Below are 56898 nucleotides of genomic sequence, written 5' to 3'. Positions count from 1 at the left end.
GCGGCCTTGCCCCTTCGGCGCTGACGGGATATAGCCGCCCCCTGAGCCCGGCCTTTCCTGCCGCCGGGGCCTTCTGACCTTTCCGAGGATTGTCCCATGCGTGCCGAAACCCAGAGCCTGGTCGAGAAGATCCGCAAGTCGCTGACGCTTCTGGGCCAGCGGATGGATGTCGAGACCGCACCCCACCGGCTCGAGGAATTCAACGCCATGATCGAGGATGGCGACCTCTGGTCCGATCCCGAGCGCGCCCAGAAACTCATGCGCGAACGTCAGGCCTTGATGGATGCCATCGAAACCTATCGCCGCATCGAGACCGAGCTTGACGACAACACCGGCCTGATCGAGCTGGGCGAGGCCGAGGGCGACACCGAGATCGTCACCGAAGCCGAAGCCAGCCTGCGCAGCCTGGCCGAATTCGCCGCCGCCAAGGAACTTGAGGCGCTGCTGAACGGCGAGGCAGACGCCAACGACACCTTCCTCGAGATCAACGCCGGCGCCGGCGGGACCGAAAGCTGCGACTGGGCCTCGATGCTGGCGCGGATGTATGTCCGCTGGGCCGAGAAGAAGGGCTACGAGGTCGAGCTGATCGCCGAGACCGCGGGCGAGGAAGCCGGCATCCGTTCGGCCGCCTACAAGATCAAGGGCCACAACGCCTATGGCTGGCTCAAGTCGGAATCGGGCGTGCACCGCCTCGTGCGTATCTCGCCCTACGATTCCGCCGCGCGCCGGCATACCTCGTTCAGCTCGGTCTGGGTCTATCCGGTGGTCGACGACAACATCGAGATCACCATCCCCGACAACGAGATCCGCATCGACACCTACCGCTCCTCGGGCGCGGGCGGGCAGCACGTCAACACCACCGACTCGGCGGTGCGGATCACCCACATTCCCACCGGGATCGTCGTCACCAGCTCCGAGAAATCCCAGCACCAGAACCGCGCCAACGCCATGGCCGCGCTGAAGGCGCGCCTCTACCAGATGGAACTCGACAAGCGCAACGCCGAGATCAACGCCCAGCACGCCGCCAAGGGCGAGGCCGGCTGGGGCAACCAGATCCGCTCCTATGTGCTGCAACCCTACCAGATGGTGAAGGATCTGCGCACGAGCCACGAGACCTCGGACACCCAGGGCGTGCTCGACGGCGATCTCGACGCCTTCATGGCCGCGACGCTGGCGCTGGATGTGGCGGGCAAGTCGCGCGCCGAAGCCCAGGGTGAATGATCGGCGGCGCATGATCCCGCCCGGTCGCGGGTGGGGTGTCATGGTGCCAGGCCCCGCGGATGATGCGTCGCGCGCATGATCCTTTCCGCAAAGCATGTTGGATTTCCAAGGCTTGCGCCGCTACCTTTGCGGTCAACCCGAAGGAGACCGCATGACCACCCATCGCCCCGACCTCAAGCCCAAGGATCTGCCCGGCCTCGCGGCCTTTGATTGGCAAGATCCGTTCGGGCTCGACGCCACGCTCGACGAAGACGAGCGCATGATCCGCGACACCGCGCGGGCCTTCTGCGCCGACCGGCTGGCCCCGCGCGTGGACGCGGCCTACATGTCCGAAACAATCGCCCCCGAGATCTTTGCCGAGATGGGCGCGGCGGGCCTTCTGGGCGTGACCCTGCCCGAGGCCGACGGCGGCGCCGGCGCCTCCTATGTCGCCTATGGTCTGGTCGCCCGCGAGGTCGAGCGCATCGACAGCGGCTATCGCTCGATGATGAGCGTGCAATCGAGCCTGGTGATCTGGCCCATCCATGCCTATGGCTCGGACGAACAGCGCGCGAAATACCTGCCGAAACTGGCCAGCGGCGCGGCTATCGGCTGTTTCGGGCTGACCGAACCCGAGGCCGGATCGGACCCCGGCAGCCTGCGCACCCGCGCCACAAGGACCGAGGGCGGCTATCTTCTCAACGGCGCCAAGATGTGGATCTCGAACGCGCCCATCGCCGATGTCTTCGTGATCTGGGCCAAGTCCGAAGCCCATGGCGGCAAGATCCGCGGCTTCATCCTGGAGCGCGGCATGAAGGGCCTGTCCACGCCCAAGATCGAGGGCAAGCTGAGCCTGCGCGCCTCGGTCACGGGCGAGGTGGTTATGGACAACGTTGAAGTCCCCGAAAGCGCGCTTCTACCCCATGGCGAAGGTCTGGGCGCGCCCTTCGGCTGTCTCAACCGGGCGCGTTACGGGATCGCCTGGGGGGTGATGGGCGCGGCCGAGGATTGCTGGCATCAGGCGCGTGATTATGGCCTGCAACGGCGCCAGTTCGGCCGGCCGCTGGCGGCCACACAGCTGTTCCAGATGAAGCTGGCCGAGGCCCAGACCGAGATCGCGCTGGGGCTTCAGGCGGCGCTGCGCGTGGGGCGGATGATCGACGCAGGCACCGCCGCGCCCGAGGCGATCTCGATCATCAAGCGCAACAATTGCCTCAAGGCGCTGGCGATCGCGCGCGCGGCCCGCGACATGCATGGCGGCAACGGCATCCAGATCGGCTATCGGGTGATGCGTCATGCCGCCAATCTCGAGACGGTCAACACCTACGAGGGCACGGCCGATGTGCATGCGCTGATCCTGGGGCGCGCGCAGACCGGCTTTCAGGCGTTCTTCTGATGGCGGGGGGCGCGCAGACGGCGCCGCTGGCGGGGCTGAGGGTGGTCGAGCTGGCGCGGGTGCTGGCCGGCCCCTGGGCGGGGCAGATCCTGGCCGATCTGGGCGCCGATGTGGTCAAGGTCGAAGCCCCCGAGGGCGACGACACCCGCCGCTGGGGCCCGCCCTTCGTCGAGGTCGAGGGCGAACGCGCGGCGGCCTATTTCCAGTCGGCCAACCGCGGCAAACGCGCGATCCGGGCCGATTTCCGCGACCCGGAGGATCTGGCGACGGTGCGCACGCTGATTGCCCGCGCCGATGTGGTGATCGAGAATTTCAAGGTGGGCGGTCTTGCGCGCTTCGGCCTCGATGCCGCCAGCCTGCGCGCCGCCCATCCCGGTCTGGTCTATTGCTCGATCACCGGCTTCGGGCAGACCGGCCCCTATGCCGGGCGCGCGGGCTATGATTTCCTGATCCAGGGCATGTCGGGGATCATGTCGCTGACCGGCGATCCCGCGGGCGAGCCGCAGAAGATCGGCGTGGCCTTCACCGACATCTTCGCCGGGCTCTATGCAGTGATCGGCATCCAGGCGGCGCTGGCGGCGCGGGGGATCTCGGGGCAGGGGGCGCATGTGGACATCGCGCTTCTGGATTGCGCCACGGGCGTTCTGGCCAATCAGGCGCTGAATTACCTGAGCACCGGCACCGCGCCGCAGCGGATGGGCAATGCCCACCCCAATATCGTGCCCTATCAGGTCTTTGCCTGCGCCGACGGGCATGTGATCCTGGCCGTGGGCAATGACGGGCAATTCCGGCGCGCCTGCGGGGTGCTGGGCTGTGCGGCGCTGGCCGACGATGCCCGCTTTGCCACCAACGAGGCCCGGCTGGCGCATCGCGCAGCCCTTCTGGCCGAGATCGGGCCGCGCATCGCGGCGCGCGGGCGCGACGCCTTGCTGGCCGCCTTCGAAGACGCGGTGGTGCCGGCTGGGCCGATCAACACGCTCGATCAGGTCTTTGCCGATCCGCAGGTGCGCGCGCGCGGCATGGCGATCGCGCCCGACGGCGTGCCGGGGCTGCGGCTGCCGTTCCTGCTGGACGGATGCGCGCCGGGGGGCACGCGGCGCGCGCCCCGTCTGGGCGAGCATGACGCCGAGATCCGGGCCGAGCTGGAGGGGCACGCGTTGGGGGGCTGAGGGCGTGCGCGCTCAGCGCGCGGCTTCCTCGAGCAGGAAGTCGCGAAAGGCGCGCACGGTCGGATTGTCGACCTCGGGCGTGGCCAGCACATAATCTTCGCCCGTGGCCAGACGGTTCTCCGACGCCAGCCGCAACCGGCCCTCGGCCAGCGGTGCGCGGGCGATGACCTCGGGCACGAGGCCGAGGCCCAGCCCCGCCATCGCCGCCTCGAGCACCATGTCGAAATGATCGAACCGGGCGCCGCGCAGGATCCGGCGGGGGTCTTCGCCGGTCTCGCGGAACCATTCGAGCCAGAGCGTGGGGCGTGTGGATTGCTGAAGCAGCGGCAGCTGGTCCAGATCGGCGGCCTCGACCAGCTGGGGCGCGGCCACCATCACCAGCTTCTCGGCGATCAGCGGCGTGATCTGGCCCGTGGCCTGTTCGCGGCGCACCAGCGCGCAATCGAAGGGGTCGCGGGCGAAATCCACCGGCGCCAGACGGGCGGTCAGATCCAGCACCACATTCGGACATCGCAGCGCAAAGCGGCCCAGCCGCGGGCCCAGCCAGGCGCGCCCGAACCCCGGCAGCGTGGCCACGCGCAGGACCGAGTCACTGCCGCCAAAGGCCATCACCCCCACCGCCGCCTGATCGAGCCGGGCCAGCACGGTCTCGGCCTCGGGCAGGAAGGCGCGGCCGGCATCCGACAGATGCAGCCGCTGGCGGATGCGGTGAAAGAGCGCGACGCCCAGCCGCGCCTCGAGCCCCGCGACCGAGCGGCTGACGGCGCTCTGGCTCAGGTTCAGCCGGGCCGCGGCCTCGGTGGCCGAGCCGGTGCGGGCACAGGCGCAGAACGCCTCGAGTTCGCCGATCGTCGGAGTGTAGCTGCGCATGCCTCTTCCCTGTCTTGCCCCTTCATGCCCCAGCACCGGGGGCGGGTCCAGATGCGCCGTGTCGGGACGGGGGCGAAAAGGCCGGTGAAGGCGAGAAAAGGCCGGAGCGGTGCCGCCTTGCGGGGCGCGCGCGCGCGTAGCAGGCGCCGGGGTGGGTCAGTAGCTGCGGATCAGCCCGACCAGACGGCCCTGCACGCGCACCTGGTCTTCGCGCAGGAGGCGCGTCTCATAGGCCGAATTCGCCGCCTCGAGCGCGATCATGTCGCCCCGGCGGCGATAGCGTTTCAGCGTGGCCTCGTGCCCGTCGACCAGCGCCACGATGATATCGCCGTTCTCGGCGGTCTGCTGTTCGCGGATCACGACAACATCGCCGTCGTTGATGCCCGCGTCGATCATCGAGTCGCCCTTGACCTCGAGCGCGTAATGCTGGCCGCGCCCGCCGATCATGGTGCCGGGAACGGCGACATGGGACATGACCTCGGAAATGGCCTCGATCGGGACACCGGCGGCAATCCGGCCCATGATCGGCAGCTCAAAGGCGCCGATCCCGTCCAGCGGGACGGCCCCGTGCGGACGCGGGGCGGGCGGGAAACTGTCCTGCGCGGTGCGTCCGCCATCGAGCGCGCGGGGCGCAAACCCCACCTGATCTTCGCGGAAGGCGGCGGGAGCGGCGGCATCGCGGGCCATGGACTCGGGCAGGCGGACAATCTCGATGGCGCGGGCGCGATGCGCCAGCCGGCGGATGAAGCCCCGTTCCTCGAGCGCGGTGACCAGGCGGTGGATGCCGGACTTGGACCGCAGGTCCAGCGCTTCCTTCATTTCGTCAAAGGAGGGCGGCACACCGTCGCGTGCAACCCGTTTCTGAATGAATTCAAGAAGTTCCAGTTGCTTGCGTGTCAGCATCGCCCGCTCCGTCGCCCTGTCTCGCCGCCCAAGTTCTACCAATGTTCGCCTTTCGTGTCAACGTGTTCCCCTGGTGGTGGCGGAAAGCCGCCGCCCCCGGCCGGGCCCAAGCTGCGCCCTTGCTGCCACAGGTTGGCCGCGTCATCTGGGGCCGCGCAGAGGGGACTACCCAAGCAGTAGACCTCTCCGTATAGTGTTGTGGATAAAACGGGGGATACACCCCGGACCATGAGCAGGTTTTGAAAAGGGGGACGCCATGCGGTGCCCATTTTGCGGGAATGTCGACACGCAGGTGAAGGACAGCCGCCCGGCAGAAGATCATGTCGCCATCCGCCGCCGCCGTTTCTGCCCGGCCTGCGGGGGGCGCTTCACCACCTATGAACGCGTCCAGCTGCGCGATCTCGTCGTCATCAAGACCTCGGGCAAGCGCGAAGATTTCGACCGCGACAAGCTGGAACGCTCGATCCGCATCGCCATGCAGAAACGCCCCGTCGAGCCCGAGCGGATCGACCAGATGATCTCGGGGATCGTTCGCCGCCTTGAAAGCATGGGCGAGACCGACATCCCCTCGAAGACCATTGGCGCGATCGTCATGGAAACGCTGGCCCGGATCGACACCGTGGCCTATGTGCGGTTTGCCAGCGTCTACAAGAACTTCCAGGCCGCCGACGATTTCGACAAATTCGTGAGCGAGCTGCGGCCGCCGGTCGCCGAAGCCGAGTGAGCCCCGCCGATCTGTGCCACATGCGCCACGCGTTGACGCTGGCGCGGCGCGGGCTTGGGCGGACCTGGCCCAATCCGGCGGTGGGCTGCGTGATCGTGGCGCCTGACGGCCGTGTCGTGGGGCGCGGTGTCACAGCACCCGGCGGGCGGCCGCATGCCGAACCCCAGGCGCTGGCCCAGGCGGGCGCTGCGGCGCGGGGGGCCACGGCTTATGTCACGCTGGAACCTTGCGCGCATCACGGGCGCACCCCGCCTTGTGCCGAGGCGCTGGTCGCGGCCGGGGTGGCGCGCGTCGTCACCGCGTTGACCGACCCCGATCCGCGCGTGGCGGGCGGCGGACATGCCATCCTGCGCGCGGCCGGGATCGAGGTGACCGAGGGCGTTCTGGCCATGCCGGCCGCGCGGGTCAATGCGGGCTTCTTCTCGCGCGTGACGCGCGGGCGGCCGCTGGTCACGCTCAAGATCGCGGCCACGCTCGACGGGCGCATCGCCACCGCCTCGGGGGAAAGCCGCTGGATCACCGGCGCGGAGGCGCGCCGGCGCGTCCATGCCATGCGCGCGTCCCATGATGCGGTGATGGTGGGGGCGGGCACGGCGCTGGCCGATGATCCGATGCTGGATGTGCGCGACATGGGCGCCATGCCCCAGCCGGTGCGGATCGTTGTGGACAGCCGTCTGCGCCTGCCGGTCGATTGTCGTCTGGGCCGCAGTGCGGGGGCGCAGCCCGTTTGGCTGGTCCATACCGCGGCGGCGCCGGCGCCCGCGCGGGACGCCTGGCGCGCGGCGGGGGCCGAGCTTTTCGAGGTGGCCGCCACCCCCGAGGGCCGGGTCGATCCGCTGGCGGCACTTTCGGCGCTGGGGGCGCGCGGGCTCACGCGGGTTTTCTGCGAAGGCGGCGCGGCGCTGGCCGCGGCCCTGAGCACCGCCGATCTGATCGACGAGATCGTCTGGTTCACCGCCGGCGCGCTGATCGGGGGGGACGGGCGCGCGGGCATGGGCGCGCTGGGGCTGGGCCGGCTGGAACTGGCACCGCGGTTCCGCCTCGAGTCGGTCGAGCCCGTGGGCCCCGACATCGTGCATTTCTGGCGCCGCGCGACCTGAACGCAGACCCGCCGCGGGCAGCCTCAGGGCCCGCTTTGCCCCTGCCATTCGGCCAGGGCCGGGTTCGGGCCCGGATCAGGGCTTGCGGTGGGGGCTGCGCCCGCGCCGGGCCTGCGCGGGGCCTGCGTCAGGCGCCCCGCCGTCGCCACGGATCGGACGCGAAAATGATGCGCCTCGCGCGCGCCGAAATAGAAGCTGACGATGGCGCCCAGAAGCCACCACAGCGGCTCGGGCACCGCGGCCAACCCCTGCATACGCGTCGTGAACCCCGCCGGGTCCACCATCGCATGGACGAACAATCCCAACGTGCCCAGCGCCAGCATCGGCCGCGGCAGCCGGTTGAGCCCGTTGACCAGCCGGTCGAACAGCCCCGCCCCCGCGCTCTGGAATTCCGTGCCGTGCTGGGCCAGCGCGGCCATGCGCACCTCATGCGCGGTCTCGAGCGCGCGGGTGGCATTGGGGGTGAAGACCTCGGCCACGGAACTGGCCGCCCCTGCCAGCGCGCGCGTGGCCTCGGGCGTGCCGATCAGCCGCGCGATCAGTCCCATTTCGCCACCCTTGCGCGGTGCTCGGCCTCGGTCAGGTGGAAGCGCGGCGCGATGAAGGCCTCGGCGCGGCGGATCCAGCCGCCCTTGCCGCCGTCGCGGGCACGGGCGAACTTGCGGCTGGCGGGGCGGGCATCGGCCAGCGCATAGTAATAGTTGCGCCGCGCGATCCCATAGGCATCGGCGATATGGCCCGGCGCCGCGGCGGCCGCGCGATGGGCGGCGCGCAGCGTCAGCGGGCCCAGCGCGCCGTCCACCTGAAGATCCTGGCCCATCTGGTTCAGCAGCCGCTGGAGCACCCGGATCGCATTGCTTCCGGCGTTGACATACATGTCGAAGACGCCGGGTTGGAGCGGGGCGGGCAGGGCCGCCAGGCCGGGCCTGCGGAAGTAATGTTCGATGAAGATATCGGTGGCCTGATCGCGGCTCAGCCGGCGCAGGTCGGCCCGGTCCACGTCGCCGTCGCCGTCAAGGTCGATCCCCAGCCGGCGCAGCGTGCCCAGCGTGACGCCCCGATTGGTGGCGCCGCCCGGATCGTCCGGGTCGTCGACATAGCCCCCCTCGCGCGCCACGATCTCGCGGGCGATTTCCTCGACATCCTGCATTGCAACCCCCTTGCATTCATCCCGCAAGAGGGTGCGGCGGCGCGCTTAACGCCGCGCGAAGCGGGCGCGCGCTGCGGTTCAGCCGGCGTCCTTGAGAACCTTCTTCTTCGACACCTTGGCGTTGTTGGTGATCCAGTCCATCGCCGCCAGCAGCACGCCCGAGATGACGAAGACCAGATGGATGATGACCATCCAGCGGATCTTGTCGTCGGTGTATTTGTCCACATCCATGAAGACCTTGAGCAGATGGATCCCCGAGATCGCCACGATCGAGGCCACCAGCTTGAGCTTCAGCCCCGAGAAATCCACCTCGTCCTGCCAGTCGGGCCGGTCCTCGTGCTGCGCGGTATCCATGCGCGACACGAAATTCTCGTAGCCCGAGAAGATCACGATCAGCAGCAGGTTGGCCGCCAGCGACAGGTCGATCAGCGCCAGCACGCCCATTACCGCGTCGTCCACGCTCATCCCCGGGATGGACAGCGCGAAATGCCACAATTCCATCCCGAAGGAATAGAGCAGGATCGCCAGCGCCCCCACAAGGCCCACATACATGGGTGCCATCAGCCAGCGGCTGGCGAAGAGAAAGGTCTCGATTGCGCGTTCCATCGCGGTCCCCGGAAATGACGAAAGGATGTTGGTCGTGGATGGCGGCCCGCGGCGGTGCGGGCGCCTCGTGTCCGTGTTGGTGTCGGTGATCTAGCCGCGCGGGGGCTTGGTGAAAAGGGGCGTCAGACCCCGCGGCGGAAGTCCGAGGGCGTCTGCCCGGTCTCGGCGTGGAAGGCGCGGGTGAAATAGGCCGCCGAGGCAAAGCCCAGGCTGGCGGCGATCTCGCCCACCGGCGCGCGGGTGTCGCGCAGCAGCCGGCGCGCCTCGTGCAGGCGGCGTTCGCGCAGCATCTGCGAGGCCGAGCGCCCGCAGGCCTCGCGGCAGGCGCGGGTCAGATGGGTGGGCGTCACGCCCAGCTCGGCGGCGAAATCGGCCACGTTCAGCCCCTTGCGGAAACCGCCTTCCAGGGCTGCGGCATAGCGCGCGGCCAGACGACGGGGGGCCGGCAGGCGCGGGGCATTGGCGCCCGCGCCGGCGGTCTCGACCTGGCGCTCGAGCCAGACCCCCAGCAGGCCCAGATGATGGCGCAGCGCGCGGTCCGAGGCGGGCCGGTCGCTTTCCATCTCGCGCGCGACCGCGTCCAGAAGCCCGGTCAGTTCCGACTGCACCTTGGGTTCGCGCAGCCGCAGGTGGTGGCTGGCGGCGGGCAGCGTCACGTCGCAGGCGCGCCCGAAATAAAGCACCGTGCCATGCGTCTGCGGCCCCAGATCGAAGGCATGCATGACGCCGGCGGGAATGAAGATGGCGTTGTTGGCGGCATAGCCGCGGGTGATGCCGCCCAGCGTCAGCCGGCCCTGGCCGCGGGTGATCCAGACCAGCATCGGTTCGGAGAGCGCGCGCATGGTCTCGACCCGCCAGCGCCCGCCGGCGGCCATGCGCGGGATCGTGGTCAGACGCAGACGCGCGGGCGTCTCGGGGATGGTGGTGACGGCGCGGCGCGCGTTTTTCGCGCCCGGCGCGGAGGCGGCCGGCGTCGATGCCGCGACTGCGGCCGCGGACGAGGTGGGCGCGACCGGGGTCGGCGCTGGCGAGACGGGCGCGGGCGAACGGGGCTTGGCGGGCGCGTCGGCAAATTGCGACAGCGGGGGCGCGGTAAACAGCTTCACGGACGGCAATACCCTGTCTGGGCTGCGCGGGCGGCGGACCCGGCGGCGGGATGGACGGATGGTCTTGGCAGCAGCGCCGGGACAGGCCCGGCCACCCCGGTAACCCCCCAGGGCGGCGTGAAGTCTATGTGCGAATCCCTTGGAAACGAAATGTTTTCTCCGTTCCTGCGGGGTATGCCTCAGACCCCCACGATCTTGTGCCAGTCGCGCATCCGGGCGCGAAACCATGTGCGCTGGCGCTTGGCATATTGCCGCGAAGCCGCCTGCGCGCGGGCAATCGCTTCGGGCCGGTCGATCTGGCCGCGGGCCAGCGCGATCAGCTCGCGCGCGCCGATCGCCTGCGCCCAGAGCGCAGATTCGTCCCAGATCCCGGCCACGGCGGCCACCTCCTCGGGGGCGCCCGTGGCCATCATCTTCTCGAACCGCGCGTCGATGCGCCCCGCCAGCGTCTCGGGGGGCACCTCCAGCAAGAGCGGCGTCGCCCGGCTCAGCGGCAGCAGCGGCGGCGGCGTCGCATCCTGCCAGGCGGCCAGCCCCCGGCCCGTCGTGCGCTGCACCTCCCAGGCGCGCTGGACGCGCGCGGGGTTGCGCCGGTCGATACGTGCTGCCGTCGCCGCGTCGATCCCCTCCAGAAGTGCCGCCACGCCGCCTGCGCGCAGCAGGGCGTCGGCCTCGGCGCGCACCTGATCGGGTGTCGGCGGGATCTCGGCCAGGCCTTGCGTCAGCGCGGTGAAATAGAGCCCCGTCCCCCCCACGATCACCGGCCGGCGCGGCCCGGCCAGAAGCGGCGCCAGATCGCGCAGCCAATGGCCCACGGAATAGCTTTCGCCCGGCGCCTTGTGGCCATAGAGCGCATGCGGCAGGGCGGCTTCGTCTGCGGGTGTGGGGCGCGCCGACAGCACGCGCCAGCACGACCAGACCTGAAGCGCATCGGCATTGACCACGACCCCGCCCAGCCGTGCGGCGATCTGTGCGGCCAGCGCCGATTTGCCCGAGGCCGTCGCCCCCGCGATCAGGACCGGCCGGTCCGGCGCGGTCCCCTCCAGGATCGCAAGGGCACGGGAAATCGGGGGCTCTGACACGGGCGGGGCTCCTGGGCGCCGAGGACGGTTGATTGCCCGCGCCTTTTGCGACATTTTCCGCGCCGATGGCAATGCGAGGGGAAGTTCATGTCGGGCCAGGACAACGACGCCGATGGCGGTGCGAAGGTAACCTATCGGCGCGTGATGCTGAAGATTTCGGGCGAGGCGCTGATGGGCGACCAGGGCTATGGCCTGCACCCGCCCACCGTGGCGCGGATCGCCTCCGAGGTGAAATCGGTCCATGATCTGGGGGTCGAGATCTGCATGGTGATCGGCGGGGGCAACATCTTCCGCGGGCTTCAGGGCTCGGCGCAGGGGATGGAACGGGCCACGGCCGATTACATGGGCATGCTGGCCACGGTGATGAATGCGCTGGCGATGCAGGCCGCGCTCGAGGCGCGCGGGATGCACAGCCGGGTGATCTCGGCCATCCGGATGGACGAAGTGGCCGAGCCCTACATCCGCCGCCGCGCCGTGCGGCATCTGGAAAAGAAGCGCGTGTGCATCTTCGCGGCCGGCACCGGCAACCCCTATTTCACCACCGACACCGCCGCGACGCTGCGCGCCAACGAGATGAACTGCGAGGCCATCTTCAAGGGCACCAAGGTCGATGGCGTCTACGACAAGGACCCCAACAAACACGCCGACGCGAAGCGCTATGACAACGTGACCTATGACGAGGTGCTGCAACAGCATCTGGGCGTCATGGATGCCTCGGCCATCGCGCTGGCGCGTGACAACAACCTGCCGATCATCGTCTTCTCGCTCGACGAGCCGGGCGGGTTCCGCGGCATCCTGTCGGGGCAGGGCACCTATACCAAGGTCCAGGGCTAAGAGGGCAAGGCACGGGCCGCGGGCGCATGGGGGCCGCATGTCCCCCCGCGCGCGCGCGCCCCATGCGCCCTGCGCGCCTGCGCCGACTATCTTTCGCATGACAAAGCGGCTAGAACGGGCGCGATCGGGGCATGCCTTGCCCGCGCGCCCCCCGAACCGCGACAACAAGACGGAAAACGCAGATATGTCCGACGAAATCGAGATCGACATCGATGACCTCGAGCGCCGCATGGAAGGGGCCATGGTCGCGCTCAAGCATGAATTCGCAAGCCTGCGCACGGGGCGGGCCTCGGCCTCGATCGTGGACCCGGTGATGGTGGATGCCTATGGCTCGATGACCCCCATCAACCAGGTCGGCACGATCAACGTGCCCGAGCCGCGCATGGTCACCGTCAACGTCTGGGACAAGGGGCTGGTGAACAAGGTCGAGAAGGCCATCCGCGAATCCGGCCTGGGCATCAACCCGCAGACCAACGGCACCATCATCATGCTGCCGATCCCGGAACTGAACGAGGAACGCCGCCGCGAGCTGACGCGCGTGGCCGCCCAATATGCCGAACATGCGCGCGTGGCGATTCGCAACGTGCGCCGCGACGGCATGGACCAGATCAAGAAGGCCAAGACCGGCGGCATGTCCGAGGACGATCAGAAGTTCTGGACCGACGAGGTGCAGGCGCTGACCGACCGCATGATCGCCGGCGTCGACAAGGCGCTCGAGGCCAAGCAGGCCGAGATCATGCAGGTCTGATCTGCCGCAAGGCTTTGGGCCGGGGGCGCCGTCTTCGCGCGCCCCCCGGCGATGCGGACGCGCGATGGCAGGGACGAAGGGCGGAAAGGGCGCGCCATGACGGCAGGCAAGACAGCGGGCAGGGACGGGGCTGCCGCCATCGCGGCCGACGATCTTCCCGCACCCCCCTGCGGGGGCGATGTCCCCGCCGATGAGCGCGCGGCATTGCTGGGCGCCGTCTCCGATCTGGTAACGGGGGACGGCTCGGACGACCCCGCCCCCTGCGGCGAGGGCCCCGCCACCCCCGAGGAAGCCGCCGAGGCCGCGGCGCGTATCCTGGCCGCGGGTTCCGGCGTGCCGCAGGGCGCCGGCGGTGCGGGTGCGCCGCGCCATGTCGCCATCATCATGGACGGCAACGGCCGCTGGGCGCGCGAGCGCGGCTGGCCGCGCCTGGTCGGGCACCGCCGCGGCGCCGAGCGCGTCAAGCAGGTGGTGCGCGCCTGCCCGGACATGGGCGTCGAATGGCTGACCATCTATGCCTTCTCGACCGAGAACTGGCGCCGCTCGCGCGAGGAAGTCGTGGGGCTGATGGGGCTTTTCGCGCGTTATATCCGCAAGGAAGCCGACGAATTGTCCAAGGAAGGCGTGCGGATGCGCTTCATCGGCGACCGCAGCCAGCTGGACCGGCGCCTGCGCGACCTGATGACCGGCATCGAGCACCGCACCGCCGCCAACACCCGGCTGAACCTGACGGTGGCCATCAATTACGGCGGCCGCGACGAGATCGTGCGCGCCGCGCGCCGCCTTGCGCGCGAGGTGGCCGCCGGGCGGCTGGCCCCCGACGAGATCGACTTCGCGGCGCTGGCGGCGGGCCTTGACACCGTGGGCCAGCCCGACCCCGATCTGGTGATCCGCACCTCGGGCGAATTGCGCAGCTCGAACTTCCTGCCCTGGCAGGCCGCCTATTCCGAATACGAGTTCACCCCGACCCTCTGGCCGGATTTCTCGCCCGAGGAACTGCAACAGATCCTTGCGCGTTTCGCCGCGCGCGAACGCCGGTTCGGAGGCGCGAAGACCCGATGAACGAGACCCGCCAGGACAAGAGCCCCGACACGCCCCCGCAGAACGACACGCCCCCGCAGAACGCCCCGAACGCGGGCAAGGCCCCGAACTGGGGCGATCTGCGCGCGCGCACGGCGTCGGGGCTGGTGATGCTGGCCCTGGGCGGGGGCGCGATCGCGGCGGGCGGGGCGTGGTTCCAGGCGCTTGCGCTGCTGGTTGCGGGGGCGATGATCTACGAGCTTTGCGCGATGACCGCGCCGGGGCGGCGGGTCGAAGCCGGGGCGCTGGGGGCGCTGGCGGCCGGGGTTCTGGCCGGGGTGCTGGCGCTGGATGGCGCGGCTTATGCGCTCCCGGCGCTGGCGGTGCCGGGGCTGGTTGCGCTGGCCCGGCCGCGGCGCGACCGCGGGATCGTGGGTCTCTATGCGCTGGCGGTGATGCTGACCGGCTACGGTATGGTGGTGCTGCGCGACGGCGCGGGCCTTTTGTCGATCCTGTGGCTTGTTGCGGTGGTCGTGGCCTCGGATGTGGCGGGTTATTTCGCCGGGCGCCGCTTTGGCGGGCCCAGGTTCTGGCCGCGCGTCAGCCCCAAGAAGACCTGGTCGGGCACGGTCGCGGGCTGGGTCGCGGCGGCGATCGTCGGGCTTCTGGTGGCCGGGATCGACCGCGCCACGGGCGGGACCGCCGCCCCCGGCGCGCTGGCCGTGCTGTCGGTCGCGGTTGCCTTCGCCGGCCAGATGGGGGACATCGCCGAAAGCGCCATCAAGCGCCGCGCGGGGGTCAAGGACAGTTCCGGCCTGATCCCCGGCCATGGCGGGGTGATGGACAGGTTCGACGCGCTTGCGGGCGCGGTGGTGGCGGTCATGGTGCTCGGCCTTGTCGTGCCGCTGCCCCTGCCCGGCGGAGGGATGTGAGAGAGATGACGAAACGCAAGATTACCGTCTTCGGCGCCACCGGCTCGATCGGGGAAAGCACCTTTGATCTGCTGATGCGCCAGGGCGGGCGCGAAACCTATGACGTCGTGGCCCTGACCGGCGGGCGGCAGGTGGCGCGGCTGGCCGAACAGGCGCGCGCGCTGGGGGCCGAGGTCGCCGTGACCGCCTACGAGGACGCGCTTCCCGACCTGCGTGCGGCACTTCAGGGCAGCGGCATCGAGGCCGCGGCCGGCCCCAACGCGCTTCTCGAGGCCGCCGACCGGCCGGCCGACTGGATCATGTCGGGGATCGTCGGTGCCGCGGGTCTTGCGCCCGGTTTCCGCGCGCTGCGCCATGGCACCACGCTGGCGCTGGCCAACAAGGAAAGCCTGGTGACGGCGGGGCCGCTCCTCCTGTCCGAGGCCGCCGCCCACGGTGCGCGCATCCTGCCCGTCGACAGCGAACATTCCGCCGTCTTCCAGGGCCTTGTCGGCGAGCGCATCGAAGAGGTCGAGCGCGTCATCATCACCGCCTCGGGGGGGGCGTTCCGCGACTGGCCGCTTGAGCGGCTGGCGACGGCGACGGTCGCCGAGGCCTCGACCCATCCCAATTGGGCGATGGGGCAGCGCATCACGATCGATTCGGCCTCGATGTTCAACAAGGCGCTGGAACTGATTGAAACGCGGGAATATTTCGGCATCGACCCCGACAGGATCGAAGCCATCGTCCACCCGCAATCGCTGATCCACGCGATCGTCGGCTTTGTCGACGGGGCGCTGATGGCGCATATGGGGGCGCCCGACATGCGCCATGCGATCGGCTATGCGCTGAACTGGCCGGCGCGCGCGGATCTGCCGGTGGCGCGGCTCGATCTGGCGCAGGTGGCGCAGATGACCTTCATCGCGCCCGATCTCGAACGTTTCCCCGCGCTGCGTCTGGCGCGCGAGGTGATGGCCGCGCGCGGCATGGCAGGGGCCACCTTCAACGCCGCCAAGGAAGCCGCGCTTGATGCCTTCATCGCCGGGCGCATCGGCTTTCTCGACATGACGGCGGTGGTCGAGGCGACGCTTTCCGAGGCCGCGGGTCGGCCGGGTTTTGCCGCCTTGCCGAAAACTCTCGACGATGTGCTTGGATGGGACGCCGAGGCGCGCCATATCGCTGCGGGACACATCGCGCGGATGAGGAAATAAATCTTGGACCTTGCAAGTCTCCTGCCCGATTTCGGTGATCTTGGCCTCACGATCGCCGCCTTTGTCGTGGCGCTGTCGATCATCGTGACGGTGCACGAATTCGGCCATTACATCGTGGGCCGGTGGTCGGGCATCCGCGCCGAGGTCTTCTCGATCGGCTTCGGGCCGCGGCTCTTCTCGCGGGTGGACCGGCATGGCACGCGCTGGCAGGTGGCGGCCTTTCCGTTCGGCGGTTACGTCAAGTTCCTGGGCGACGCCAATGCCGCCTCGGCCAGCGCCGATGCCGCCAGCATGGACGGGATGGACGCACAGACGCGCCGCCAGTCGCTGCATGGTGCGCCGCTCTGGGCGCGGGCGGCCACGGTCGCGGCGGGGCCGGTGGCCAATTTCATCCTGGCGATCGTGGTCTTTGCCGGGGTCTACATCGCCTCGGGCACGGCGGTCACGCAACCCACTGTCGGCGGGCTTCATGCGCTGCCGCAGGGGGCGGGGGGCGTGCAGGCGGGCGACGTGATCGTGGGCGCCGAGGGGCGGGCGGTTGCAAGCTATGCCGATCTCGACGCGCTGCTGAGCCCGCCCGCAGGCACGCGCACCATGACCTATGAGGTCGAGCGCGACGGCGCGCGGCTGGTCGTGACGGGGCCGCCGGTGTCGCCGCCGCGGCTGGGCGGTGTTGCGCCGGGCTCGGCCGCGGTCGAGGCCGAGCTGGCCAAGGGCGATGTGCTCCTGGCGGCCAACGGGATCGAATTATCGACCTTTTCCGACCTGCAACGCGTCGTGAACGCGGCCGCGGGCACGCCCGTCGCGCTTGAGGTCTGGCGCCCCGGCGAAGACGGCACGGGCACGGTGTTCGAACGCACGCTGACGCCGCGGTCGACCGATCTGCCGCTGCGCTCGGGGGGGTTCGAGACGCGCTGGATCATCGGCGCGACGGGGGGCTATTTCTTCGACCCGGCGACGCGCCCCACCGGCGTGATCGAGGCGCTCGGCAAGGCCACGGGCGAATTGAGCTTCGTCATCACCTCGTCGTTGTCGGGGCTGTGGCACATGATCACCGGCGCGATCTCGACGTGCAACCTGCGCGGACCGCTGGGCATTGCCGAAACCTCGGGGTCGGCGGCGGCGACGGGGGCGCAGAACTTCGTCTGGTTCATCGGGGTGCTGTCGGCGGCGGTGGGGCTTCTCAACCTGTTCCCGATCCCGGTGCTGGACGGGGGCCATCTGATCTTCCACGCCTGGGAGGCGATCACCGGCCGCGCGCCCTCGAACCGGGTGCTGGGTTTCCTGACCACCGCCGGTCTGGCGCTGATCCTGACGATGACGGCCTTTGGTCTGACCAACGATCTCTTCTGCCCGTGATCCTGCGGGCGATCCCCGTCCGCCCGCGGCGCGACGCTTGGCCCGGTGGTGTTTTGGTAAGGCTTCGTTAAGGATGATGGCCCATTCTCTGCGGCCTGCCCCAATTCGGCCATAAACCCGTTCTAATCAGGGCGTCGGGGGAATCGCTGGCAAGCAAGGCGCCAAGGGGGATTCGAGATGCACGGGATCGGACTGGAAAAGATGAAGGTTCACGAGGGCGGTCTGGCCTTCATCCTCGAACTGGGGCTCGACCGTCTTTTCCTGCCGCTGGCCATTGCGGTGGCGCTTGTCTCGGCCGGCTGGGTCGCCGGCGAGATTGCCGCCCTGCGCGATGCCGCGCCCTACATGATCCAGCGCCCCTGACCTTCTGCCCCGCGCGGCGCGGCCTGAAACCGCAGATTTGCAAGGGCTTCGCGGCCCCTGACGCCGCTTTCGACGCGGTGCGAAATGTCCGGGCGTCCCCTTCGGAGGGCGCCCTTGTCATGTCGGCCCGGCCGCGGGCCTGCTGCGGGTGCATTCACCAGTTAAAGCGTCACACGACCTGAACGGCGCAAGTCCTTGTGGCCCGAGGTGGTTCGACGCGCTCGGAAAGGGGCGCGGCGCGGCCTCGGGTGTTTTGACAAGGCTGCGCTTTCCCGCTACTCACTTTGACGAAGATTTCACGATCTGATCTGGAGTGGCGCATGACGGTCGGTGGGCAGGGTTCGAAATCGCGGAAAACCCCCGCGACGGTCAGTCTTCGCAGCGCGACGCTGTCGCTTGCGCTGGCCGGCCTCGTGGCGGCGCCGCTGCCGGCGCTGGCACAGAATTTCCGCTTCGATCAGGTGTCGATCGAGGGGCTGGAGCGGATCGAACCGGCCACGGTCCTGTCGCTGGCCGGGATCGCGCGCGGGGAACAGCTGTCGGGCGGCGCGCTCAACGACGCCTATCAGCGCCTCAAGGATTCGGGTCTGTTCGAACGCGTCGAACTGGTGCCGCAGGGCGGGCGCCTTGTCATCCGCCTGGCCGAATATCCCACCGTCAGCCGCGTCGCCTTCGAGGGCAACAAGCGCATCAAGGACGAGGATCTTCAGGGGATCATCAAGATCGCGCCGCGCCGCGTCTTCTCGCCCTCGCAGCTCGAGGCCGACGCCCAGAGCATCGCCGATGCCTATGCCCAGACCGGGCGGCTGGCCGCGCGCGTCGATCCCAAGGTGATCCGGCGCGCCGGCAACCGCGTCGATATCGCCTTCGAGATCCGCGAGGGCCGGGTGAGCGAGGTCGAGCGCATCTCCTTCACCGGCAACCGCGCCTATTCCGACAGCCGCCTGCGCCGCGTGCTCGACTCCAAGCAGGCCGGCATCTTCCGCGCCATCATCAGCCGCGACACCTTCGTGCCCGAGCGCATCGAGTTCGACCGCAAGCTTCTGGTCGATTTCTACCGCGCCCGCGGCTATATCGACGCCGAGGTTCAGGGCGTGTCCTCGGAAATGGCTCGCTCGCGCGATGGCTTCTTCCTGAATTTCAAGATCCACGAGGGTCAGAAATATGCGCTGGGGCGGATCACCACCCGTTCCGAGATCGAGGGCGTGCCGGCCGGGGATTTCCAGGCCGCGCTCAAGATCAAGCCGGGCGTGACCTATTCGCCGCTGGCCATCGACAATTCGATCTCGCGCATGGAGGCGCTGGCGCTTCAGCGCGGCATCAACTTCCTTCGGGTCGAGCCGCGCATCACCCGCCACCCCGAGACCCAGACGCTGGACGTGGAATTCGTGCTGTCGCGCGGGCCGCGGGTCTTTGTCGAACGCATCGACATCGAAGGCAATGTCACCACGCTGGACCGGGTGGTGCGCCGCCAGTTCCGCAGCGTCGAAGGCGATCCCTTCAACCCGCGCGAGATCCGCGAGGCCGCCGACCGGCTGCGCGCGCTGCGCTATTTCTCGAATGTCGACGTGCAGTCGCGCCCCGGTTCGACCTCCGACAAGGTGATCGTCGACGTCAATCTCGAGGAACAGCCCACCGGGTCGCTGGCCTTCGGGGCGTCCTATGGGGTCAATTCGGGCTTCGGTGTCAACGTTTCGCTTCAGGAATCGAACCTGCTGGGGCGCGGGCAATATCTGGGGCTGAGCATCGGCACCAGCTCGGATGACCAGAAGAACTCGCTGACCTTCATCGAGCCCTATTTCCTGGGCCGCGACCTGAAGTTCAAGTTCAACGCCTATTACAACACCTCGGACGATTCCTCGGGCACCGATTTCTCGACCCGGATGGGCGGGATCACGCCCTCGATCGAATTCCCGGTGTCGGAACGGACCCGGCTCGAGCTGCGCTATACGCTGTCCTATGACGACCTCGTGTCGGTCAATGCCGGCTCCTCGCCGATCCTGACCAACGAGATCGGGGCGCTGTGGTCCTCGGGGCTGGGCTATACGGTGAGCTATGACACCCGCAAGACCGGGCTCAACCCGGATGCGGGCGTGCTGCTTCAGGTGTCGCAGGATCTCTTGGGGATGGGGGGCGATGTGCAGGCGGTGCGCACCACCGCGCTGGCCTCGGCCGAGAAACGCCTGGCCAGCCGCGACCTGCTGTTGCGCGCCGAGCTTGAGGCCGGGGCGATCGGCTTCATGAAGGGCAACAGCCGCGTCATCGACCGCTTCATGAATGGCTCGAAGATCCGCGGCTTCGAACCCGGCGGCATCGGCCCGCGCGATATCGGTGCGGCCAACCAGGACGTGCTGGGCGGGAATTATTACGCCGTCGCCCGTTTCGAGGCCGAATTCCCGCTGGGCCTGCCCGAGGAATACGGCATCACCGGCGGGGCATTCTTCGACGTCGGGTCGATCTGGGGTCTCAGCACGACCGCCGGCGGGATCAACGTCCAGAGCGAGGATTTCAAGCCCCGCGCCGCGGCGGGTGTGTCGGTCTTCTGGACCACGCCGCTGGGGCCGCTGCGCTTCAACTTCGCCAAGGCGCTGGTCAAGGAAGACTACGACGAGGAACAGAACTTCGACCTGACCATCTCGACCCGGTTCTGAGGGCATGACCGGCGTCGGACCTGACAGGGGAAGACCTGGCCGGGCCCACGCGGTGCAGGTCTTGCCGCCGCGGCGCGGCGTTGCGGCGCTGGCGCTGGCGGGGATGGTGCTCGGGGCGGGGGGCGCGCCGGGCCTGGCGCAGGAGCGTCCGCCCGAGGTCGGCCTTGGCTTTGGCGTGCCGCAGGTGACCTCGCCGCTGGGGCGGGCCATTCCGGTGTCGCCGGTGCTGACGGTCGACAGCGACAGGGTCTATGGCGAATCCGCCTGGGGCCGGCGCGTGCTGGCCGAGACCCGCGCGCGGCTGCGCGATCTCGAGGCCGAGAACCAGCGCATCTCGGCGGATCTGGCCGCCGAGGAACGCAGCCTGACCGAACGGCGCGCCGAGATGGCGCCTGAGGAGTTCCGCGCCGCCGCCGACGCCTTTGATGCGCGTGTCGTCGGCATTCGCCGCGCCCAGGAGGCCAAGTCCCGCGATATCGCCCGCCAGGCCGAAGCCGAGCGCGCCGCCTTCATCGAGGCCGCCCTTCCCGCCGTGGGCGAGGTTCTGGCGCGCCGCGGGGCAGTGGTCATCCTGGACCGCAAGCAAGTCTTCGTGGCCACCGATGCAGTCGATGTCACCGACGAACTGATCTCGGCGCTCAACGACCGACTGGGGGACGGCGCCGCTTCTCCGCGCGGGGCCGTGCCAGCCGAGGCTCCGGCACCGGAGCTTGCGCCCGCCGCCCCAGCCGATCCCGCCGCGGACCCGGCGCCGGGTGCGGCGATCCCCGCGCCCGGTGGACCGCTCGATCTGCCGACGGGGGCGGGCGCGACCGGCCAGCCCGACGCGCTTTCGGACGGACCTGACGGGGGCTGAGAGGCGCAGCCGGATCGCGTTGTCCGGCGTCGGCGCGACCCGGCGCCGCGAGGCCCGGCGTCTTGCCAAGCCTCGCCCCGGTTGCTAGCAAGCATCACCGCGCCCGACCGGCGCACGACCAAGTTTCTTGCAGGAAAGACGGGTTCATGACCGAGACCGCGCCGCAGACCGCTGCCATCACCGAAGCCGATCTGGCCCTGATCCAGCGGATCATTCCGCATCGTTATCCGTTCCTGATGATCGACAAGGTGCGCGACATCGTGCTGGGCACCTCGGCGGTGGGCATCAAGAACGTCACCGTCAACGAACCCCATTTCACCGGCCATTTCCCGGCCGAACCGGTCATGCCGGGCGTGCTGATCGTCGAGGCGATGGCCCAGACCGCCGCCATCGTGGTGGGGGTCAGCATGAATGTCATCGACAAGGACATGGTGACCTATTTCATGGGCATCGACGCGTGCAAGTTTCGCCGCAAGGTGGTGCCGGGCGATGTGCTCGAACTGCATGTGACTGCCAAGCGCGGCGGCGGCAAGATCTGGAAATTCGAGGGCCGGGCGATGGTCGGGGACGAGCTGGCCGCGCAGGCCGAGTTCACCGCCATGATGGCCCCGAAGGCCTGAGCCATGAGCGCGCCCGCGATCCACGAGGATGCCGAGGTGCATCGCCTGGCCGAGGTGGCGCCCGGCGCGCGCATCGCCGCAGGGGCCAAGGTGGGGCCCTTCTGCGTGGTCGGCCCAGAGGTCGTTCTCGGCCCCGGCGTCGAGCTGAAATCCCATGTCGTCGTGGCCGGCTGCACCGAGGTCGGCGCGGGCACGGTGATCTTTCCCTTCGCCTCGATCGGCGAGGTGCCCCAGGATCTGAAGTTCCGCGGCGAGAAGACCCGCCTCGTCATCGGGCGCAACAACCGCATCCGCGAGCATGTGACCATGAACCCCGGCACCGAAGGCGGCGGCGGGGTGACCTCGATCGGGGATGATTGCCTGCTGATGGCGGGCGCGCATGTGGCCCATGATTGCCGGCTGGGCGATCGGGTGATCCTGGTCAACCATGCCGCTGTCGCGGGCCATTGCGTGATCGAGGATGACGTGATCGTGGGCGGTCTGTCGGGGGTGCATCAATTCGTGCGCATCGGCCGCGGCGCCATGATCGGGGCGCTCAGCATGGTGACGGCGGATGTGCTGCCGCATGGTCTGGTGCAGGGGCCGCGGGCGGGTCTGGACGGGCTGAACCTGGTCGGGCTCAAGCGCCGCGGCACCGCGCGCGAGGACATCCACGCGCTGCGTGATCTCTATGCCGCGCTTGGCGGCGGACAGATGCGCCAGACCGCGCGCCAGATCGCCGAAAGCCCCGATCCGCGCGCCGCCACCGTGCAGGAGGTGCTGGACTTCATCCTGGGTCCGTCGGACCGCAGCTTCCTGTCGCCGCAATGAGCGCGCTTGCCATCATCGCGGGGGGCGGCACCTTGCCGGAACGGCTCGCCGCGGCCCATCCCGATGCCCTGGTGGCCGAGCTTGAGGGCTTTGGCCGCGGGATCGCGGGCGCCGAGAGCTTTCGTCTGGAACGGCTGGTGCCCTTTCTCGACAGCCTGTGCGAGCGGGGCGTGACGCATGTGGTCTTTGCCGGCGGGCTGCGGCGCCCGCGGCTGGACCCGGCGCTTTTCGACATGCGCACCGCGGCGATGGTGCCGCGGATCGTCACCGCCATGCAGGCCGGCGACGACGCAACCCTGCGCGAGGTGATCGCCATCTTCGAGGATTGGGATCTGGCGGTCGTGGGGGCGGCCGATCTGCTGCCCGATCTCGTGGCCGAACCGGGCGTCCTGGTCGGCACGCCGGGCCCCGAGGCCGAGGCCGACGTGACCCGCGCCGCCCAGATCGTCGAGGCCCTGGGGGCGGTCGATGTGGGGCAGGGTGCCGTGGTCGCGCGCGGGCAATGTCTGGCCGTTGAAACCGTGCCCGGCACCGATGCGATGCTGGCCTTCGTGGCCGCCCATCGCGCGCATTTGCCCGCAGGCGGGGTTCTGTGGAAGGCGCCCAAGCCCGGCCAGGAATTGCGCATCGACATGCCCGCCATCGGTCCGTCCACGGTCGAGGGCGCCCATGCCGCGGGGCTTTCGGGCATTGCCATCGCCGCGGGGGGCGTGATGATCCTTGACCGCGCCGCCACGCTGGCCCGCGCCGAGGCGCTTGGCCTGTGGCTCTGGGCGCGCGCATGAGGGTTTTCGTCATCGCGGGCGAGGCCTCGGGCGACCGGCTCGGCGGGGCCTTGCTGGCGGGGCTGTCCACATTGGCGCCGGGCACCGAGATCGTGGGCATCGGCGGTCCGCAGATGACGGCGCAGGGCCTTGCCAGCCTGTTTCCGATGGACGAGCTGTCGGTGATGGGCCTGTGGGAGGTGCTGCGTCAGTATTCCGCGCTCAAGGCGCGGCTGGATCAGACCGTCGCCGCCGTGCTCGAGACCCGCCCCGATGTCCTGATCACGATCGACAGCCCGGATTTCACCCTGCGCGTGGCGCGCGCGGTGCGGGCCCGGCGCCCCGATCTGCCGGTGGTGCATTACGTGGCGCCGTCGGTCTGGGCCTGGCGGCCGGGCCGGGCGCAGAAGATGGCGCCCGTGGTCGATCACGTCCTGGCGCTGCTGCCGTTCGAGCCGCCCTATATGGAAGCCGCCGGCATGAGCTGCGATTGCGTCGGCCATCCGGTCGTGGCCGAGCCGCAGGCCACCCCCGAGGAGGCCGCCGCCTTCCGCGAGACCTACATGATCGGCCCCGATCAGCCGCTGGCCCTGTGTCTGCCGGGCTCGCGCCGCTCGGAGGTGTCGCGCCTGGCGCCGCGCTTCGACGAGGCGCTGATGCGGCTGCGCGACCGCGAGCCGGGGTTGCGCGTGGTGCTGCCCACGGTGCGGGGCGTGGCGCCGATGGTGCGGGCGATGACGGCGCGCTGGCCGGTGGCGCCGATCGTGCTGGAGGAGGACGCCGACAAGCGCGCGGCCTTTGCCGCGGCGGATCTGGCGCTGGCGGCTTCGGGCACGGTCAGTCTGGAGCTGGCCGCGGCCGGCACGCCGATGGTGATCGCCTATGACATGGCGCCGCTGTCGCGCGCGATCATCCAGCGGATGGTGCGGGTCGAGACGGTCACGCTGGTCAATCTGGTGACCGAGACGCGCACGATCCCCGAATTCATCGGCCGCAATTGCCGCCCCGGCCCGATCTCCAAGGCGCTGGCGGTGCTGCTCAACGACCCCAAGGCCGTGGGTGCGCAGCGCGCCTGCATGGACCGCGCGCTGGATCTGCTGGGGCGGGGCGACGAAGATCCGGGGTTGCGCGCGGCGCGCTCGGTTCTGGGCTTCCTTGCGCGGCGCGCGGCGGGCTGAGACCGGCCCTCAACTGCGTCACGCAAGCGACGGAAAGCCTTTACACTTCTTAAGCCGTTGCGTTCCGTGAATGAGCTTAAGAAAAGTTTACGCCAAAGCGCACGCCGCCCCCCGCACGCCCCCCTTCGCATGGGCGCCGCACCGGGCGGCCCCCGATCACGCCTTGACGATCCAGCCGCCGCCCAGCACGCGGGTGCCTTCGCGGGCATAGAAGACGCAGGCCTGGCCGGGGCTCACGCCCTCTTCGGGGTCGATCAGCTCGACCTCGGCGCGGGTGGGGGCGGTGGCGCGCAAAAGCGCGGGCCGCGGCGGCCGGGTCGAGCGCACGCGCACCCGCACCTCGTGCTCGCCCGCCTGGAAATCGCCGTCGCCCAGCCAGTTGACCTGTTCGACGCGGATGATCCGGGTGGCCAGATCGGCCTTGGGGCCCACGATGACCTGCCGTGTCTCGGGATCAAGGCGCACGACATAGAGCGGCTCGGTCAGGCCGCCGATCCCCAGACCGCGGCGCTGGCCGATGGTGTAATGGATCACCCCGCGGTGGCGGGCCAAAACGCGGCCCGCGGTGTCCACGATCTCGCCCGGTTCGGCCGCACCTGGGCGCAGTTTCTCGATCAGGGCGGCGTAATTGCCGTCGGGGACAAAGCAGATATCCTGGCTGTCGGGCTTGTCCGCCACCGCCAGCCCATAGCGCGCCGCCAGCGCCCGCGTTTCCGCCTTCGACGCCAGCCCGCCCAGAGGAAAGCGCAGGAATTCAAGCTGTTCGCGGGTGGTCGAGAACAGGAAATAGCTCTGGTCGCGGGTGGGATCGGCGGCCGAATGCAGCTCGGCCCCGGCCGGGCCGTCAAAGCGGCGGATGTAATGGCCCGTGGCCATGCAATCGGCCTCGAGATCGCGCGCGGTCTCCAGCAGGTCGCGGAATTTCACCCGCTCATTGCAGCGGATGCAGGGCACGGGCGTCGCGCCGGCCAGATAGGCATCGGCGAATTCCTCGATCACGGCCTCGCGGAAGGTGTTCTCGTAATCCAGCACATAATGCGGAAAGCCCAGCGATTCGGCCACGCGGCGGGCATCGTGGATGTCGCGCCCCGCGCAGCAGGCGCCCTTGCGCGCCAGCGCCGCACCGTGGTCGTAAAGCTGAAGCGTCACCCCCACGACATCATAGCCCTGTTCGTGCAGCTGCGCCGCCACGACCGAACTGTCCACGCCGCCCGACATCGCCACGACGACGCGGGTCTTCGCGGGCGGCTTGGGCAGACCGAGGGAATTCAGCGCGGACATTTCGGCATCCTTTCGGGAAACCTCGGGAATATAGGAAAATGCAAGGCACTCTCAACCCCCGTTTCACCGCTCCTTAAGTCCCGGATGCCATTCTGCCCGTGGTGAAGAAGGAAGGGGTGTCCCTATGTATCTCAAGAAAGTGGATGGGCCGCGCGCCGTGACGCTGCCCGATGGCAGCATCCTGACGCGTGCCGATCTGCCGCCCAAGGAAACGCGACGTTGGGTGGCCAGCCGCAAGGCAACCATCGTAAAAGCCGTGGCGCATGGGCTGATTCCCCTGTCCGAGGTGCTGGAACGCTATGGCCTGAGCGAGGAAGAGTTCGCGCTGTGGGCCGATGCGGTCAAGAAACATGGCGAAGTTGCCCTGAAGGTCACCGCAATCCAGAAATATCGGCAACTTTAGGTTGAATTCCGCCGAATTCATGCGAGAGTAACATCGCGTTAACCATTTGCGGTGAAGCTGATCGTGAACGAGGGATGAATTCGGAGAACTCAGGATGCGGATTCTACTGGTTGAGGATGATCCGACGACGTCGCGCAGCATCGAGCTCATGCTGACGCATGCGAACCTCAACGTCTATTGCACCGACCTTGGCGAAGAGGGAATCGACCTCGCCAAGCTCTATGATTACGATCTGATCCTGCTGGATCTGAATCTGCCGGACATGAACGGCCACGAGGTTCTGCGCCAGCTGCGCATGGCCCGGATCGACACGCCCATCCTGATTCTCTCGGGGGCCGACGACACCGAGAACAAGATCAAGGGCTTCGGCTTCGGCGCCGACGATTACATGACCAAGCCCTTCCACCGCGAAGAACTGGTTGCCCGCATCCACGCCATCATCCGTCGTTCCAAGGGGCATTAGCAGTCGATCATCCGCACCGGCAAGATCTCGGTCAATCTGGACGCCAAGACGGTGGATGTGGACGGCAAGCCCGTGCATCTGACCGGCAAGGAATACCAGATGCTGGAACTGCTCAGCCTGCGCAAGGGCACGACCCTGACCAAGGAGATGTTCCTCAACCATCTCTATGGCGGCATGGACGAGCCCGAGCTCAAGATCATCGACGTGTTCATCTGCAAGCTGCGCAAGAAACTTTCCGAAGTGACGGGCGGCGAGAACTACATCGAGACCGTCTGGGGCCGCGGCTATGTGCTGCGCGATCCCGCGCCGGCCGAACAAACCGACGGACCGCGGCTGGCGCTGCGCGCCTGATCTCTGGACGCGCGGCCCGCCCGGCCTTATCTCGGGCGGGGCAGCGTTCAGGGGGCAGGCATGGCCAAGGATCGGAACCGGGAAGGGCAGGGCGCGGAGATCGAGACCATCCGTGCCGAGATGGCGGATCTTGCCCAACGGCTGGCCGCCGCCAATACCGCCTATCACCGTGACGACGCCCCCGAGATTTCGGATGCGGACTATGACGCGCTGAAACAGCGCCTGATCGCGCTCGAATCCCTCCACCCCGATCTGGCCCAGCCCGACAGCCCGACCGCGCAGGTCGGCGCCGCCCCCGCCGAGGGCTTTTCCAAGGTCACGCATGCCCGGCGCATGCTGTCGCTGGGGAATGCCTTCTCGCGCGATGATGTCGCCGATTTTCTGGATCGGGTGCGGTCTTATCTCGGGCTCTCCGCCGAAACGCCCGTAGCCTGCACCGCCGAGCCCAAGATCGACGGGTTGTCGCTGTCCTTGCGGTATGAGGGCGGGCGCCTTGTCCAGGCCGCCACCCGCGGCGACGGCACAATGGGCGAGAACGTCACCGCCAACGCCCGCACTATCGCCGATATTCCCCAGACCCTTCCCGATGCGCCCGAAATCCTTGAGGTGCGCGGCGAGGTCTACATGTCCCACGCCGATTTCGCAACGCTCAACGCGCGCCAGGCCGAAAGCGGGGGCAAGACCTTTGCCAATCCGCGCAATGCCGCGGCCGGGTCGCTGCGCCAGCTCGATGCGCAGATCACCGCCGCGCGCCCGCTGCGCTTCTTCGCCTATGCCTGGGGCGAGATCAGCGCCCCGCTGGCCGCAAGTCAGATGCAAGCCGTTGCGCGCTTGGGTGAAATGGGCTTTCAGATCAATCCCTTGATGCAGCTTTGCCCGGATCTCGACAGCCTGATCGCCACCTGGGAGGCGATCGAACGTCAGCGCGCCACCTTGGGCTATGACATCGACGGCGTGGTCTACAAGGTTGACGATCTGGCCTTGCAGGCGCGTCTGGGCACGCGCTCGACCACGCCCCGCTGGGCCATCGCGCACAAGTTTCCCGCCCAGACCGCCTGGACCCGGCTGGAACGGATCGAGATCCAGGTCGGGCGGACCGGCGCGCTCAGCCCCGTCGCGCGGCTGCATCCGGTCACCGTGGGCGGCGTCGTGGTCTCGAACGCCACGCTCCACAACGAGGATTACATCGCCGGGCGCGATTCCTCTGGCGCGTCCATCCGCGAGGGGCGCGACATCCGCGAAGGCGATTGGGTCAAGATCTATCGCGCCGGCGACGTGATCCCCAAGATTGCCGATGTGGACCCCACGCGCCGCCCGGATGGGGCGCAACGCTTTGTCTTTCCTGATAAATGTCCCGAATGCGGCTCGGACGCCATCCGCGACGAAGGTGATTCCGTGCGCCGCTGCACCGGCGGGCTGATCTGCCCTGCGCAGGCGGTCGAGAAGCTCAAGCATTTCGTCTCGCGCGCGGCCTTCGACATCGACGGGCTGGGCGCCAAGCAGGTCGAGTCCTTCTTCGCCGACAACTGGATCCGCGAACCGGCCGACATCTTCCGTCTCGAAGAACGCTACGGGAGCGGGCTGCAACAGCTTCGCAACCGCGAGGGTTGGGGGCCGAAATCGGCGGCGAACCTCTTTGCCGCGATCGACGACAAGCGTCGCATCCCCCTGGCGCGTTTCCTGTTCGCGCTGGGGATCCGCCATGTCGGCGAGGCCGCCGCGCAGCTTCTGGCGCGCCACTTCACCACCTGGGCGGCGCTTCTCGAAACCGTCGAGGCGGCGCAGGCGCTCGAGGAGCCCGCCTGGGAGACACTCGTCTCGATCGACGGGATCGGCGCGACCACGGCGCGCTCGCTCGTGGTGTCGCTGACCCATTCGGCGGACCGTCAGGCGGTGGACAACCTTCTGAAATATGTCGAGATTCTTCCCGAAGAACGCCGCATCGACACCGACAGCCCCATCGCCGGGATGACGCTTGTCTTCACCGGCACGCTGGAGCGGATGACCCGCGCCGAAGCCAAGGCCCGCGCCGAAGCCCTGGGCGCCCGCGTCTCGGGCTCGGTCTCGGCCCGCACCGATATCCTGGTGGCGGGCCTTGGCGCGGGGTCCAAGGCGAAGAAGGCCGCCGATCTGGGGGTCCGCGTCATCGACGAAGACGCCTGGATCGCGTTGGTGGAGGGTGCATGAGCGGCCGGCCGGCGGTCCTGTTTCCGCTGTTTGCCGGGCTGGCCTCGCTTCCCGGCGTCGGCCCCAAGACCGCCCGGGCTTTCGAGGCGCTGGGGATCGAGGCGCCGCGCGATCTGCTGTTCCTGTTGCCGCATTCGGTGATCGATCGGCGCCTGCGCCCCGGGGTGACGGGGGCGGCGCCGGGGACGGTGGTGACGCTGGCGGTCGAGGTGCTCGAGCATCTGCCCGCGCGCCGTCGCGGTGCCCCGGCGCGGGTGCGCGTGCATGATGGGCAGGTCGAGATCACGCTGGTCTTCTTTCATGCGCGCCCGGCCTGGCTCGAGGCGCAATTGCCTCTGGGTGAACGGAGAGTAATTTCGGGAAAGCTCGAAGTTTTCGAAGGACGTGCGCAAATCGCGCATCCCGATCATATCTTGCCTCTGGACGCGGCCGGGGATCTGCCGGAGTTCGAGCCGATCTATCCCGCCGGGGCGGGTGTGTCGCCTCGCCAGGTCGCGCGCGCCGCGCAGGAGGCGCTGAGCCGGGTTCCGGATCTGCCCGAATGGATCGACCCGGCGCTCAAGGCGCGGGAAGGGTGGCCGGATTGGACTGCGGCCCTGCGGGGCGCGCATGCGCCGCGCGGGCTTGACGCGTTGGCCGCGCATGCCCCGGCGCGTGCGCGGCTGGCCTATGACGAGTTCTTCGCCCATCAGATGACGCTGGCCCTGGCCCGGGCCAAGGTGCGCCGGAGCCGCGGGCGCAGCACGGTCGGAACTGGAGCTTTGCGCGACAAGGTTCTGAATTCCCTTCCATATCGTCCGACCGGTGCGCAGGAGCGCGCGATGGCCGAGATTGCCGCGGACATGGTCGCGCCGCATCGGATGAACCGCCTGCTGCAAGGCGATGTCGGCGCGGGCAAGACGCTGGTGGCCTTTGGTGCGCTGCTCACGGCGGTCGAGGCAGGCGGGCAGGGCGCGATGATGGCGCCGACCGAGATCCTGGCGCGGCAGCATTTCGACGGGCTGGCGCCCCTGGCGGCGGCGGCGGGCATTCGTCTGGAAATTCTGACGGGACGGGACCGCAAGGCCGAGCGCGCGGCAAAACTGGCCGACCTTGCTGCCGGGCGGATCGAGGTTCTGGTCGGAACCCATGCATTATTTCAGAAAGATGTGGAATTCCAGGATTTACGGCTTGTCATCATTGATGAGCAGCACCGCTTCGGTGTCGCGCAACGCATGGAGCTGGCGCAAAAGGGCGTGGCGGCGGATGTGCTGGTGATGACCGCGACGCCGATCCCGCGGTCGCTGGCGCTTGCGCAATGCGGCGACATGGACATCAGCGTGCTGGACGAGAAACCGCCGGGGCGCAAGCCTGTCCAGACCGCGCTGATCCCCGATGACCGGATCGGCGAGGTCGTGGCCCATCTGGCGCGCGCGATGGCCGAAGGGCGACAAGCCTATTGGGTTTGCCCACTGGTCGAGGAAAGCGAAGTCGTTGATCTGAGCTCGGCCGAGGATCGCTTTGCCCAGCTGCGCAAGGATTTGGGCGAGGGGGTCGTCGGGCTGGTGCATGGTCAGATGGCCGGGCCCGAGAAAGACGCCGCGATGGCCGATTTCGTGGTCGGGAAGACGCGCGTTCTGGTGGCGACCACGGTGATCGAGGTGGGGGTGAACGTGCCCGCGGCCTCGATCATGGTGATCGAGCGCGCCGAGACCTTTGGACTTGCGCAATTGCACCAGCTGCGCGGCCGGGTCGGGCGGGGCGAGGCGGCCTCGACCTGCCTTCTGCTCTATCGCGCGCCGCTGAACGAGACCGGGCGGCGGCGGCTGGCGATCCTGCGCGAGACCGAGGACGGGTTCCGCATCGCCGAGGAAGACCTGGCCATGCGCGGGGCGGGTGACGTGATCGGCACGGCGCAATCGGGGCTGCCGCGGTTTCGCATTGCCGATCTCGAACGCCAGGCCGGGCTGATGGCGATTGCGCAGAAAGATGCGCGCAAGCTGCTGGCCGATGACCCGGAACTTGCGGGGCCGCGCGGGCGGGCGGTGCGCGATTTCCTGTGGCTGATGCGGCAGGACCGGGCGATTGCGCTGATCGGCGTGGGCTAGATGTTCTCAAAAAGTTCTTGCACGCGCGGAAAGGATATGAGAACAAAGTGGCAACAAAAGGGGGGTGCCATGGTCCAGATCCACATTCTTCAACGTTCCCTGAAGCTTGCGCGCACTGCGCTGAGCCTGCCGGCCGACAGCATGTGGCATGACGCGCTGGGGGCGGCCTCTCTCGGGGTCATTCTCGTGGCGGGTCTCAGCCTGGGCGGGCCGCTCTGACCGCCGATCATTTCGTTCACTGCCTCGCGCTTCTTGCCTGATCGTCGCCGGGGAGGTCTGATCCCCGGATCCCGAAGCGCCACCTGGCCGCCGTTCCACACGGCGGCCTTTTTCCTGTTCGGGCACGCCGGGGCGCGGTTCAGAAACGATAGCCCATCCGCAAGCCGCCCCAATGCCGCCCGCGCACATGGATCGGCGCGGACAGATCCTTCATCAGCACGAAATTCCCGCCGCCCATGTCGCGGCGATAGATCTGGATCAGGAAGGGCGCGGTGGATTGCCCCGCGCTCAGCCCCACGCGGTCATCGAAGATCCGCCGGTTTCGGCAATTCGCGGCATTCCAGTCGGGATCGTTGCTCTGGGGTTGGGAGTATTTGCGGTTATGCGTCGGAAGATAGCCGTTTCGGTCGACCGCGGCGCAGAAGACCACGCGCGGATCGAGATCGAGCGCAGGCTCCTGAACCGCTGGCAAGATCGCATCGGTCAGCTTGGTATAGGGGGCCATGACCTGTGCGGGATCGGTGCCCGGGATTTCGGTATAGCGCTGATCGAAGAGGCGCTGCGCGTCGATCCGGCCCTGGTCGATGGCTGCCTCGAAAAGCGCGCCGATCTCCTCGGCCGTCTGCCGGATGAATTCGATCAGGGCGCCGTCGCCATGGGTGCCCCCGGCCAGAACCGCGTTCTGGACCATGCTTTCGCCCAGGCTGACCAGACCGTCGACACGTTCGCGCGCCTCGTGGACGCCATCGGCGGTGGCGCGGGTGGTCTCGGACAGGGCGCGGAAGGCCGGGGCGAATTGATCGTTGGCCGCGCGCACTTCGCCTGCGCGCGCAGCGATGTCGAGGGCAGCCCCGCGCGTGGCCTCGACCGAGGCGGTCATCCGCGTCAGGATCTGATCGGTTTCGGTGGCGCCGGTGATGACCGCGCCGGCATCGACCGAGACGCGCGCGGCCTCGGCGCGCAAGGTCTCGATGCGGTCGCTCAGCCCCGAGATCGCCTGCGAGATCGTGGCCGCGGCGGTGGCGGTCTTGCGCGACAATTCGTTGATGGCCTCGGCCACGACGGCAAAGCCGCGCCCGGCGTCGCCCGCGCGCACGGCTTCGATCTTGGCGTTGATCGCCAGGATGTTGACCTGCGAGGCGATGCCCGCGATTTCGGTGTTCGAGCTTTGCACCGAATCGAGCGTGGCGGCGACATCGGCCATCTTGGTCTCGACCGATTGCACCCAGCCGGCCACGCTGCGCGTATGCGTGCCTGTCTCGCGCAGCACCCGCGCCGAGCCGGTGACCGCGGTCATCGTGTCCTCGGCCGATTGGGCCACAAGATCGACCGCGCTTTGCACCCGTGCATTCGCCGCGGCCACGGCATTGGCGGCGTCGCGCGCGCCGGACAATTCGGCCATCTGGCCATGTGCCGCGCTGTCGAGATCATCGAGAAAGGCGGCAACATCGACGATGTCGCGCCCCAGCGCCTCGGCGTCGCGGACGATGGCGTCGAGATGAAGATCGGTCTTGCCCGGGGCAGGGCCTGGATCGAGGGGCATGGCGATGTCCGACTTGCGTGATGAGCGCCAGTATTACGCGGCAAGGTTGCATGCGGGTTAATGGCATCCGGGGCCTCTTTGCGCCGGCCGCCGCGACATGCTAGGGCGGCGCGAACGAACGCCGAGGGACAGGGGCGAAGGGCGGGGCGATGTACGAACTCAGGACCGAGACCGACGCGGATTGGTGGGAGGTCGAGGCGCTCTATGACCTGTGCTTCGCGCCCGGCCGCACGGCGCTGTCGTCCTATCGGCTGCGCGACGGGGTCGAGAAGGTGGCCGACCTGTCCTTGGTGCTGCGCGACGGCGACGGCACGCTGGCGGCGGTGATCCGCTACTGGCCGGTCCGGGTGGGCGGGGCGCCGACGCTGCTGCTGGGTCCCGTGGCCGTGCACCCGACCCGCCAGGGCGAGGGACTGGGCGCGCTCCTCATCCACGAGAGCCTGGCCGAGGCGCGCAAGCTGGGCTGGGCGCGCGTGCTTCTGGTGGGGGATGCGCCCTATTACGGCCGCTTCGGGTTCACCCGGCTTTCGGGGGTCGAGATGCCCCCGCCCACCAACCCCGACCGCGTGCTGGGCTTCGATCTGGTGCCGGGGGCCTGGGCGGGCGTGACCGGCCGGGTGACGCGCTTCTGCGACGACGCGGGCTGAGGGGCGCCACTGGACGCGGGCGCGCGGGCATCCCATATCAGAAGGCGTCGGGGCCCGGAACGGGCCGTCAGCCGGGGGATGTCATGACCGGAACCGAACTGCGCGAAGCGGTGATCTTCGAACCCATTTCCGACCCCCAGGTGCTGGGCGCGCTCGAGGCGCTGGCCGCGCGGCACCGGGCGGCCTCGGGGCTGGGGATGCAAGTGCTGAGCATGGTGGGGGCCAGCGCCGAAGGGCTGTTGCGGCGGCTGCCGGGGCCGGTGCGCGCGCGGCTCGACCATGCGACCGAGGTCGCCCTGGAGCGCGCCTTTCACGCCGCGGCGGCCTCGCGCGGGTCGATTGCGGATCAATCCGATTGGGTCAACACGGCGCTGGCGACGGCGATGGGCGCGGCGGGGGGCCTTGGCGGTCTGCCCGGCGCGCTGGCGGAATTGCCTTTCACGATCACGGTCCTTCTGCGCGCGATCCAGGGCATCGCCGAGGAACACGGCTTTGATCCCGCCGATCCGGAGGTGCGTCTCGAATGCCTTCAGGTCATGGCTGCGGCGGGGCCCTTGGCGCGCGACGATGGCGCCGATGTGGGGTTCCTGGCGCTCAAGGTCACGCTGACGGGCCAGAGCCTCAACACGATGATCGCGCGCGTGGCGCCGCGGCTGGCGGCGGCGATGGGCCAGAAGCTGGCCGCGCAATCGGCGCCCGTGCTGGGCGCGGTCGCGGGCGCGGCGATCAACTGGACCTTCACCAGCTATTATCAGGAGATCGCGCGGGTCCATTTCGGCCTGCGCCGGCTGGCACGCGATCAGGGGCTGGACGAGGGGCTGATGCGCGAGGAATTGCGCGCCCGCATTCTGGCGCGCTGAGGCCGGGCCGGGCGCGAGGGGCGCAGGACACGGGGCGCGCAAGACACGGGGCGCGCAGGGCATGGGGCGCGCAGGGGCGCCGGCAGCGGCCGAACCCACCCCGGCGGCCCCGATCAGTCGTGCGCCCGGATCAGTCGTGTGAAAGACAGCCCAGCACGACGGGCCGCAGGTTCTCGACCCCGCGATCCATCGCCGCCTGGATCTCGTCGGACAGATCGCCCAGATGCACCCGGCGCAACAGATGCTTGACCGGCCCGATCGAGGCCGGCCGCATCGACAGCGCCCGCACGCCAAGGGCTGCGAAGGTCAGCGCCTCGAGCGGGCGGCCCGCATCCTCGCCGCAATAGGAGAGCGGCGTTCCGGCCTCGTCGCAGCGCTCCACGATCTGGCGGATCAGCCGCAGGAAGCTGCCGTCCAGCGTGTCATAGCGGCGGCGCACGCGCTCGTTCTCGCGGTCGGCGGCAAAGAAGAACTGCTTGAGGTCGTTCCCCCCGATCGAGATGAAATCGGCCGCGCGGAAGAAGGACAGCGGCGCAAAGGCCAGGCTGGGCGTTTCCAGCATGGCGCCGACCTCGATGCCCGAGGGCGCGGGATGGCCCAGCGCCTGTTCGCGCGCGATCACCTTGTCGAACATCTCGCGGGCGCGGTCGAATTCGCCGGCGGTGGCGATGAAAGGAAACATCAGCGCCAGCGGCCGGCCCTGGGCGGCGCGCACCAGCGCCTGCATCTGCATCTTCAGAACGCCCGGACGGTCCAGCCCCAGCCGGATCGCGCGCCAGCCCATCGCCGGGTTGGGCTCGTCCTGCGGCTTCATGTAGGGCAGCACCTTGTCCGAACCGATGTCGAGCGTGCGGAACACCACCCGGCGGCCCTCGGCGGCATCCATCACCCGTTTGTAGATCGCGGCCAGCTCGGCCCGGCGCGGCACATGGCTGCGCACAAGGAATTGCAGCTCGGTGCGAAAGAGGCCGACGCCCTCGGCCCCCGACGAGGCCAGCGACGGCAGATCCGCCATCAGGCCGGCATTCATCGTCAGCTTGATGCGCGTGCCGCAGCGGGCCTGGGCGGGCAGGTCGCGCAACGAGGCATAGCGGCTCTGGGCCTCGGCCTGCATGGCGATCTTCTCGCCGAAGGCGGTGGCCACGCTGTCGTCGGGGCGCAGATGGACAATGCCCTGATCGCCGTCGACCAGGATCGGATCGCCATTCAGCGCCTCGGTGGTGACGCGCTCGGCATGGATGACCAGCGGAATGGCCAGCGCCCGCGCCACGATCGCGGCATGGCTGCCAACCGAGCCCTCCTCGAGCACCACCCCCTTGAGCTGGCGCCCGTATTCCAGCAACTCGGCCGGACCGATGTTGCGCGCGACCAGAACCGGATCCTCGGGCATCTCGGCGCCGGTGTCACGGCCCTGGCCCGTCAGCAGCCGCAGCAGGCGATGCGACAGGTCGTCGAGATCGTGCAGCCGGTCGCGCAGATAGGGGTCGGGCACCTGCTCGAGCCGCGCCCGCGCCGAGGATTGTTCCTTTTCGACCGCCGCCTCGGCCGACAGGCCGCGGGCGATGTCCTCCTCCATCCGGCGCAGCCAGCCGCGCGAATGGGCAAACATCTTGTAGGTCTCGAGCACCTGAAGATGATCGCCGTCGCCCACCACGACCTCGGCCAGCATCCGGTCTACGGATTCGCGCAGCGCCGACATGGCCTCGTGCAGGCGCTCCAGCTCGCGCTCGGGATCCTCGCCCACGGGGTTGGTGATGACCACCCGCGGCTCGTGCAGCCAGACCCGGCCCTTGGCCGCCCCTTCCTGCCCCGAGGCGCCGCGGATCATCACCGGATAGGTGTGGTGGGCGCGCGTCAGCGCCTCGCCCTCGCCGAGAAAGGCCCCCAGCTCTGTCATCTCGGCCAGCACCATTGCCACGACCTCGAGGCCGTAGACCTCGTCCTCGGAGAATTCGCGCGCCTCCTTCGACTGCACGACCAGCACGCCCAGCTTCTCGCCGACGCGCTGGATCGGCACGCCCAGGAAGGACGAATAGATTTCCTCGCCCGTCTCGGGCATGTAGCGAAAGCCCTTGACCGAGGGCGCATTGCCGGTGTTGACGGGCCGCGCCGTGCGTGCCACGCGCCCCACCAGACCCTCGCCCAGCCGCAGCCTTGTCTTGTGCACGGCCTCGGGGTTCAGACCTTCGGTGGCGCAGAGTTCAAGCGTCTCGGCATCGCGGAACAGATAGATCGAGCACACCTGCGAGCGCATGGAATCCGCGATCAGATGGGTGATCCGGTCCAGCCGCTCCTGCCCTTTGGTCGGGGTGGCCAGCGTGTCCTGAAGCCGCCGCAGAAGCTTGCGGCTCTCGCTTTCCGAAAGGTCGTTCATGGTCGATCCGCCACGGCCGCGAAACCGCTCCCCCGGGGCCCGCGATGTCCGCGCGCGCCCCGCCGTGGGCGCTCAGGCATCAGGCCGACTTTTCAAGCTCGAACGCATCATGGAGCGCCTGCACCGCAAGTTCCATATATTTCCGATCGATCAGAACCGAAATCTTGATCTCCGAAGTGGAGATGACCTTGATGTTGATATTCTCGGCAGACAGCGCCTGGAACATCTTGGCCGCGACGCCGGCGTGGCTGCGCATGCCGATCCCCACGACCGAGATCTTGGCCACATCGGTGTCGATGATGAGGTCGTCATACTTGATGATGCCGGCGCCCATCGCATCCTCGAGCGCCTTCTTGGCGCGCGCGACCTGATTGATCGGGCAGGAAAAGGTCATGTCGGTGACGGCACCGGGATGGCTTTCGTCGTAATCCTTTTCCGAGATGTTCTGGACGATCATGTCCACGTTGACGCCGGCCTCGGACAGCGGCCCGAAGATCGCCGAGGCCACGCCGGGACGATCCTCGATCGTGAACAGCGTGATCTTGGCCTCGTCACGCGAATAGGCGATACCCGAGACGACTTTCGATTCCATGATTTCATCCTCGCCGCAGACCAGGGTTCCAGAGGTTTCGTCGGTGTCCTCGAAGGACGAGAGCACCCGCAGACGCACATTATATCGTATCGCCAGTTCGACCGAACGCGTCTGGAGCACCTTGGCCCCCAGGCTGGCCAGTTCCAGCATTTCCTCGAAGGCGATGCGGTCAAGCTTGCGCGCCTTCGACGAGATCCGCGGGTCGGTCGTGTAGATGCCGTCCACGTCGGTGTAGATGTCGCAGCGCTCGGCACCGAAGGCCGCGGCAAAGGCCACCGCGGTCGTGTCCGATCCGCCGCGCCCCAGCGTGGTGATGCGGCCCTCGGGGCTCAGCCCCTGGAAGCCCGCGATGACCGCCACCTTCATGCCCTCGGCGAACTTGGCCTCGATATTGTCGGGCGGGATCGACACGAAACGCGCCGCCGAATGCGCCGAGGTCGTGTTGATCGGCACCTGCCAGCCCTGCCAGCTGCGCGCCGGAACATCCATTTCCTGAAGCGTCAGCGCCATCAGCCCCGCGGTCACGTTCTCGCCCGACGAGACCACGGCGTCATATTCGCGCGCATCGAACAGCGGCGAGGTCTGCTCGACCCAGCCGACCAGTTCGTTGGTCTTGCCCGACATGGCCGAGACGATGACGATCACGTCATAGCCGCGCTCGACCTCGCGTTTGACCTTGAGGGCGGCGTTCTTGATGCGGTCGAGGTCGGCGACCGACGTGCCGCCGAATTTCATCACCAGAAGCGGCATTCCCGCGCCCCTTTCCTGCCCGTGCCCATTGCGCGGCTTCATATGCGGCCAGCCGCCGCGTTGCAAGGGGCAGCCGGGGGAAGGGGGTGTCGTGCCCCTGCACGCGCGGGTGTCGTGAAACTGTCACGGCGGGGTGCAAGGGTGATCGGATGGGGTCCGGATCGGGGGTGCGCCATGGATGGGCGGAGCGAGACGACAACGAGAATGAATGAAGGGCTTGCGGGCGGGCGGGTCGGGGCGGAAGCCGACGCCTTTGCCGCGCGCGACCTGGCCGAGCAGCTGGGCGCGGTGGCGGTCGCGGTGGCGCGGGCCGAGGCGGCGCGGATCGAGGCCTGGGATGGTCTGATCCTGCGCCACGAATTCCTGCCCTCGGCGCAGAATCTGGCGGCCTGGCTGGCCCTGCGCGCCATCGACCTGCGCCCGCTCCAGCCGCGGCTGTCGGCGCTGGGGCTGTCGTCGCTGGGCCGCTGCGAAGGCCATGTCCGCGCCAGTCTGGATGCCAGCCTTGCCGCCCTTGAACGCGTGGCGGGGCTGGGCCGTCCGGCCTTTCCCGATCCGCGCCGCTTCACCGAAGGCCAGGCCCGCATCACCGCCCGGCGCGACGCGCTTTTCGGTGCGCGCGTCGACGGGCCGGGAACGCGCGTGCTGGTGACCCTGCCGGGCGTGGCTGCCGAGGCCGAGGAATTCGTCGCCCGGCTGATCGACGGCGGCGCCGATGCGGTGCGGGTCAATTGCGCCCATGACACGCCCGACGCCTGGGCTGCCATGATCGGCCACGTGCGCCGCGCCGGGGCGCAGGCGGGGCGACGGGTGCCGGTGCTGATGGACCTGCCGGGCCCCAAGTTGCGGCTGGCGGCGGTGGTGCCGGCGCCGGGGGGCGCGGGCAAGGACCGCGACAAGGCGCAGAAATCCGGCCCCGAGAAATCTGGCCCCGAGAAAACCGGCAAGGGCAAGTCCAAGGGCAAGCACAAGGCCCATGCCGCGCCGCCCCTGACCGCCGAAGCCGGGGCTTCGACCGGCGGGCTGCCCAAGCTGAGCCCCGGCGACATCATCGAGATCCAGGCCGGCGCTGTTCCTTGTGCCCCGCGCCCCGCGCAAGGGGCGCGCCTGGCCGCCACGCTCAGTCACCCTGAATTGTTCGGCCATCTCTCCCCCGGCGTCGAGGTCAGCTTCGACGACGGCAAGCTGACCGGCCGCGTCACCCTGTGCGAGGGGGCGGCCGCGCGCATCGAGATCCTGACCACGCGCACGGGCGGCGCGCGGCTCAAGCCCGGCAAGGGGCTGAACCTGCCCGGCGTCGACCTGGCCATTCCCGCGATCGGGGCGCAGGATCTGGAGTGTCTGGATTTCGTGGTGGGGCATGCCGACATGGTGGGGCTGTCCTTCGCGCAGACCCCGGCCGATGTGCTGGCGCTGATCGCGGCGATGGAGGCGCGCGCGGACGGCCGGCCGCTGCCGGCGATCGTGCTCAAGATCGAGACGCCGCTGGGGCTGAAGAACCTGCCCGAGATGATCGTGACCGCAGGCGGGCGGCTGCCGGTGGCGGTGATGATCGCGCGGGGCGATCTGGCGGTCGAGCTGGGTCTGGCGCGGCTCTCCGAGATCCAGGAGGAAATCCTGTGGCTGTGCGAGGCCGCGCAGGTGCCGGTGGTCTGGGCGACGCAGGTGCTCGAGGGGCTGCTCAAGGACGGCCAGGCCAGCCGCGCCGAGACGACGGATGCCGCCATGAGCCAGCGCGCCGATTGCGTGATGCTCAACAAGGGGCCGCATCTGCTCGAAGGGCTGGACTTCCTGCGCACGATCCTGATGCGGATGGAGCGCCACCAGGACAAGAAATCGCCGCGGCTGGGTGCGCTGGGGCTGTGGACACGCGGCTAGATGCCCTGATTGTGTGGGCGCAATTTCCCTGTGGATGAATGGCGGGGACTGACGCAACGTCAAGTTGACATCTTTGTACATCTCTGAAACGTTGATTGCGTTGGGTGTTATGTGTGCCGCATGTCGCGGAGGGTTTCATGAGTGTGTTGTCCTATCTGTTGGATCAGGAAAATCGGATCGTCGCCACGGGCGGCGGTTGGGATGACGCCGCTCTGTCCAGCGGCGGCGCGGGCGCGGTCTCCGAAGCCGTCGTGGGCCTGCCACTGCGCGATTTCGTTTCCGGCTCTGCCAGTTGGTCGGTGCTCAACGCGCTGCTCTATCAGTCAAGGCTCAGCGGCAAGCGCATCAAGCTGGACTACCGCTGTGACACGGTGGACGCGGCGCGCGCTTTCCGCATGTTCCTTGTGCCCGGAACCGACGGGATGGTGCTGTCGAGCCATCATCTGCTGTGGTCGCGGCCGGCGAAGCTGCGCCGCCTTTACCGGACCGCCGCCGAGAACGAACCCGCCGTCGAACGCTGTTCGTTCTGCAATTCCGTGCGTCGGGGCCCGTTCTGGACCGACGAGGTGCTGAACGGCGGGGTGCATCCGGCCACGGGGCAGGTCGAAGCGGTCGTCTATGATGTCTGCCCGGCCTGCCGCGAAATGGCGCGCAAGGCGGTCGACGGCCATCCCGAGGGGATCTTGCCCCCGGATGCCGGTCCCGTTTCCGCGCCACGGCGCGACGCGGAAGACGATTTGCGCGCGGGGATGACGGCGCAGGTCGTGCCGCTCAAGCGCGCGGCGGGGGTGGGCAGCCCCCCCGGCCGGCGCTGACGCCTTCTCCGGCCCTGTGCGCCCTTCATCGCGGGCGCGCGCACGAAAAAGCGGCCGGGAATGAACCCGGCCGAGGAAGAGGTCCTCAGGGGTCCGGGACCTTTCAGGGAAAACATGCAGGCGGCCGAAGCGCCGCCACGCGCATCACGCCAGCCAGAAGGGCCGCCGGGCCTCGATCTGGGCGTGTTCGCGGTCCAGGCCGATATCCTTGAGAAGATGCGCGTCGAGATGCGCCAGCGCCTGTCGGCTGCGCAGGCGGGTGTGCCAGGTCTCGGCCATACGCACCAGAGCCGCGGCCAGCTTCACCGGCGCCGAGGCGGGCGCGGTCCGAGCGGGATTGCGGGCGAGGGACGGGCTGAACATGGGACACCTATTTGATGACAGCGGGCGCGGCGCGCCCGGAAGGAAGAGGTCTGGCGCCAGGATCGGCGCGGGTGATCCGGTCTGTCGCATTGTAGTGATACAATTTGATTGAAGCCGGGCAGGTTTGCCTGCTAGATTAAGATACAATCGCGGCACAATCTCTTCCAGTGAAACATTGTGACTGATACAAAACACAAGCCGCGTGTTTTGTGTGCAGATGGGGGTTCAATGCCTGAAATTGCGGCTGAAAACCGTGGGCCGGGGGGGGATCCCCTGCTGTGGACCCCGGATCTGTCCGCGCTTGGCGGTCCGAAATACCAGGCCCTGGGCCGCGCCCTGCGCGATGCCGTGCGCGAGGGGGTGCTGGCGCCGGGCGTCAAGCTGCCGCCGGTGCGCGATCTGGCCTGGCGGCTGGGGGTGACGCCGGGGACGGTGGCGCGCGCCTATCAGGCGGCGGTGCAGGAGGGGGTTCTCGAGGCGCAGGTCGGGCGCGGCACCTTCGTGGCCGAACGCCCCGCGCGGCTGGGGCCGACGCAGCCGCTCTACGAGGACCGCGGCGCCGGGCTCGAGGGGGCGGTGGATCTGCGCTCGCCGCAGCTGGCCGATGTCGGGCAGAGCGCCGCGATCGGGGCGGCGATGGTGGCCGCCGCGGCCGAGGTGGGCGCGGCCTACATGCAATACCCCGGCCTGCGCCGCGATCATGCCTGCCGCGAGGCCGTGCGCGACTGGCTCTCGGCGTGCCAGTTGGGGCCGGTGTCGGCCGAAGATCTGGTGCTGACCCATGGCGGGCAGAACGGCATTCACCTGATGTTCTCGTGCTGTCTGCGCGGCGACCGACCCGTGGTCCTGGCCGAGGAACTGGCCTATCCCGGCTTTCGCCATGCCGCGCGGCTTGCGCGGGCCGAGGTGGTGCCGGTGCGGCTCGATGCCGAGGGGATGGTGCCCGGCGCGCTGGATGCGGCGTGCCGACGCCATGGCGGGCAGGTGGTCTGTCTGACGCCTGAGGCCCAGAACCCGACCGCGGCGCGGATGTCGGCGCGCCGGCGGGCCGAGATCGTGGCGGTGGCGCGGCGGCATGATCTCCAGATCCTGGAAGACGATTGCTATTCCTCGCCGGCGGTCGATCTGCCCGCCTTGCGCGAACTGGCGGTCGAGCGGACCTGGTATGTCACGTCGCTGTCCAAGACCATCTCGGCGGGGCTGCGCTTCGGGATGGTGGTCTGTCCCGAGGGCATGGGCGAGGCCGGCCGGCTGGCCGCGCAGCACAGCTATTTCGGCCTGTCGCGCCCGGTGACCGAGATCGCCACGCATCTGATCCGCTCGGGCGAGGCCGAGCGGCTGCGCAAGGCGGCCCAGGACGTGGCCGCGCGCCGGGTCGAGATCGCCGTGGCGACGCTGGGCCGGTTCGATCTGGTCTGGCAGGAGGGGCTGTCCTTCCTGTGGCTGCGGCTGCCGGCGGGCTGGCGGTCGTCGACCTTCACCCGGATGGCCGAGGCCGAGGGCGTCCTTCTGCGGTCGGCCGATGAATATGCGCTGGCCGAGAGCCACGCGCCCAATGCCGTGCGCATCGCCGTGGCCAGCGGCATCCCCGAGGAGCGCTTTGCCCGCGCGCTCGAGCGGCTGGCGCGGCTTCTGGACAACCCGCCCGGCGATCTGCCGGTCTGAGCCGATGGTGGTTCCGCTGATGCCCCCTGCTCCCGCCCATGGCCCCGATCCTCAGGCCGATCCCGAAGTGGCGCTGGCCCATTACGTGGGCGGGGCCTGGCGGGCGCCGCTTGACGGGCGGATGGCGCTGCGGGGGGGCTTGAACGTGGTGCTGGCCGGCCCGCGCGATCTGGCGCGCGCGCAAAGCGCCCTTTGCGCGGGGCGGGAAGCCTGGCGGGCGCTGGGAACCGAGGGACGGCAGGCCTGTCTGGCGCCCATCCGCCGGCGCCTGGGGCTGACCGCGCCGCCTGCGCCCTGCCTTTGGGGCGTTCCGGTGGCGGGGGTGCGGTGTCTGTCTGTTCAGCAGATCGGCGGGGCCGCGCCGGACGCCCCGGCCGGGGTGCTGATCGCGGCGGCGCTCGGGGCGCTGTCTGCGGGTGAGGCAGTCCTTCTTCTGGGGCAGGAACAGCCCGGCGCCGCCATCGAGGCGGTCTTCGGGCTGGCCCCGCCTGCGGGCGGGGCGGGCCAGGCCGGAGCGGACGCCGCCCGCCCGGCGCCGCCCTTGCCGGCGGGGGTGCTGGCGCTGTTGCATGTCGAGAGCGGGGCGCCGCCCTGGGGCGACGATCCCCAAGCGGGCCGCCCCTCCGAGCCGAGGCGCGGCTGAGACGGGCAGGAGGGGGGGCGAGCGGGGATCGGGCCGCTTGCGCGGGCTTCGCGCAGCCCGTCGAACCGCCCAAGAATTAGGCACATGGCCCATCGCGGGGCAAGGTGCCGACTTTCCCGGCAGGACGCCCCTTTTCCGGGCCGTAAGCTTGTGTAAACGTCGCCCGCGGCGGGGCCGGTAGCGGGCCCTGTCTTCGGGCCGGGACACGAGGGGCGACGGGATGGACAGCGACACAGACGTCAGGAACGGAGGCGACAGCACGGGGCCGCAGAGGGCGGCGCCGCTCTTGACGCGGCTGCGCCATTCCGAGGCCGTCAACGGCTGGCTTCTGATCAGCCCGACCGCGCTTTACGCGCTGTTGCTGCTGGCCGCACCGCTGGTGACCTTGTTCACCTTTTCCTTCTTCAAGGACGGCTATCTGACGATCATTCCCGAATTCACGCTCGAGAATTATCAGGCCACGCTGAGCGATCCGATCTTTGCCGCGCTGATGCAGCGGTCGTTGTGGGTGTCGGGGCTGGTGACGCTGGCCACGGTGCTGACGGCCTTTCCGATCGCCTATTACCTGTCCTTTCACGTCGCCCCCGCGCTCAAGGCGCGCTGGCTGTTCCTGATCACCATTCCGTTCTGGACCTCGTATCTGATCCGGGTGTTCCTGTGGAAGGTGATCCTGGGCTACAACGGCGTCGTCAATTCCGGCCTCAAGGAGCTGGGGCTGATCGACAAGCCGCTGGAATTCCTGCTCTATAACGTCAATTCCATCGTGCTGACGCTGTCCCATTCCTATGCGCCCTTCGCTATCCTGCCGATCTATGTGGCGCTGGAGAAGATCGACCGGGCACTGCTGGAGGCGGGGCAGGATCTGGGCGAGAGCCGGTTGATGACCTTCTGGCGGGTGACGCTGCCCCTGGCCATGCCCGGCGTGATCGCGGCGGTGCTGATCGTCTTCATTCCCACGATCGGGGATTACGTGACCCCGCAGCTGATCGGCGGCGGCAAGATCCCGATGGTGGCCAACCTGATCCAGGCGCGGATGCTCGACATGGACAACAAGCCGCTGGGCTCGGCGGTGGCGGTGATCTCGATGGCGATCGTCGCGGTGGTGTCGATCCTGTTTCTGGCGCTGAACCGGCGGTTCCTGAGGGGGCAGAAATGAAGATCCCGTTCCTGCGCCTCTATGCGATGGCCTATCTGCTGTTTCTCTATGCGCCGATCCTGCTGCTGCCGCTCTTTGCCTTCAACGACGCCACCGTGATCTCGTTCCCGCTCAAGGGGTTCACGACGCAATGGTTCGCGCAGATGGCCGAGAACGAGGCCCTGCGCAAGGCCACGCTGAATTCGCTGCTGATCGCCACGTCATCGGCGGTGATGGCGACCGCGCTGGGCATGTTCGTGGCGCGCGCGGCGACCCGCTTCCGCTTTCCGGGCAAGGGCGGGGTCGTGGGGTTCATCATGCTGCCGCTGGTGCTGCCCGAGATCATCGTGTCGGTCTCGCTGCTGGTGGTGCTGCTGCAACTGGGGGTGTCGCTTTCGGCCTTCACGGTGATCCTGGGGCATGTGCTGATCTGCACGCCCTATGCCGCGGCGATCCTGAACACCTCGTTCGGGGCGCTTGATCGCTCGCTCGAGGAAGCGGCCTATGACCTGGGCGAGACGAAATTCTCGACCTTCCGCCTGATCACGCTGCCGCTGGTGATGCCGGGGATCATTTCGTCGCTGCTGATTTCCTTCACGATCAGCCTTGACGAATTCATCATCGCCTTCTTCCTGGCGGGCGCCGAGCCGACCCTGCCCACCTATATCTTCTCGCAACTGCGCTTTCCCAAGGGGATCCCGATGATCATGGCGCTGGGGACGGTGCTGGTGGCGATGTCGGTCCTGCTCTTGACCATCGCCGAATATTTCCGCCGCCGCGGCGTTGCCCGGACCGGCATCAAGGACACCGGAGGCTTCCTGTGAGCACATCGCGCGCGACGATGATCGAATTCGACAACGTCCACAAATATTACGGCGATTATCACGCCCTGCGCGGGATCAGCGCACGCATCAACGGCGGCGAGTTCTTCTCGCTTCTGGGGCCGTCGGGCTGCGGCAAGACCACGCTTTTGCGCACCATCGCGGGGTTCGAGGACATTTCCTCGGGGGCGGTGATGATCGACGGGCGGCACATGGAGAATGTGCCCGCCAACAAGCGGCCCACGAACATGGTGTTCCAGAGCTATGCGATCTTTCCGCATCTGAGCGTGGCCGAGAACGTGGGCTTCGGGCTGCGCCGCGATCCGCGGTCGCGCGCCGAAAAGGCCCGCGCGGTCGAGGAGGCGCTCGAGATGGTGGGCCTGAAGGGCTATGGCGCGCGCGCGGCGCATGCGCTGTCGGGGGGGCAGCGGCAGCGCGTGGCGCTGGCGCGGGCGCTGATCCTCAAGCCCAAGGTGCTGCTTCTGGACGAGCCGCTTTCGGCGCTGGATCGCAAGATCCGCGAACAGATGCAGGTCGAGCTGATCAAGCTTCAGCGCGAGGTCGGGATCACCTTCGTGCTGGTCACCCACGATCAGGAGGAAGCGCTGGTCATGTCCGACCGGATCGCGGTCATGTTCGAGGGCGAGATCGCGCAGCTGGCCGACCCCGAGACGCTGTATCGCCGGCCGAACTCGCGCCGCGTGGCCGAGTTCATCGGGGTGATGAACTTCCTGCCCTGCCAGGTGACGGGCGAGGCGGGCGGCCATATCCAGCTGGAGGTGGCCGGGCTGGGCCAGGTCGAGATCGAGCCGGCGCAGGCGCCGGGTGTGACGCGCGGCGGGCCGGCCAGCGTCGGCATGCGCCCCGAGACGCTGACCATTCTCTATGAGGGCCAGCAGGCCGGCGGGCGCGAGGCGCCAGGCGTCGTGGAGGAGGTCGTCTATTACGGCGACATGACCTATTACGACGTGCGACTGGACGGGCTGGACCATTCGGTGCGCATCTCGATGCGCAATGTCTTCGGGCGGCCGGTGCTGGATATCGGCACGCGCACCCGCGTGGCCTGGTCGCCGGGCGCGCTGGTCCTGTTCCGCTGAGGCGGCATCGGGCGGGACGGGGGGAGAGCGGCCTCGGCCCCCGTCGAGGGGGCGCTCGGCCGCCGGGGCCGGTTGGCCCCGATCCCGCCCCTGATGGGCGGCGATCTGTCGGGCCGCTTTCGGTTTTCCTCGGGGGCGGATGGTGCTAGACCGCCTCGCAGCTTTTGGAGCTGTGGCGCGCCGAGGACCGAAGATGACCGAGATCCGTCTGACCAATACCCGCACCCGCAAGAAGGAGGCCTTCGTTCCGATCGATCCGGCGAATGTGCGGATGTATCTGTGCGGGCCCACGGTCTATGACCGCGCGCATCTGGGCAATGCCCGCCCGGTGGTGGTGTTTGACGTGCTGTTTCGGCTGCTGCGGCATGTCTATGGCCCCGATCACGTCACCTATGTGCGCAATTTCACCGACGTGGATGACAAGATCAACGCCACGGCGCTGGCGCGCAAGGAGGCGGGGGCGCCCGGCACGCTGGAAGAGCTGATCCGCGCGCGCACCGAGGAGACCATCGGCTGGTATCACGCCGACATGGATGCGCTGGGGGCGCTGCGCCCGACGCAGGAGCCGCGCGCGACCGATTACATCGGCGCCATGATCTCGATGATCGCGGATCTGGTCGAGAAGGGCCATGCCTATGCCCGCGACGGCCATGTGCTGTTTCGGGTGCGGTCCTACACGGAATACGGGGCGCTGTCGGGCCGGTCGGTCGATGACATGATCGCAGGCGCGCGGGTCGAGGTGGCGCCCTTCAAGGAAGACCCGATGGATTTCGTGCTGTGGAAGCCTTCGGACGCGGATCTTCCCGGCTGGGACAGCCCCTGGGGCCGCGGCCGGCCCGGCTGGCATATCGAATGCTCGGCCATGTCGCACGCGCTTCTGGGGGCGTCCTTCGACATTCACGCGGGCGGGATCGACCTGCAATTCCCCCACCACGAGAACGAGATCGCGCAGAGCTGCTGCGCCCACCCCGAGGGGCAATTCGCGCGCTACTGGCTGCACAACGAGATGTTGCAGGTCGAGGGCAAGAAGATGTCCAAGTCCCTGGGCAATTTCTTCACCGTGCGCGATCTGCTGGACCGAGGCATTCCGGGCGAGGTGATCCGGTTCGTGTTCCTTCAGACCCATTACGGCAAGCCGATGGACTGGACCGCGGAGAAGGCGGCCCAGGCCGAGGCGACGCTGCGCAAGTGGCGGGCGCTCGGCGCGGGGATCGACCCCGCCCCGAGCGCGGCGCCCGAGGTGATCGCGGCGCTCTGTGACGACCTGAACACGGCGGGCGCCATTGCGGCGTTGCACCGGATCGCGGATCCGGCGGTGCTGGTGGCCTCGGCCCGGCTCCTGGGGCTTCTCGAGGCGGGCATGGGCGATTGGGCCGCAGCGCCCGAGGCCGATCTGTCGGATCTGGCCGCGAAGCTGGCCGACCTGCGCGTCAAGGCCATGGACACCAAGGATTTCGCCCCCGTGGATGCGCTGAAATCGGCGCTGGTGGCGGCGGGTGTCGAGGTGCGGATGTCGAAGGCGGGGGTCGAGCTTCTGCCCGGCCCGAATTTCGACGCCGCGAAGCTGGAGGGGCTGTGATGGGCGCCCTGAGACCCCGGTGGCGCGCCTGCGCCCGACGCGCGGAGGCCACGTGATGATCCGCGAGCGCCTTTTCATCTACGACACCACCTTGCGCGACGGGCAGCAGACGCAGGGCGTGCAGTTCTCGGTCTCCGAGAAGGTCCAGATCGCGCGCGCGCTGGATGCGCTGGGCGTCGATTACATCGAAGGCGGCTGGCCCGGCGCCAACCCCACCGACAGCGATTTCTTCGCCCAGGCGCCGCAGACCCGCGCCACCTTCACCGCCTTTGGCATGACCAAGCGCGCGGGCCGCTCGGCGGCCAATGACGATGTGCTGGCCGCGGTGATCAACGCCGGCACGCCCGCCGTCTGCATCGTCGGCAAGACGCATCTGGGCCAGGTCGAGGGCGCGCTGGGCATCAGCGCCGCGGACAACCTGGATGCGATCGGATCGTCGATCGCGCATATCCGCGGCCTGGGGCGCGAGGCGCTGTTCGACGCCGAGCATTTCTTCGACGGCTGGAAACACGACCGCGCCCATGCGCTGGCCTGCCTGATGGCCGCGCGCGAGGCCGGGGCCGCCTGGATCGTGCTCTGCGACACCAACGGCGGCACGCTGCCCGACGAGATCGGGCGCATCACCGCCGAGGTCATCGCCGCGGGCATTCCGGGCCGCCAGCTGGGCATCCATTGCCATGACGACACCGGCAATGCAGTGGCGGGTTCTCTGGCGGCGATCGCGGCGGGGGCGCGGCAGGTGCAGGGCACGCTGAACGGGCTGGGCGAACGCTGCGGCAACGCCAACCTGACCGCGCTGATCCCGACGCTTCTGCTCAAGCCGCCCTTCGCCGAGACGCTGGAGACCGGCATCACCCCCGAGGCGCTGGCGGGGCTGACCCGCGTCAGCCGGATGCTTGACGATATCCTGAACCGGGTGCCGTTGCGCTCGGCGCCCTATGTCGGGGCCAGCGCCTTTGCCCACAAGGCGGGGCTGCATGCCTCGGCGATCCTCAAGGATCCGTCGAGCTATGAGCACATCCCCCCCGAGACGGTTGGCAACACCCGCCTGATCCCGATGTCGAACCAAGCCGGCCAGTCGAACCTGCGCGCGCGTCTCGCGGCGGCGGGGATCGCCATCGCGCGCGACGACCCGCGGCTGGCGCGCATTCTTGACACCATCAAGACGCGCGAGGATCAGGGCTATGCCTATGACGGCGCGCAGGCCAGCTTCGAGCTGGTCGCGCGGGCCGAACTGGGCCTTCTGCCGCGCTTCTTCGACGTCACGCGCTATCGCGTCACGGTCGAGCGGCGGCGCGTGGGTGCCGAGATCAAGACCCTGTCCGAGGCGGTGGTGGTCGTCCAGATCGACGGGCACCGGTCCTTGTCGGTGTCGGAAAGCCTGGGCGAGGACGGCACCGACCGCGGCCCGGTCAACGCGCTTTCAAAGGCGCTGGGCAAGGATCTGGGGCCCTATCAATCCTGCATCGACGACATGAAGCTGGTCGATTTCCGCGTGCGCATCACGCAAGGCGGCACCGATGCCGTGACCCGCGTCATCATCGACAGCGAGGACGGGCAGGGCCGACGCTGGTCCACGGTGGGGGTGTCGCCCAACATCGTCGATGCCAGCTTCGAGGCGCTTCTGGATGCGGTGAACTGGAAGCTTCTGCGCGACGGCGCGACCCCGGTCGGATGAGCGCGGATCTGGCCCCGATCGCGGCGCAGGTCGAGGCGGGCGACCCCTTGCGGTTCGCCGCCACGATGGCCGCGCCCGCCGCTCTGCGGCCCGCGCTCTGGCCGGTCTATGCGGTCAATCTGGAGCTGGCGCGTGCGCCTTGGGCCGCGCGCGAGCCGCTTCTGGCCGAAATGCGCCTGCAATGGTGGATCGACCGGCTGGCGGCCCCCGATCTTCCGGCCAATGCCCCCCCGGCGCTGGCGGCGCTGTTTGAGGGCCCGGCCAAGGTGCGCGCAGCGCTTCTGGGCGTGGCCGAAGCCCGCCGCCGCGATTGCCACCCCGACAGCCCCTTCGCGCGCGCCGAGGATCTTTGGGCCTATCTCGAGGCCACGGGCGGCGGTGTCATGCGGGCGGCGGCGGCGGCGCTGGGCTGTGACGGGGGGGCGGCCCTCGTCGATCTGGGGGCGGCGGCGGCCCTGGGCGGATGGTTGGCCGCATTGCCCGAGCTTGACGCGCGCGGGCGGCCCGGTCTTGCGCCCGCGGGGCCGCGAATCACCGATCTGGCGCAACAGGGGCTGGCGCGGCTGGATCGGGCGGGGGACGCGCTTCTGCCTGCCGCCTGGCCGCTGCGGGCCGCGCTGCTTCCGGCCGTTGATGCGCGCGCCGAATTGCGCGCTGCACGCGCGCGCGATGCGGCCGGACCGCTGGCGGGCTTTTCCGGATCGCCTTTTCTTCGGGCGCTGCGCCGCACGCGCACCGGCCTGACCGGCATGCTCTGAGCGCGCGCGCCCCGCACGCCATCGACGTCTATACGTTGAAAAAGCGCGGGATCTGGCGCGCCAGTTTAGAAACGCACTTAAGCATATCTTCAGCACTTGCACGCAGTCTCGGGCGGAATGACGTGACCCTGTTTGGGGTCGTTTTCACAGATGAGTGCGCCCGTTAAGGGGCAAGTCGGAGTAGAAGATGCGGTTCCTCAACAATCTCAAGCTCACGGTCAAGTTGCCGCTGATGCTGGTCCTGATCGCCGCGGTGTCCATGGCGATCACCTCGGTCAGTTCCTATCGCAACGCCCGGGCGCTTCTCGAGGAGCAAGGTCGTGAGCGACTGGCCTCGACCCTCGACGAACGTCACCGGGAACTGGAGACCTGGCAGAACGGCCTGCGCGTGGATGTGAAAACCCAGGCGGGCAGCCTTCAGGCCGAGCGCGCGATGCGCGAATTCCTGTCGGCCTGGAACCGGATCGAGGGCGACCGCGCCGCCTATTTCGACAGCAATTACCAAAGCGGCAATCCCCATCCCCTGGGTCAGCGCGAGAAGCTCGACTATCCCGGCGAGCCCGACGAATACGGCATCATTCACCGCCGCTATCAGCCCGTGCTGCGCGATCTGCGCTATCAGAAGGGCTATCACGACATCTTCCTGATCGACCCCGAGGGCAACATCGTCTTCACCGTCTCAAAAGAGGCCGATTTCGGCACCAACCTGCTCAGCGGGCGCTGGCGCGACAGCGAACTGGCCCATGTGGCGCGATCGGTGCTGGAAAACCCCGAACAGGATCTGGTCGAAAGCCATTTCGAGACCTATGCGCCTTCGGCCGGGGCCCCGGCGGCCTTTCTGGCCGCGCCGGTCAAGACCCGCGGCGGTCGTCTTCTGGGTGTCTTTGCCGTGCAGATCAGCAATGACGTGATCGACGCCGTGCTCAGCCGTCCGCGGGGGCTGGGCGAGACCGGGCAAGGCTATCTGGTCCCCGAAGATCGCCTGGTGCACAACAACCTGCGGCTGTCGGAAGCGCCGACCATGCTGAACATCTCGATCGACACCGAGGCCGTGCGCCGCGGTCTGTCGGGCGAGAAGGCGACCTTCTTCGGCGAAGGCCATGACGGCCGTCCCGCGGTGCTGTCGGTCGACAAGCTCAACCTCTTCGGGACCGATTACGCGCTGGTCGTCGAGCAGGGCACCGACGAATTGTTCGCGCCCGCGACCGAATTGGGGCGCGAACTGATGATGCAGGCGATCTGGGTCATGGGCGCGCTGATGGTGCTTGCCTATCTGATGTCGCGCTCGATCGCGCGCCCGCTGAAAGCCGTGGGCGGCGCCCTGCATGCCATTTCCGCCCGCCAGCTCGAGGTTGAGGTGCCGCATGCCGACCGTCGCGACGAGGTGGGTGAGATTGCCCGCGCGCTCGACGATTTCCGCTTCGAGATGGCGCGCAACGAGGATCTTGCCCAGGATGCCGCGCTGAAGGGTGCTGCCTTCGAGGGAAGCTCGGCGGCGATGATGATGGTCAACCCCGACTTCGTGATCAATTACTACAACACCGCTGTCACCGACCTGATCCGTGGCCGGATCGACGATTTCCGCACCGTGACCCCGGAGATCGACCCCGACCGTCTGCTGGGTCAGAGCATGGACATTTTCCACAATGACAACGGGCGGATCCGGGCCTTCCTGTCGCGTTCGGAAAACCTGCCCTATCGCGCCGATATCATCGTCGGTCAGGCGCGCATGATCCTGAACATCTCCGAAGTCATCCGCGACGACCGGCGCATCGGGCTGGTGATCGAATGGCGCGACGTGACCGAGGAACGGATGAACCGTTCGGTGCTGAAAGCCATCGACCGCAACCAGCTGATCGCCGAATTCGATGCCGACTGGAAACTGATGTCGGCCAACGACAACCTGGTGACGGCCATGGGCAGCCCGGCCGACGCGATGAAGGGTGCGGCGGTCGATCGCTTCCTGCGCTTCGTCGACCCGGCCGATCCCGACGCCTCGCAACCCGCGATCTCGGAACTGGTTGCGCGTGAGGAATCGCTCAGCGGGCGCTTCATCGCGCAAGGCGCCGACGGCCAGGACCGCATCTTCGACGGCTCCATCACCAACGTGCTCGACCGCCGCGGCCTGACGCTCAAGATCGTCATGATGGCCAATGACGTCACCGAGGAACAGCGCAAGCTCAAGGCCGCCGAAGACTCGCGCCTTGAACTCAGCCGCGCCCAGGCGGTGGTTGTCGACGCTCTGCGCAAGGGCCTCACGCAGCTGTCCGAGGGCGATCTCTCGGCCCATATCGACACGCGTTTCTCGGACGAATACGAACAGCTGCGCGCTGACTTCAACACGGCCGCACAGAACCTGCGCCGCGCCATCGAGACCGTCATCGAGAACGCCATCGAGATCGAAGGCGAAAGCCGCGAGATCTCGAATGCCGCCGAAGATCTTTCGCGGCGCACCGAGCAGCAGGCCGCCACCCTCGAGGAAACGGCCGCCGCGCTGAATGAACTGACCGAATCCGTGAAATCCTCGGCCGCCGGCGCCAATGAAGCCAACCGCGTGGTCTCCGAAACCCGCGCCAATGCCGAAGCTTCGGGCGTGGTCGTCGAACAGGCCGTCACCGCCATGGGCGAGATCGAAAACTCCTCGACCCAGATTTCCAAGATCATTTCGGTCATCGACGACATCGCCTTCCAGACCAACCTCCTGGCGCTCAATGCCGGCGTCGAGGCGGCGCGGGCGGGCGAAGCGGGACGCGGCTTTGCGGTGGTCGCCTCCGAGGTCCGGGCGCTGGCGCAGCGCTCGTCCGAGGCCGCGCGCGAGATCGACGCGCTGATCTCCACCTCGTCCTCGCAGGTGCGCAAGGGCGTCGATCTGGTGGGCGAAGCCGGCTCTGCACTCAAGAAGATCCTGGCCGCCGTCAACGATGTCTCGGCGCGTGTCTCCGAAATCGCGGCCTCGTCTCAGGAGCAATCCTCGGGGCTGGCCGAGATCAACGTTGCGGTGAACCAGCTCGATCAGGTCACGCAGCAGAACGCCGCCATGTTCGAGGAAACCACCGCCGCCAGCCATTCGCTGAGCCGTTCGGCCGAAAACCTGAGCGAGGCAACCTCGCGCTTCCGCACCGGGGGGACCGCGCCCGCTCGTCCGGCCAAGAAGGTGGCGCCGGCCGCCAAGGCGCCCAGTGCCCCGAAGCCCAGCCCCAAACCGGTTCGCAGCGCTCCCGAAGCGGTCCCTGCCGCGCGCAAGCCCGCACCGCCCGCCGCCAAGGTGGCCCCGCCGCCTCCGCCGCGCGCGATGAGCGGCGGTGGGGCGCGCACGGCGACAGCGGCCGCCCCCGCGTCGGATGACTGGGAAGATTTTTGATGCGCCAAGAGGCCACCACCGCCGAGGCCTGGAATTTCGTGAAGGAGTGACAATATGAGACCGGTCAAGGTCCTGATCGTGGACGATTCTGCTACCATCCGCCAGCTGATCCGCCTCCGGCTCAGGGAAGACCCCCGTCTCGATGTCGTCGGTGAGGCCTGCGACGCCTACGAGGCCCGCGAGAAGATCAAGGCGCTCAATCCCGATGTTATCACGCTCGATGTCGAGATGCCGCGCATGAACGGGCTGGAATTTCTCGAAAAACTGATGCGGCTGCGGCCGATGCCCGTGGTTATGGTCTCGAGCGAGACCCACCGTGGATCGACCGCCGCACTCGAGGCGCTGTCGCTCGGGGCGGTGGAATGTATCGGCAAGAGCGCCGGCCCGACGACGGCGGACAGCTTCGCCAGCCTGCCCGATATTCTGGTTGCAGCGGCCGGCGCGCGGCTGATGCGGCCGGGTGCGCGTCCGGCCATCGCGCCGGCGACCAGCTTTCGCTGGAACGGCCGCTATGTCTTCATCGGCTCCTCGACCGGTGGCGTCGATGCGCTTGAAACGGTTCTTGCGGGCTATCCCAAGGATTGTCCGCCGACGCTCATCACCCAGCATATGCCGGCGGGCTTCCTGGCCAGCTTCGCCGCGCGGCTCAATCCCCGCGTGGCGCCCGAGGTGCAGCTGGCCACCGAAGGTGCGATGCTCAAGCAGGGCCATGTCTATATCGCGCCGGGTGGAGAATATCACCTGGCGGTGCGCGGTGACCGCGCCCCGGCCTGCCATCTGCTCGCTTCGGAAAAGCGCAATGGACACCGCCCGTCGGTCGAAGTGATGTTCGATTCCGCGCTGTCGATCGCCAAACAGTCGGTCTGCGTGATGCTGACCGGCATGGGGCGTGACGGCGCCGAAGGGATGCTGCGGATGCGCGAAGCCGGGGCAAACTGCATCGCCCAGGACGAGGCCAGTTCGGTCGTGTTCGGGATGCCGCGCGCGGCCCTCGAGATCGGGGCCGCCTCGGTTGCCGTGCCGATCACGCGGATTTCCGAGGAAATTCTGACACTGACCTGCAAGGATCGCGCCGCGTCCGCCCGCCGCATGCGCGCCTCCGATGCCGGTTCTCGAGGGTTGTGCGCATGAGCATGCATTTCAACAAACCAGGCCGCCCGAGGCATATCACCCAAGGCGAATTCGCAATCGGCGACGGATCGGGGGGCTCGCTGACCACGATCCTCGGCTCGTGCGTGGCCACCTGTCTGTTCGACGAACAGGCCGGCGTCGGGGGCATGAACCACTTCCTGCTGCCCGAAGGCTCGACCCAGGGCGTTCAGGTCGCCAGCTTCGGGGTGAACGCCATGGAGCTTCTCATCAACGCGCTGACCAAGCAGGGCGCGCGGCGTGACCGGCTGAAGGCCAAGATCTTCGGCGGCGCCCGGATGATCGAGGGGCTGTCCGATGTCGGTGCGAAGAACGCGGTCTTCGTGCGGGATTTCCTGCGCCGCGAAGGCATCGTCTGTGTCGGCGAAAGCCTGGGCGGCACCTCTGCGCGGCGCGTCGAATTCTGGCCCGAAACCGGGCGCGCGCGCCAGCGGCTTCTCGACGACGCCCGCCTGCGGGAGGAACCGCCCAAGACCGCCGGCAACGAGGTCGAATTGTTCTGACGCGCATCCTGCGCGTTCAGGCCGCGTAAAGGATCTGCGCGCGTCTGAGCATGGAACCCAGGCAGACGCGCGCCGGTTGCGCGCGCGTCGTTGCATCGTGATGTCTGGCAGGTCATGCCCGGCGCGGGGCGACAGGGAACGTGCGATGACAAGCCCCCGTGCGATGACAAGCCGTGGCGCTGGCTCGCTGTCGCCGGCGCGTGCCAGCGTCATCGGGGCGCTCTGCTGTCCCCGTGCGCAGCACGGTTGCGCACGCCAAGGCGCCGAGCAGCGAAAAGGCGTAGAAAGGAGGCGTCACCGCAGGCGACGGGATGTGGGCCAGGTCGGAGATGTGACACGGCAAGGTTCGGGGTGCGCTGGTGGGCGGATTTCGGGATGCACTGAAAGATCGGGATGCACTGAAAGACAAGGGCATACGGATCTGCGTCCGGGGCGGAAAACGCCAAGGTGCTCGCCGGACAGGACAAGCGTCGTTGCCAATGGCGCAATCCGATCGGGATCATGTTTTGCTGCCTCAAGGACTGGCGCCAGGGCCACCGATACGACCGACACGCCGATCGGCCAACACCAAGAGCACGTCCTCTCCGCCGTCGCGGGCGCCGCGATCGCAGACATCAGGAATGAGACGGGCCCAGGGCAGGGATGCACCCGGTTTGATGGCTTCCCCTCAATGCCGGATCGGGGCTCGCGCTGCCGAAGACCCGCGATTTCACGGGGCGCAAGGTCGCCGCGCGGAACGGAGGGTCTTTGCGCCGCTCCCCCCCCTGCGGCCCACAGCCCTTTCATGCGCGGTCACGGGCCGCCCATTCTCCTGACGCCTTTCTCCTGACGAAGAGCGCGGGCGGGACTGCCGCTGGGGGCAGGGCGCATCCGACAATGCCGCCCCGCGCCCAGTGGTTACCGCACCGTCGCCTTCGCGCCGGGGTGGACACGATGGTGATGACGGCGGGATCCCCCTGCGCCGCGCGTCCCCGCGGTCCTTGCGCGGGACTGGACAAGGGGGCGCGTGTTTTGTAGGGCGCTGGGGACCAGACGGGCCAGGGAAGGACGCATCGAGTGCTGACC

At 68.6% G+C, this 56898-nt stretch carries 49 protein-coding genes and 1 pseudogene; 38 read left to right on the top strand and 12 right to left on the bottom strand.

Going from position 1 to position 56898, the window contains the following annotated elements:
• The first annotated feature begins 96 nt into the window (after nt 1-96).
• From prfB to BW949_RS15035, 3 genes are all read left to right on the top strand, one after another.
• Nucleotides 97-1221, top strand: coding sequence for a peptide chain release factor 2 (gene prfB / locus BW949_RS15045; RefSeq protein WP_076367509.1), 1125 nt, complete (start codon nt 97-99; stop codon nt 1219-1221).
• A gap of 151 nt (nt 1222-1372) precedes the next feature.
• The gene (locus tag BW949_RS15040) at nt 1373-2596 is read left to right on the top strand and encodes an acyl-CoA dehydrogenase (RefSeq protein ID WP_076367507.1); all 1224 of its coding nucleotides are present in this window, start codon (nt 1373-1375) and stop codon (nt 2594-2596) included.
• Nucleotides 2596-3765: a CaiB/BaiF CoA transferase family protein gene (locus BW949_RS15035; RefSeq protein WP_076367505.1), complete on the top strand. Its 1170-nt coding sequence runs from the start codon at nt 2596-2598 to the stop codon at nt 3763-3765. The genes BW949_RS15040 and BW949_RS15035 overlap by 1 nt, the downstream gene beginning before the upstream one ends.
• Nucleotides 3766-3777: 12 nt before the next feature.
• Here the strand turns inward: BW949_RS15035 and BW949_RS15030 are convergent, their stop codons facing one another.
• Together BW949_RS15030 and lexA are read right to left on the bottom strand one after the other, a co-directional pair.
• Nucleotides 3778-4635 (bottom strand): LysR substrate-binding domain-containing protein, encoded by an 858-nt coding sequence (locus BW949_RS15030; protein ID WP_076367503.1) that lies wholly within the window; start codon nt 4633-4635, stop codon nt 3778-3780.
• 156 nt (nt 4636-4791) lie between these two features.
• On the bottom strand, nt 4792-5538 hold the full coding sequence (gene lexA, locus BW949_RS15025; protein WP_076367501.1) for a transcriptional repressor LexA: 747 nt from the start codon (nt 5536-5538) through the stop codon (nt 4792-4794).
• A gap of 256 nt (nt 5539-5794) precedes the next feature.
• Between lexA and nrdR the strand changes: the two genes are divergently transcribed.
• Nucleotides 5795-6262 carry a transcriptional regulator NrdR gene (gene nrdR / locus BW949_RS15020; RefSeq protein WP_076367499.1) on the top strand — a complete coding sequence of 156 codons (468 nt, stop codon included), beginning with the start codon at nt 5795-5797 and terminating at the stop codon, nt 6260-6262.
• Between the two features lie 20 nt (nt 6263-6282).
• The gene (ribD, locus tag BW949_RS15015) at nt 6283-7362 is read left to right on the top strand and encodes a bifunctional diaminohydroxyphosphoribosylaminopyrimidine deaminase/5-amino-6-(5-phosphoribosylamino)uracil reductase RibD (RefSeq protein WP_076367497.1); all 1080 of its coding nucleotides are present in this window, start codon (nt 6283-6285) and stop codon (nt 7360-7362) included.
• Nucleotides 7363-7385: 23 nt separating this feature from the next.
• Here ribD and BW949_RS15010 read toward each other — a convergent pair whose 3' ends face one another.
• The 5 genes from BW949_RS15010 to miaA all read right to left on the bottom strand — a co-directional run bounded on the left by BW949_RS15010 (nt 7386) and on the right by miaA (nt 11360).
• Complete coding sequence (locus BW949_RS15010; protein WP_076367495.1) at nt 7386-7910, bottom strand: holin family protein; 525 nt, start codon at nt 7908-7910, stop codon at nt 7386-7388.
• The gene (locus BW949_RS15005; protein WP_076367493.1) at nt 7901-8512 is read right to left on the bottom strand and encodes a holin-associated N-acetylmuramidase; all 612 of its coding nucleotides are present in this window, start codon (nt 8510-8512) and stop codon (nt 7901-7903) included. The genes BW949_RS15010 and BW949_RS15005 overlap by 10 nt, the downstream gene beginning before the upstream one ends.
• A gap of 78 nt (nt 8513-8590) precedes the next feature.
• Nucleotides 8591-9118, bottom strand: a complete 528-nt coding sequence (locus BW949_RS15000; RefSeq protein ID WP_076367491.1) for a TIGR00645 family protein — start codon at nt 9116-9118, stop codon at nt 8591-8593.
• 122 nt (nt 9119-9240) lie between these two features.
• The gene (locus BW949_RS14995; protein WP_235816327.1) at nt 9241-10224 is read right to left on the bottom strand and encodes an AraC family transcriptional regulator; all 984 of its coding nucleotides are present in this window, start codon (nt 10222-10224) and stop codon (nt 9241-9243) included.
• A 179-nt stretch (nt 10225-10403) separates the two neighbouring features.
• Entirely contained in the window at nt 10404-11360 is a 957-nt protein-coding gene (miaA, locus tag BW949_RS14990; protein ID WP_083947797.1) for a tRNA (adenosine(37)-N6)-dimethylallyltransferase MiaA, read from the bottom strand.
• A 33-nt stretch (nt 11361-11393) separates the two neighbouring features.
• On the opposite strand from miaA, the gene pyrH reads away from it, so the two are divergent.
• The 13 genes from pyrH (at nt 11394) to lpxB (ending at nt 24631) form a co-directional block, all read left to right on the top strand.
• Entirely contained in the window at nt 11394-12140 is a 747-nt protein-coding gene (gene pyrH / locus BW949_RS14985) for a UMP kinase (RefSeq protein WP_076367489.1), read from the top strand.
• Between the two features lie 184 nt (nt 12141-12324).
• Complete coding sequence (gene frr, locus BW949_RS14980; RefSeq protein ID WP_076367487.1) at nt 12325-12888, top strand: ribosome recycling factor; 564 nt, start codon at nt 12325-12327, stop codon at nt 12886-12888.
• A gap of 333 nt (nt 12889-13221) precedes the next feature.
• Complete coding sequence (uppS, locus tag BW949_RS14975) at nt 13222-13950, top strand: polyprenyl diphosphate synthase (RefSeq protein ID WP_268875858.1); 729 nt, start codon at nt 13222-13224, stop codon at nt 13948-13950.
• Nucleotides 13947-14840, top strand: a complete 894-nt coding sequence (locus tag BW949_RS14970; RefSeq protein ID WP_083947795.1) for a phosphatidate cytidylyltransferase — start codon at nt 13947-13949, stop codon at nt 14838-14840. Before uppS ends, BW949_RS14970 begins: the two co-directional genes overlap by 4 nt.
• A gap of 5 nt (nt 14841-14845) precedes the next feature.
• Nucleotides 14846-16030: a 1-deoxy-D-xylulose-5-phosphate reductoisomerase gene (gene dxr, locus BW949_RS14965; RefSeq protein ID WP_076367485.1), complete on the top strand. Its 1185-nt coding sequence runs from the start codon at nt 14846-14848 to the stop codon at nt 16028-16030.
• Between the two features lie 3 nt (nt 16031-16033).
• Nucleotides 16034-17389, top strand: coding sequence for an RIP metalloprotease RseP (gene rseP / locus BW949_RS14960; protein ID WP_076367483.1), 1356 nt, complete (start codon nt 16034-16036; stop codon nt 17387-17389).
• A 177-nt stretch (nt 17390-17566) separates the two neighbouring features.
• Nucleotides 17567-17752, top strand: a complete 186-nt coding sequence (locus BW949_RS14955) for a hypothetical protein (RefSeq protein ID WP_076367481.1) — start codon at nt 17567-17569, stop codon at nt 17750-17752.
• 320 nt (nt 17753-18072) lie between these two features.
• The gene (gene bamA / locus BW949_RS14950) at nt 18073-20403 is read left to right on the top strand and encodes an outer membrane protein assembly factor BamA (protein ID WP_076367479.1); all 2331 of its coding nucleotides are present in this window, start codon (nt 18073-18075) and stop codon (nt 20401-20403) included.
• A 52-nt stretch (nt 20404-20455) separates the two neighbouring features.
• The gene (locus tag BW949_RS14945; protein ID WP_076367477.1) at nt 20456-21259 is read left to right on the top strand and encodes an OmpH/Skp family outer membrane protein; all 804 of its coding nucleotides are present in this window, start codon (nt 20456-20458) and stop codon (nt 21257-21259) included.
• Between the two features lie 146 nt (nt 21260-21405).
• Nucleotides 21406-21879 (top strand): 3-hydroxyacyl-ACP dehydratase FabZ, encoded by a 474-nt coding sequence (gene fabZ, locus BW949_RS14940; RefSeq protein WP_076367475.1) that lies wholly within the window; start codon nt 21406-21408, stop codon nt 21877-21879.
• A 3-nt stretch (nt 21880-21882) separates the two neighbouring features.
• Nucleotides 21883-22689, top strand: coding sequence for an acyl-ACP--UDP-N-acetylglucosamine O-acyltransferase (gene lpxA, locus BW949_RS14935; protein WP_076367473.1), 807 nt, complete (start codon nt 21883-21885; stop codon nt 22687-22689).
• Nucleotides 22686-23474 (top strand): LpxI family protein, encoded by a 789-nt coding sequence (locus BW949_RS14930; RefSeq protein ID WP_076367471.1) that lies wholly within the window; start codon nt 22686-22688, stop codon nt 23472-23474. The genes lpxA and BW949_RS14930 overlap by 4 nt, the downstream gene beginning before the upstream one ends.
• A complete protein-coding gene (gene lpxB, locus BW949_RS14925) occupies nt 23471-24631 on the top strand; it encodes a lipid-A-disaccharide synthase (RefSeq protein WP_076367559.1) in 1161 nt (386 codons plus the stop codon). The genes BW949_RS14930 and lpxB overlap by 4 nt, the downstream gene beginning before the upstream one ends.
• Before the next feature lie 156 nt (nt 24632-24787).
• Here lpxB and mnmA read toward each other — a convergent pair whose 3' ends face one another.
• Nucleotides 24788-25912, bottom strand: a complete 1125-nt coding sequence (gene mnmA / locus BW949_RS14920; protein WP_076367469.1) for a tRNA 2-thiouridine(34) synthase MnmA — start codon at nt 25910-25912, stop codon at nt 24788-24790.
• A gap of 124 nt (nt 25913-26036) precedes the next feature.
• Here mnmA and sciP point away from each other — a divergent pair, with 124 nt between their 5' ends.
• From sciP to BW949_RS17085, 5 genes and pseudogenes are all read left to right on the top strand, one after another.
• Nucleotides 26037-26315, top strand: coding sequence for a CtrA inhibitor SciP (gene sciP, locus BW949_RS14915; protein WP_076367467.1), 279 nt, complete (start codon nt 26037-26039; stop codon nt 26313-26315).
• A 94-nt stretch (nt 26316-26409) separates the two neighbouring features.
• Nucleotides 26410-27129: pseudogene (ctrA, locus tag BW949_RS14910) on the top strand (response regulator transcription factor CtrA).
• A gap of 60 nt (nt 27130-27189) precedes the next feature.
• Entirely contained in the window at nt 27190-29316 is a 2127-nt protein-coding gene (gene ligA / locus BW949_RS14905; protein WP_076367465.1) for an NAD-dependent DNA ligase LigA, read from the top strand.
• On the top strand, nt 29313-31403 hold the full coding sequence (recG, locus tag BW949_RS14900) for an ATP-dependent DNA helicase RecG (protein ID WP_076367463.1): 2091 nt from the start codon (nt 29313-29315) through the stop codon (nt 31401-31403). The genes ligA and recG overlap by 4 nt, the downstream gene beginning before the upstream one ends.
• A 69-nt stretch (nt 31404-31472) precedes the next feature.
• Complete coding sequence (locus tag BW949_RS17085; protein ID WP_159440073.1) at nt 31473-31622, top strand: hypothetical protein; 150 nt, start codon at nt 31473-31475, stop codon at nt 31620-31622.
• A gap of 139 nt (nt 31623-31761) precedes the next feature.
• On the opposite strand, the gene BW949_RS14895 is transcribed toward BW949_RS17085, so the two are convergent.
• Nucleotides 31762-33165, bottom strand: a complete 1404-nt coding sequence (locus tag BW949_RS14895) for a methyl-accepting chemotaxis protein (RefSeq protein ID WP_076367461.1) — start codon at nt 33163-33165, stop codon at nt 31762-31764.
• Between the two features lie 149 nt (nt 33166-33314).
• On the opposite strand from BW949_RS14895, the gene BW949_RS14890 reads away from it, so the two are divergent.
• Complete coding sequence (locus tag BW949_RS14890) at nt 33315-33812, top strand: GNAT family N-acetyltransferase (RefSeq protein ID WP_076367459.1); 498 nt, start codon at nt 33315-33317, stop codon at nt 33810-33812.
• A gap of 83 nt (nt 33813-33895) precedes the next feature.
• Nucleotides 33896-34672: an EcsC family protein gene (locus BW949_RS14885; RefSeq protein ID WP_076367457.1), complete on the top strand. Its 777-nt coding sequence runs from the start codon at nt 33896-33898 to the stop codon at nt 34670-34672.
• Nucleotides 34673-34802: 130 nt separating this feature from the next.
• Here the strand turns inward: BW949_RS14885 and ptsP are convergent, their stop codons facing one another.
• Both ptsP and BW949_RS14875 read right to left on the bottom strand, forming a co-directional pair.
• Complete coding sequence (gene ptsP, locus BW949_RS14880) at nt 34803-37046, bottom strand: phosphoenolpyruvate--protein phosphotransferase (RefSeq protein WP_076367455.1); 2244 nt, start codon at nt 37044-37046, stop codon at nt 34803-34805.
• A 79-nt stretch (nt 37047-37125) separates the two neighbouring features.
• Complete coding sequence (locus BW949_RS14875) at nt 37126-38388, bottom strand: aspartate kinase (RefSeq protein WP_076367453.1); 1263 nt, start codon at nt 38386-38388, stop codon at nt 37126-37128.
• A 204-nt stretch (nt 38389-38592) separates the two neighbouring features.
• Here BW949_RS14875 and BW949_RS14870 point away from each other — a divergent pair, with 204 nt between their 5' ends.
• Together BW949_RS14870 and BW949_RS14865 are read left to right on the top strand one after the other, a co-directional pair.
• A complete protein-coding gene (locus BW949_RS14870) occupies nt 38593-40266 on the top strand; it encodes a pyruvate kinase (RefSeq protein ID WP_076367451.1) in 1674 nt (557 codons plus the stop codon).
• A 137-nt stretch (nt 40267-40403) separates the two neighbouring features.
• A complete protein-coding gene (locus BW949_RS14865) occupies nt 40404-41081 on the top strand; it encodes a hypothetical protein (protein ID WP_143524456.1) in 678 nt (225 codons plus the stop codon).
• A gap of 144 nt (nt 41082-41225) precedes the next feature.
• Here the strand turns inward: BW949_RS14865 and BW949_RS14860 are convergent, their stop codons facing one another.
• On the bottom strand, nt 41226-41444 hold the full coding sequence (locus BW949_RS14860; RefSeq protein WP_076367447.1) for a DUF1127 domain-containing protein: 219 nt from the start codon (nt 41442-41444) through the stop codon (nt 41226-41228).
• A 228-nt stretch (nt 41445-41672) separates the two neighbouring features.
• Here BW949_RS14860 and BW949_RS14855 point away from each other — a divergent pair, with 228 nt between their 5' ends.
• The 11 genes from BW949_RS14855 to BW949_RS14800 all read left to right on the top strand — a co-directional run bounded on the left by BW949_RS14855 (nt 41673) and on the right by BW949_RS14800 (nt 55833).
• On the top strand, nt 41673-43109 hold the full coding sequence (locus BW949_RS14855; RefSeq protein ID WP_076367445.1) for an aminotransferase-like domain-containing protein: 1437 nt from the start codon (nt 41673-41675) through the stop codon (nt 43107-43109).
• Nucleotides 43110-43128: 19 nt separating this feature from the next.
• On the top strand, nt 43129-43752 hold the full coding sequence (locus BW949_RS14850; RefSeq protein ID WP_210187220.1) for a hypothetical protein: 624 nt from the start codon (nt 43129-43131) through the stop codon (nt 43750-43752).
• Nucleotides 43753-44047: 295 nt separating this feature from the next.
• Nucleotides 44048-44908, top strand: a complete 861-nt coding sequence (locus BW949_RS14845; RefSeq protein WP_076367557.1) for an ABC transporter permease — start codon at nt 44048-44050, stop codon at nt 44906-44908.
• Nucleotides 44905-45711: an ABC transporter permease gene (locus BW949_RS14840; protein WP_076367441.1), complete on the top strand. Its 807-nt coding sequence runs from the start codon at nt 44905-44907 to the stop codon at nt 45709-45711. The genes BW949_RS14845 and BW949_RS14840 overlap by 4 nt, the downstream gene beginning before the upstream one ends.
• 17 nt (nt 45712-45728) lie before the next feature.
• Nucleotides 45729-46805, top strand: a complete 1077-nt coding sequence (locus BW949_RS14835; RefSeq protein ID WP_076367439.1) for an ABC transporter ATP-binding protein — start codon at nt 45729-45731, stop codon at nt 46803-46805.
• Between the two features lie 193 nt (nt 46806-46998).
• Nucleotides 46999-48384, top strand: coding sequence for a cysteine--tRNA ligase (gene cysS, locus BW949_RS14830; protein ID WP_076367437.1), 1386 nt, complete (start codon nt 46999-47001; stop codon nt 48382-48384).
• Between the two features lie 55 nt (nt 48385-48439).
• Nucleotides 48440-50062, top strand: coding sequence for a citramalate synthase (cimA, locus tag BW949_RS14825; RefSeq protein ID WP_076367435.1), 1623 nt, complete (start codon nt 48440-48442; stop codon nt 50060-50062).
• On the top strand, nt 50059-50820 hold the full coding sequence (locus BW949_RS14820) for a squalene/phytoene synthase family protein (protein WP_076367433.1): 762 nt from the start codon (nt 50059-50061) through the stop codon (nt 50818-50820). Before cimA ends, BW949_RS14820 begins: the two co-directional genes overlap by 4 nt.
• 187 nt (nt 50821-51007) lie before the next feature.
• Nucleotides 51008-54181 carry a methyl-accepting chemotaxis protein gene (locus tag BW949_RS16580; protein WP_083947792.1) on the top strand — a complete coding sequence of 1058 codons (3174 nt, stop codon included), beginning with the start codon at nt 51008-51010 and terminating at the stop codon, nt 54179-54181.
• A 54-nt stretch (nt 54182-54235) separates the two neighbouring features.
• Nucleotides 54236-55312, top strand: coding sequence for a protein-glutamate methylesterase/protein-glutamine glutaminase (locus BW949_RS14805; RefSeq protein WP_076367431.1), 1077 nt, complete (start codon nt 54236-54238; stop codon nt 55310-55312).
• Entirely contained in the window at nt 55309-55833 is a 525-nt protein-coding gene (locus BW949_RS14800; RefSeq protein WP_076367429.1) for a chemotaxis protein CheD, read from the top strand. The genes BW949_RS14805 and BW949_RS14800 overlap by 4 nt, the downstream gene beginning before the upstream one ends.
• Nucleotides 55834-56898 lie beyond the last annotated feature (1065 nt).

This window comes from Phaeovulum vinaykumarii (assembly GCF_900156695.1).
Lineage (GTDB): Bacteria > Pseudomonadota > Alphaproteobacteria > Rhodobacterales > Rhodobacteraceae > Bieblia_A > Bieblia_A vinaykumarii.
This window is presented reverse-complemented; position numbering and strand designations above follow the sequence as displayed.

Excerpts from the sequence above, each read along its gene's own strand:
- lexA (WP_076367501.1), bottom strand. The coding sequence starts at position 5,538 with ATGCTGACACGCAAGCAACTGGAACTTCTTGAATTCATTCAGAAACGG.
- BW949_RS14840 (WP_076367441.1), top strand. The coding sequence starts at position 44,905 with ATGAAGATCCCGTTCCTGCGCCTCTATGCGATGGCCTATCTGCTGTTT.
- cysS (WP_076367437.1), top strand. The coding sequence starts at position 46,999 with ATGACCGAGATCCGTCTGACCAATACCCGCACCCGCAAGAAGGAGGCC.
- BW949_RS14820 (WP_076367433.1), top strand. The coding sequence starts at position 50,059 with ATGAGCGCGGATCTGGCCCCGATCGCGGCGCAGGTCGAGGCGGGCGAC.
- bamA (WP_076367479.1), top strand. The coding sequence starts at position 18,073 with ATGACGGTCGGTGGGCAGGGTTCGAAATCGCGGAAAACCCCCGCGACG.
- BW949_RS14895 (WP_076367461.1), bottom strand. The coding sequence starts at position 33,165 with ATGCCCCTCGATCCAGGCCCTGCCCCGGGCAAGACCGATCTTCATCTC.
- prfB (WP_076367509.1), top strand. The coding sequence starts at position 97 with ATGCGTGCCGAAACCCAGAGCCTGGTCGAGAAGATCCGCAAGTCGCTG.
- nrdR (WP_076367499.1), top strand. The coding sequence starts at position 5,795 with ATGCGGTGCCCATTTTGCGGGAATGTCGACACGCAGGTGAAGGACAGC.
- BW949_RS14875 (WP_076367453.1), bottom strand. The coding sequence starts at position 38,388 with ATGCCGCTTCTGGTGATGAAATTCGGCGGCACGTCGGTCGCCGACCTC.
- fabZ (WP_076367475.1), top strand. The coding sequence starts at position 21,406 with ATGACCGAGACCGCGCCGCAGACCGCTGCCATCACCGAAGCCGATCTG.
- BW949_RS14955 (WP_076367481.1), top strand. The coding sequence starts at position 17,567 with ATGCACGGGATCGGACTGGAAAAGATGAAGGTTCACGAGGGCGGTCTG.
- sciP (WP_076367467.1), top strand. The coding sequence starts at position 26,037 with ATGTATCTCAAGAAAGTGGATGGGCCGCGCGCCGTGACGCTGCCCGAT.
- BW949_RS14885 (WP_076367457.1), top strand. The coding sequence starts at position 33,896 with ATGACCGGAACCGAACTGCGCGAAGCGGTGATCTTCGAACCCATTTCC.
- lpxA (WP_076367473.1), top strand. The coding sequence starts at position 21,883 with ATGAGCGCGCCCGCGATCCACGAGGATGCCGAGGTGCATCGCCTGGCC.
- BW949_RS14805 (WP_076367431.1), top strand. The coding sequence starts at position 54,236 with ATGAGACCGGTCAAGGTCCTGATCGTGGACGATTCTGCTACCATCCGC.
- recG (WP_076367463.1), top strand. The coding sequence starts at position 29,313 with ATGAGCGGCCGGCCGGCGGTCCTGTTTCCGCTGTTTGCCGGGCTGGCC.
- BW949_RS14860 (WP_076367447.1), bottom strand. The coding sequence starts at position 41,444 with ATGTTCAGCCCGTCCCTCGCCCGCAATCCCGCTCGGACCGCGCCCGCC.
- BW949_RS14865 (WP_143524456.1), top strand. The coding sequence starts at position 40,404 with ATGAGTGTGTTGTCCTATCTGTTGGATCAGGAAAATCGGATCGTCGCC.
- miaA (WP_083947797.1), bottom strand. The coding sequence starts at position 11,360 with ATGTCGCAAAAGGCGCGGGCAATCAACCGTCCTCGGCGCCCAGGAGCC.
- mnmA (WP_076367469.1), bottom strand. The coding sequence starts at position 25,912 with ATGTCCGCGCTGAATTCCCTCGGTCTGCCCAAGCCGCCCGCGAAGACC.
- BW949_RS14970 (WP_083947795.1), top strand. The coding sequence starts at position 13,947 with ATGAACGAGACCCGCCAGGACAAGAGCCCCGACACGCCCCCGCAGAAC.
- BW949_RS15030 (WP_076367503.1), bottom strand. The coding sequence starts at position 4,635 with ATGCGCAGCTACACTCCGACGATCGGCGAACTCGAGGCGTTCTGCGCC.
- BW949_RS15040 (WP_076367507.1), top strand. The coding sequence starts at position 1,373 with ATGACCACCCATCGCCCCGACCTCAAGCCCAAGGATCTGCCCGGCCTC.
- ribD (WP_076367497.1), top strand. The coding sequence starts at position 6,283 with ATGCGCCACGCGTTGACGCTGGCGCGGCGCGGGCTTGGGCGGACCTGG.
- BW949_RS14800 (WP_076367429.1), top strand. The coding sequence starts at position 55,309 with ATGAGCATGCATTTCAACAAACCAGGCCGCCCGAGGCATATCACCCAA.
- frr (WP_076367487.1), top strand. The coding sequence starts at position 12,325 with ATGTCCGACGAAATCGAGATCGACATCGATGACCTCGAGCGCCGCATG.
- cimA (WP_076367435.1), top strand. The coding sequence starts at position 48,440 with ATGATCCGCGAGCGCCTTTTCATCTACGACACCACCTTGCGCGACGGG.
- BW949_RS14890 (WP_076367459.1), top strand. The coding sequence starts at position 33,315 with ATGTACGAACTCAGGACCGAGACCGACGCGGATTGGTGGGAGGTCGAG.
- BW949_RS17085 (WP_159440073.1), top strand. The coding sequence starts at position 31,473 with ATGGTCCAGATCCACATTCTTCAACGTTCCCTGAAGCTTGCGCGCACT.
- BW949_RS14855 (WP_076367445.1), top strand. The coding sequence starts at position 41,673 with ATGCCTGAAATTGCGGCTGAAAACCGTGGGCCGGGGGGGGATCCCCTG.
- BW949_RS14835 (WP_076367439.1), top strand. The coding sequence starts at position 45,729 with ATGATCGAATTCGACAACGTCCACAAATATTACGGCGATTATCACGCC.
- BW949_RS15010 (WP_076367495.1), bottom strand. The coding sequence starts at position 7,910 with ATGGGACTGATCGCGCGGCTGATCGGCACGCCCGAGGCCACGCGCGCG.
- BW949_RS15000 (WP_076367491.1), bottom strand. The coding sequence starts at position 9,118 with ATGGAACGCGCAATCGAGACCTTTCTCTTCGCCAGCCGCTGGCTGATG.
- BW949_RS15005 (WP_076367493.1), bottom strand. The coding sequence starts at position 8,512 with ATGCAGGATGTCGAGGAAATCGCCCGCGAGATCGTGGCGCGCGAGGGG.
- dxr (WP_076367485.1), top strand. The coding sequence starts at position 14,846 with ATGACGAAACGCAAGATTACCGTCTTCGGCGCCACCGGCTCGATCGGG.
- lpxB (WP_076367559.1), top strand. The coding sequence starts at position 23,471 with ATGAGGGTTTTCGTCATCGCGGGCGAGGCCTCGGGCGACCGGCTCGGC.
- ligA (WP_076367465.1), top strand. The coding sequence starts at position 27,190 with ATGGCCAAGGATCGGAACCGGGAAGGGCAGGGCGCGGAGATCGAGACC.
- BW949_RS15035 (WP_076367505.1), top strand. The coding sequence starts at position 2,596 with ATGGCGGGGGGCGCGCAGACGGCGCCGCTGGCGGGGCTGAGGGTGGTC.
- ptsP (WP_076367455.1), bottom strand. The coding sequence starts at position 37,046 with ATGAACGACCTTTCGGAAAGCGAGAGCCGCAAGCTTCTGCGGCGGCTT.
- BW949_RS14930 (WP_076367471.1), top strand. The coding sequence starts at position 22,686 with ATGAGCGCGCTTGCCATCATCGCGGGGGGCGGCACCTTGCCGGAACGG.
- BW949_RS16580 (WP_083947792.1), top strand. The coding sequence starts at position 51,008 with ATGCGGTTCCTCAACAATCTCAAGCTCACGGTCAAGTTGCCGCTGATG.
- BW949_RS14870 (WP_076367451.1), top strand. The coding sequence starts at position 38,593 with ATGAATGAAGGGCTTGCGGGCGGGCGGGTCGGGGCGGAAGCCGACGCC.
- pyrH (WP_076367489.1), top strand. The coding sequence starts at position 11,394 with ATGTCGGGCCAGGACAACGACGCCGATGGCGGTGCGAAGGTAACCTAT.
- BW949_RS14850 (WP_210187220.1), top strand. The coding sequence starts at position 43,129 with ATGCCCCCTGCTCCCGCCCATGGCCCCGATCCTCAGGCCGATCCCGAA.